Origin of the sequence: Yersinia sp. 2553 StPb PI (genome assembly GCF_052217105.1) — a bacterium.
Lineage (GTDB): Bacteria > Pseudomonadota > Gammaproteobacteria > Enterobacterales > Enterobacteriaceae > Yersinia > Yersinia enterocolitica_E.
In genome coordinates, this window is record NZ_JAZGPX010000001.1 from 1 (window position 1) to 56,912 (window position 56,912).

Consider the following 56,912-nt stretch of genomic DNA (forward strand, 5'->3'; position numbering starts at 1 on the left):
ATAGCAACGTACTAATAGCGAAAATAAATAGGGGCGGGAATTTCATCGGGGTCGTTGAGGTGCTTATTATCCATACAAAGGCCCCGAAGAACAACATACCAAAGAGGAAATTTCTAATGTAGTACTGCTTAGATAATCCGCCAATACTCTTTTTAATAAAATTGTTCATATACACAGTCCATTGAGTTAAATCCATTTACAAAAAATGAATATAAATTATAGCGGGCACCAATCCCAGGTATTTTCTAACCCGCATCGGTGTTAAAGCATACGTTGCCGCTACTGCTTACCCCCACAATACGGTTGGAGTACGCTACTGCATAATAGAAGCCAGGGTCACAAGTGCCGCAGCCCCTAAATGTGCAATTTCGTCAATTCCGGTTGCCCCTCCCTCTTCTATACTTATCCTCCCCTTTGGGATTTACCTGTAGAGTGCCAAACTCGGACTCTTCGCCTGTTTATCGCTGCGACCCCTGTTATAATAGGCTATGCCTCAGCGGGTTACCGTTCGTCTGAAGGCAGGGGCGCGGGGTGTTTCGGGGGCGTCACGTCCCGCAGAGTCCCCGTGTTATTGGCTTTACCCCTCTCCCACCGGAAACTCCCAAAAAATACCCGTTTTTAAAAATGTCCGATCACCGATTTAATTTCGCTACTTTCAACAGTCACTTTGGCTTTGTTCACTATCCGTATAACTGTTCTTTCAGATACACCCGTGAGCCTTGCTGTATCCCTGATACTTTGGCCATTTTTGATGCGCAGCTCTATTATTTTCTCATGCAGAAGGCGATCTGCCTGTCGTCCCTTAAATTTCCCCGCCGCTTTGGCTTTGGTTATCCCCTCTTGCTGGCGCCGGCGTCGGTCACTGTAATCTTTCCGCGCAATAGCCGCTAACATATCCAGCATCATGCCATTGATGGCTGTCAGCATGGCCAGAGTAAACTCATCAGGTGCATTCAGAGTCAGTGCCTGATGACTTGTGGGTAGATCCAGGCTGACAACAACAAGCCTTTTTTCTTGGATAAGGTATTTTAGTTTTTGCCACCCTGCTTCATCCAGTCTCGATAATCGGTCAACTTGTTCGATAAGAATAATGTCACCCGGGGCGGCATCATCGAGTAACCGTAAAAGTTCTGGCCGCTGGAGTGACGCCCCTGACACATTTTCGGTGTACCAGCTGGCCATCCGAAAACCTTTCTCTTCAATAAAGGCTTTCATCCGGTTTTTGGCTCGGAGTGCGTCTTGTTCTTTCGTCGAGGCGCGGAGATAGCCGTGAATGTACATTTTTTGCCCATAAGTGACTTTTAGGTGATGATCATAATGTACATGACAGATAGGTGATGATCCAATGGGGAAATGACCATAATTTTAACTATGACATTAGGGTATACTTAAGTGCCATATACAATAATAAAATATCTTGCAATTTTGTCCGTTATAACGGACAATTTCATTAGTTAAGGGAAATGAGGGATGTTCGATGCCATATACGGCAAAGCGATACCAGGAAGAAAACGGCAAAGTGCCTTATACGGACTGGATAAAGAAGCTTAGAAAAAAAGACCCTCGCGCTGCGGTAAAAATTGATAACCGAATAGACCGCGCAGAATCTGGAAACTTCGGGGATCACAAATTTGAGCGAGATGGAGTTTGGGAATTAAGAATTGATTATGGGCCTGGTTATCGAGTGTATTATGCTTTTGATAATAAAGAGATTATACTCCTACTCATCGGCGGTGATAAGACTACACAGGATAAAGATTTAGATAAGGCCGTGACCTTTTGGCGAGATTATCAAGCGAGGTAAAATATGATCACAACCAATAATAAGAAATCTTCCGCGAAGGTAGTTGACCATAACGACGCGATGATCGCCGAGTTAAAAGAAAACCCATCTTACGCCGAGATTTATCTACAGACGGCATTTGAGGAAATTTACGAACCTGGCGGTATTCCTGCCTTTTTGACAGCGCTACGCCGCGTTATTGAAGCCCGAGGCGGATTGGGTGAGTTTTCCAAACAATCTGGTATATCACGGCAGCATCTTTATACATCTTTATCTGAGAATGGAAATCCGACTTTATCCCGTCTTGTTGAGATAACCCGAGCTGTCGGTGTTCGGTTATTCCACACTTCACAAACTAAGTAAATTAGCCCGCTAATGCGGGCTTACATTACATGCAGATTGACGCCTAAATGAAGCGTTGAGGAAGATGCAGTAGAGACTAGATGAAGTGATTCTCTGGTATCAAAAATGATAAATCAACGTATATGAGAGTATTTTTTACGGAGAGTCATCCGCTATCACTAGGGTATACTCTAAAAATATTAGTCTGATTGTCTGATGCTAAGATCCGACTTTATGGATAGTTAAAATAATTTAAAGTACCGTCCAAATAAGGGAGGTACTTTATTGTTTAGACATCTGAAAAAGTCTTCTTACACATGCAAAAAAAGCTGATATTTATTAAGAGTTACTCTAGTGGCACTTAATAAGGTTATGTCGCATTAAGAGCTTGTCAGGTAACATGCTGTTTTTTTTATGATGTTACCTGTCCATGCCTCTAATCCGAAAAGCCTTCAAACGCCTGCATTATCCCGTCGATATCATCGCCCAGTGTGTTCGCTGGTATCTGGCTTATGCCCTGAGCCTGCGTAATCTGGAGGAAATGATGGCAGAGCGCGGTATTGTCGTTGACCATTCCACGCTCCATCGCTGGGTCATCCGTCTGGTACCGTTGTTGGATAAGGCATTTCGCCGGCATAAGCGTGCCGTTGGACATCGGTGGCGCATGGACGAAACCTACATCAAAGTCAAAGGTCAGTGGAAATATCTGTACCGCGCGGTGGATAATGCCGGTCAAACCATCGACTTTTTGCTGACCGCCAAACGGGACGCAGCTGCCGCATTACGCTTCTTTCGCAAGGCCATTCGTCATCACGGCGAACCCAAGGTAGTGACCATCGATAAAAGTGGTGCCAACACAGCCGTGCTATCCACACTCAACGCAGACAAAACAGAAAATGAGACCATCACAGTCATACAGAGTAAATACCTGAACAACCTGATTGAACAGGACCACCGCAATATCAAACGACGAACAAGGGCTTTGTCGCATTAGTGACATGAAGTTGGCCAAAGTTGCGTTGTCGGTTATTTAGGCAGCCAGCAAATAGAATTGTTCCGCGAGTGACAATCCCTCACTTTGCGGATGTTGATATTGCCCTTTTCGTATCATGTTGCTCAGTTCGATGCCGGCCAGGATCGTTTTTGCCCGCCGAAACGATTTGAATCCCAGCATCGGTCGACTCCGACGTTTGATATTTCGGTGATCTTGCTCAATCAGGTTGTTCAGGTACTTACTTTGCCTGACGGTAATCGCTTCCTCATCGGGTTTGTCCGCGTTGAGCGTGGCCAAAGCTGCGGTGTTAGCCCCACTTTTATCGATAGTGACAACCTCGGGTTCGCCGTGATGGCGAATAGCCTTGCGAAAGAAGCGTAATGCGGCTGCAGAGTCCCGTTTGGCGGTCAGCAAAAAGTCGATGGTGTGACCTGCTGTATCGACCGCCCGATACAGATACTTCCACTGGCCTTTGATTTTGATGTAGGTTTCATCCATGCGCCACCGCCGACCTACTGTGCGCTTGTGTCGGCGAAAAACCTTATCTAACAACGGTACCAAGCGGATAACCCAACGATGCAGAGTGGAGTGGTCAACAAGAATACCGCGCTCTGCCATCATCTCTTCGAGGTTACGCAGGCTCAGGGCATAAGCGAGATACCAGCGAACACACTGAGCGATAACATCAGTGGGGTAATGCAGACGACGGAAGGCTTTTCGAATGAGAGACATGGGCAGGCAACATCGTAAAAAAACAGCATTTTACCTGACGACGCCTTAATGCGACAGAACCGCATTTTTAGTGACGGCGGGGAACAAATGCCCCCGCAACTTCAGAGGGCATGGGCATTAAAGAGAGTTACTGAGCATCTTTACCGTAATTCGGTGAACGCGGGCCATACAGAATGCCGTTAGGCGTTCCAGCCGTCAGCATTCGTGTACTGGTAACACCGGCAATATCATGGCTACGATCGGTGAGGGTATTGCTTATCTGTGTTACCGCCGCTTGCACCAGCATGCCGATGACACCAGCAGACGAGTTATCACCTTCATTGCTGGATGCAGTAGCACTGCCGCTCCACAATAATTTTCCGTTTCTCAAATCCACCAATTTGGCATTCGCGGTGACACGAGTATCGCTGGTGATGACCTGATAAGAGGTGCCATATTGCACCACGGTAATGTAAAGCACCGCATCTGCACCAAAGATTTTATGCAGTTTGGCTGGGCTGGCGGCACTGATGTCGCCCGCATTCGTCATGCCATTTTGCTTAAATGTCTCTTCCACGACGGCGACCGGCAACACGTAATAGCCTGCCTCAGAGAGTGGATAAGTGACCTGAGACAACATGCCATGGCTGGCAGAAACTTCTGGCGATTGGTTCTGTGGCAGCAGTACTAAAATACTCTTTGGTTTACTTTGCTTAAATGCAGAATAGTCCTGCTGTACCGGCTTGGCACAGCCGGTCAGTAACAGCGTTATCATGACAGCGCATATTGCGAAAATAGATTTCATTTAAATGCCCCTTTATCCTTGCTCATCAAGAAGTCCATAAACGGAGCAGACTCAGGGAATGCCGTTTTCTCGGTATTGAATTCAGCCATTGCTAAATCGGTATGCCCGGTATTGCCATACAGCATGCCCAAATGAGCATGTAAGCCCGGAGGGACGGGCATATTTTTCGCGCGTGACTTTTCAATATTTTCTTTTAAAGCTGCAATTTGCTGCTCAGGGCTGGCATCCGATTTATAGTAATCATAAATCGTTGTTTGGTAGTTATCCCAGTTATAAATAGGTTTCGGTGCTGTGGCACAACCCGCCAATACAGCTGCAGCTAGCAGCAAAGAGAGATTTTTCACTAATTTCATGTTGCAGTATCCATACCCGTGATTAAAAATTATTTTGCTATTAATGTTTATTTCGCTGGTTGCCATGCACCCGATTCGATGCCAGTAACCAGATTGTTGACCGCTTCACGGATAGCCAAGTCCAGTACTTTGCCATTCAAGGTTGAGTCGTAACTTGCTGTTCCGCCAAAACCGATCACTTCGCGGTTGGAGAGTTCATACTCGCCAGCACCTTGTGAAGAGAACACCACTTCAGAGGTTTTCACATTGACGATATTCAGATTCACTTTGGCATAGGCAATCTGAGATTTACCCCGACCCAAAATGCCAAATAGCTGACGATCGCCAGTCTCTTTGCGACCGAATTCGGTCACATCGCCGGTCACGACATAAGTCGCACCTTTCAATTGCTGACTTTGCCCTGAAATAGCTGCTTCTGTTTTCAGCTCTTCCATATTGGTGCGCTCTAATACGTTAAAGCGGTCCGTTTGCTGTAAGTGCGTCAGCAGAATAGTTTTTGACTGGCTCCCCAAGCGATCAACGCCATCGGAGAATATTCCGCTCATATAGCTTGAACGGTTGTCGAATTTACCCACAGAAATAGGGCTGCGAGGGCCGTTATATTGCGTGCCGTAAGAGGCGACTTTCGCCACTTCTAACGAGCGTGAGGACTCAGAGGCACATCCACTTAATAAGAATGCGGTTATTAACGTGGACGTTAATAATATTTTTTTCATCATAAAAGTACTATTCTCGATAAAAGATTGAGCAATTATATCGGGTACTCTTAGCAGACCGGTTATGGAGCGCTTAGGCTGCCAAAAGACTCAGAAGGTTAAACAGGTTAACTATCGGGTTTCTTTTTTATTAAAAATATCTATTAAATCAATATTATAATGGTTTTATCATTGTTATGCAAAGCCCATCTCCTACGTCAATGTGAGTTTATTGCACCATTACGATCAATCTATACTTTGTATCTGTCTATAAAAAAACTCACCAAAATCATTTGCTAGGGGCTTATCCTGACCCATGCTCAGGTTGGCAGATCCACCGCAATGCTGACACCACCGCTGGTACTGGTCTGCTTCGCATCATAGTTATCTCTGTCCTGCTGGCTTTGCCGCTGCACCGGGTGTGATTCGGTTGCAGCAGTGGGAAGTAGAAATTTCCAGAACTTGCTTCGCGATAAGACTTCGACATGGTGAAACTATTGCACAACCTTCAGGAGGTTATTCTCCACGATAGTTATAATGTTCAGGAACTTGGTAGCCTTTAGGGAAAGAAAACTCTTTTGTCTCTCTGATAAAAAAGTCAATATCTTCAACTGATTGATAAAAAATGCCATAAATAGACATCATAAAAACGGTTCTGTCGCATTAAGGCGTCGTCAGGTAAAATGCTGTTTTTTTACGATGTTGCCTGCCCATGTCTCTCATTCGAAAAGCCTTCCGTCGTCTGCATTACCCCACTGATGTTATCGCTCAGTGTGTTCGCTGGTATCTCGCTTATGCCCTGAGCCTGCGTAACCTCGAAGAGATGATGGCAGAGCGCGGTATTCTTGTTGACCACTCCACTCTGCATCGTTGGGTTATCCGCTTGGTACCGTTGTTAGATAAGGTTTTTCGCCGACACAAGCGCACAGTAGGTCGGCGGTGGCGCATGGATGAAACCTACATCAAAATCAAAGGCCAGTGGAAGTATCTGTATCGGGCGGTCGATACAGCAGGTCACACCATCGACTTTTTGCTGACCGCCAAACGGGACTCTGCAGCCGCATTACGCTTCTTTCGCAAGGCTATTCGCCATCACGGCGAACCCGAGGTTGTCACTATCGATAAAAGTGGGGCTAACACCGCAGCTTTGGCCACGCTCAACGCGGACAAACCCGATGAGGAAGCGATTACCGTCAGGCAAAGTAAGTACCTGAACAACCTGATTGAGCAAGATCACCGAAATATCAAACGTCGGAGTCGACCGATGCTGGGATTCAAATCGTTTCGGCGGGCAAAAACGATCCTGGCCGGCATCGAACTGAGCAACATGATACGAAAAGGGCAATATCAACATCCGCAAAGTGAGGGATTGTCACTCGCGGAACAATTCTATTTGCTGGCTGCCTAAATAACCGACAACGCAACTTTGGCCAACTTCATGTCACTAATGCGACAAAGCCTTACTCTTAGAAGTTATATTTAACGCCTAACATGACCGCCGTATCACTGTAGCCTTTGTTGCCCACTTGCTGACCAACATTGCCCCACAGATTCACTTGCTTATTGAGCTGCCCTTCAACACCCACTTTCAGTTCCGCAATATTGGCTGCGCCGTCTTGTTTCACGGTCACGCTATCCATTGTAGTACCAAAATCGTTGGTATTATGGACCCAGTTCGCTTCAACAAACGGCTGGAATACCCGGTCTTTGCCTTTGTCCTGGTCACTGTAGCCCTTCATAAACGCTTTCACGCCCAAACGGGTCTGGATATTGCCATCACCTTCACCTGACACATTCGTGCCGTTGGCTTCTTTATGGTCATCGGCTTTCACACCCATCCACGTCACTTGTGCTTTTGGCTGGATAAAGTACGTGGCGTTTTTAGCAGCATTCTCGCCCACTTTAAAGGTATAGCCACTCTCAACAGAAGCCGTTACCCCTTTGGACTTGTATTCTTCAGACGCTAAATCCTGACCCTCCACGGTGTTGTTAAACCAGCTGTACTGTGCCCAGCTGTCCACGTATAAGCCAGACTTGTCGGCATCATTGGCATACCAGGTACCGTAAATGCCGGTGCTGTAACCGTCAGTTGACCCTTTGGCGTTGTAACCCGACAAACTGGACACTGTGGTACTCTTGCTGTTGCCGTAACCGGCCATCAGGCCCAGATGGAAACGGTCCCTGTCGTTATTGCTCCATTGCGCAATATCGCCACCCAGTTGCACCACGTAACGGTTAGCCTGTGTGCGCAACTGACCCGAGGTATCACGGGAACGATTGTGCCCGCCTTCATTACGCAGCCACAGGCTGGTGACTTTCTGCTCGCCGGTCAGGGCATCAATGTACTGCGTTTCACCCAGGCGGTCATGCAGTGTAGTGACAAACATATTATTGACTGCCGCCAGGTTGGCGGTATAGCTGCCAGCTTCCGGACGTTGAAGCAGTGTTGGTGGTGTTGGTGTTGGTGTTGGTGTTGGTGTTGGTGTTATTACACTGGTCAGATACCAGTTGCTGGCATTTGTATCTGCACCGCGCACCAATAAGTAATCATAGGCACCCGCCACAATACGGCCATTTTTGACAAACTCCCCATCAGAAACACCGCTGACCTGTATTAACTCAATACCGTTGAGCGTTGCGGCACCACTGCCACCGAGGTTGTTCACTCCCACATACGTGGTTCCGGCAGTACTGCCGTTCACCACCAACTTATCGGTGACCGATGCATCATCAGCCAGCACGGTATTCAACAGCAGGCTGCCGCCATTCCCCACATAATCGCCGTTAATGATGGTGACATCGCCCGCGCGGCCGTTGTCCATGTTCAGGATACCGGTGCTGGCGTTGGTGAAGGTACCAACATTGTTGAATGTGGTGGTCTGCACCGGGTCAGTTACAGACCCGTTCGCGGCGATAAGGGTGCCGTTATTGACCAGGCTATTGCTGGCTGTCAGCGCGCCGAACTCATTGGTCCCACCTGCGGTGACCCAAGAGCCGCCGGCGTTGTTAATGACACGGTTGCCTTCATCGCTCAGTTGAACAGTCCCCTGCAACAGGCCACTGTTGGTGAGGGTTCCCTGTGCTCCGCTGGTCTGGATAGCGATATCTGAAGCGCTGCCTGATAAATTACGGACAGTCCCGGCGTTGGTGATATCGATTGGCGTGGTCGAATTGACGTCAATACCGGTAAGAGCGCCTTGCACCGTACTGCCGGTGTTCACCTCGACAGACACCGGTCCAAGGCCGGTGTTTATCGCCTGAATGCCTTGCATGCCTCTCCCTGTTACCGTGCCGGTCGTAGTAATCGATGTTACCCCCGCGCCGCTATTTTCAGCAAGAATACCAACGTTTCCGGAGACATCAGCGGCCTGAATGGTCAGGTCTGTACCGAGGTTTATGGCATAAATACCATAACCTGCAAAACCCTTAGAATCATAATCTTCTGTGCTTTTCACCATGCCGGTACTGGTGATGGACAGCGCGCCCGTGCCGTAGTTTGAGGCATTAATTCCGTAACTCCCGCCTAAAACATCGGTAGTCTGGATGGATAGGTCAGTGCCGACGTTTATGGCGTAAATACCACTACGATTCGGCCCACCAGTGCCGGTTACCGTACCGGTACTGGTGATGGACAGCGCGCCCGTGCCGTAGTTTGAGGCATTAATTGCGTAATTCCCTAAAACATCGGTAGTCTGGATGGATAGGTTAGTGCCGGCGTTTTCAGCGAAAATACCATACCCGTTTGTGCCGGTTACCGTGCCGGTGGTGGTAATGGACATCTCCCCCGTACCGTTATTGGTGGCATTAATGCCTGCACCTTCACCAAAGACATCGGCAGCCTCAATGGTCAGGTCCGTGCCAGCGTTCGTGGCATCAATGCCGTACGCATTTGTGCCGGTCGCCGTGCCGGTGCTGGTGATGGACAGCGCACCTGAACCACGGTTGTCAGCATTAATACCGAAATACAGTCCGAAGGTATCAGCGGCCTGTATGGTCAGGTCTGTGCCGGTATTGATAGTAAAAATACCAGATCCCTCCGTACCCGTTGCCGTGCCGGTGCTGGTGATTGACAACGCACCTGAACCACGGTTGTCAGCATAAATACCGAGAGTTCCGAAAACATCGGCAGCCCGTATGGTCAGATCCGTGCCGGTGCTGTTGTTAACAGCTTTAATACCGTAATCGGTTGTGCCAGTCACCGTGCCGTCGGTGGTAATGGATAGCATGCCAGACCCATTGTTTACACCAGTAATACCTGTACCTCCACCAAAGACCTCCGAGGCCTGGAGGATCAGGTCCGTGCCGAGGTTATCGTTGTTGTAGACATTAATACCGTCCCCGGTTCTGCCGGTTACCGCGCCGGTGGTAGTGAGGTACACAGATCCAGAGCCTTTGTTACTGGCGAGAATGCCGTACCGCTCTCCGGTGATGGTGGACCCATTGTCGTCGGTAAAGCTCAGACCGTCGGTCCCATTCAAATTAATCGCATATATATCGCTGGTAACGATGCCGAAGCCCGGTGCGGTGGTCACCAACAGCGGCGAACCATACAAGACCTGATTTATGTCAGTTCCACTATTCTGCACGCCCGAACAGGTATAAATACCGGCCGAGCCGGTACACGACCCGGCATGGGCCGTTCCTGCTATACTACAAAGGATGACTGTACTCAGGGTGCTCAGAAGAAATGTACGCCTGCGAGTATCGCGGGACGTCGGACTGCCGGTTGATTTCAACATTTAATTTATTTGTTCCTGTGGAAGGTATTGTTGCCTTTTATAAGGCCAACGGTATGGTTGTGGCAGGTGCTGCCAATAAAGACATCAACATCAATAATTAAAATAAATAATACATACAAAACCCTCAAAGAAGGCCCTCAATAACATCATCGAAAAAGAGTCCGAAATAGCTAATGCCGAACAAGCCGATGTTAGGGGGAAACTCATTAGAAATAATACCTTGGGAGGTCGTCCTTAGCTCAGTAATTCTATTGATTGGCTACGGGATAAGTATGGCTCAAGATGTTTCTATAAACAGTTAACAATAATATTGTGTTTGTGCGATACATTATTTTTATATCATATAGCGATAATTATTAACTTAATATAGGAATGCATCATCCATTTAGTAAGAAATTTCCGGTTCTGTCGAAAATCTGAAAGCTCAGTGATACTACGGACCAAGACATCCGAGTAAAGGTTGAATGATGCTCAGTTTTAAAGGTCGCCACTTTCCTAAAGATATCATTTTGATGGCTGTGCGGTGGAAGCTTGCCTACCCGCTCAGTTATCGTCATATAGAAGAGCTTCTGGAAGAGCGGGGCGCCACTGTAGACCATTCAACAGTGCAAAAATGGGTCGCCCATTATGCGCCGCAACTTGAGCATTCTTTCAGAAAAAGCAAGAGGCCTGTAGGGGTTTGAGGGCCAATGGGGCGAAAACCTACGCTAAGAAGGGCAATCTGCGATGTAAATTGGCTGGTTAATTTTTGGCTATATAAAATGACTGCTTAACGGCGTTTCTGGTTCCGTTACTCCCCAAACCCCAATACCGCGCTCTGCCATAATATCGACGGGATAATCTAGGCGACGGAAGACATTTCGGATCAATGGCATCTGCGTGTAACATCACAAAAAAACGCGTTTTAGCGTCAAAGGATATAGCTTTTAAGTTATCGCGCTTTCGGTGTCGCATTTAGGTTATCTCATTACCCCAAAATACCAGCCAAACACCGTATGAGGGCTGGCGGCGGGTAATCACTTCCAGCGACTCGACACCGCCGAAATTTCCGGCCCCATAAAATAGTGGATTGGCTGAAAGCAGTCTCATAGGGTAAAAAGCAAGACTCTGGGGCTAAACGCGTAGACGCTATATTATTGTCAATAAATCCCGGGCATCAATCATTGTAAGCATCGATGCCCTCTGAGCGGGATATAATCCGAGATAAAGTGTTCAACCAGTCTGAAACCCACTGAATATCCCAATATCCAAGAGATATTCCAGTGCCGAAAAACCATACATCATGACTGTAGCCTGGGTTCCAAGCCGGAACGGAACCCGCCAAAATGCCTAGAAGCTGTACTTGGCACCCAGCATGGCTGCCGTGTCACTGTAACCTTTGTTACCCACCTGCTGGCCAACATTGCCCCACAGACTCACTTGTTTGTTGAGTTGACCTTCAACACCCACTTTCAATTCTGCAATATTCGCCGCACCGGCTTGCTTCACGCTAACACCATCCATAATGGTTCCAATGTCCTGAGTATTATGGACCCAGTTCGCTTCAACAAACGGCTGGAATACCCGATCCTTGCCTTTGTCCTGGTCACTGTAACCGTTCATAAAGGCTTTCATCCCCAGACGGGTCTGGATATTGTCATTCCCTTCACCAGACACACGGGTGCCGTTGGCTTCCGTATGGTCATCGGCTTTCACCCCCATCCAGGTCACCTGTGCTTTCGGCTGAATAAAGTACGTGGCATTCTTCGCCGCATTTTCACCGACTTTGAAGGTATAACCACTCTCAACCGACGCTGTCCCTCCCTTGGATTTGTACTCTTCACTCGCCAACTCCTGACCCGTGACCGTGTTGTTGAACCAACTGTACTGAACCCAGCTGTCCACATACAGACCTGACTTATCGGCCTCGTTGGCATACCAGGTACCGTAGACACCGGTACTGTAACCGTCTACCGTCCCTTTGGCATTGTAACCAGACACGCTGGACACCGTGGTACTCTTGCTGTTGCCATAACCGGCCATCAACCCCAGATGGAAACGGTTCACCCCGTTATGACTCCACTGGGCAATGTCGCCCCCCAGTTGCACGACATAACGGTTTGCCTGTGTGCTCAACTGACCGTGGTCATCACGGAAACGGTTATGACCGCCTTCGTTACGCAGCCACAGGCTGGTGACTTTTTGCTCGCCCGTCAGGGCATCAATGTACTGGGTCTCCCCCAGACGATCATGCAGACGGGTAACAAACATATTGTTAGTTGCCGCCAGGTTGGCAGAATAAGCGCCCATTTCTGGTCGTTCAACAGGTTGGTTTGGACCAGGATTAGGACCAGGATCTATGTGATAATTGAACAAATACCAGTTCTTATAATTTGTTCCCTGACCCCGCTCTAACTGGTATTCATAAGCACCAGCAACGATACGCCCAGACTGAATAAATTCGCCGTTTGATACACCTTGGACTTGTATCACTTCAATACCGTTGACTGTCTGTGCGCCCATCCCCCCTGCATTGTTAATTTTTACGCGGCTACTGCCTGAAGTATCCCCCTCTACCACTAACTTATCGGTATCCGACGGGTCCCCCCCAAGTACCGTAGACATGTAGAGTGTGCCATTATTACCGATATAGTCTCCCGTAATGGTTAACTGACTGTTGTCACCGAAATAGACCCCACCCGAGTTCACCAGACTGGCTATCGTCTGGTGAAAACTGTTTAGGCCCAGAACACCGGGTGCATCAACAATATAATTTGAATTGGGACTAAAGGTGTTTTCCGCCCCTGCAGATAAATTACCCGCAATAATATGGGTTATGCCTGAATAGGTGTTGAGTCCGGTAAAAGTGGTACTCCCCTGGTAAATATCAACTTTTCCTGCCCCACTGATAACCGGAGAGAACAGGTAATTTGTGCTGGTGTGGTTAAAACTCAACGTACCGCTCCCAGAGCCAAAGGTAACCGTTGGCGTCTCAATAAAACCTGCCGTAGAGTCTCCCCCAGTACCGATACTCAACAAGCCTACAGCGTTTATGCCACTGGCGATAACCATACCCGTGGCTGACGATACCGTGCCATTATTTGCAACATACAGCGAGCCATCGACTGCGTTGGCGCTGGTCCCTAGCCCAATATTTAATAAACTGACCATCGACCAGAGGGAGCCTTGCCCAGACACCAGAGCAACACTTTTTCCTTCTGGATTGAGTTGAGCAATATTATTTGTAAAGGTAGGGTGAGTAGAGATAAGTTTCGCACCGTCTAGCACCATTAAAGATCCGTTACCGAATGTACCCACTGAGACAGTGGCCGCCTCAATAGTAGACCCGGCACCGGAGAGATAAACACTGCCGTTACTATTCCTCGATAATGAAGTATTGCCTTGACCTCCCCCAATACGCAAAACTGACGCAATCTTGACGGTGCCTCCGTCTGTTACATACAGTTCACCGTAGCCTAAGTGACCTACATTTATCCCCGGTGCAATACCAGTAGTTGATACGGAATTATTAATCAGTGAGGAGCCGGGGCCACGCACAATAACCACTCCTGAGCTCGTGGCACTGTCTCCTATCGTGAGTGGTTTTGTCGCACTGCTGTTAGCTATGGTAACGTTACCGCCGTTTTCGATAATCAATGTCCCGAGACCCGCGGCATTACTCGTAATCAACGAGTTGGTATTCAGGCTTGTCCCATCGCCAGTGACGGTTAATGAGCCCGACTGGCTCCCGCCAATGAGCACTGCTGATGTGCCAACCAGGTTGGTATCTACCACAGCGCCATTTCCAATCGTCAATGAGGCAGGGTTATTCACCCCAACCGTAATTTGCCCCTGACTCGTTGATGTATTAATGACATTACCCAGATCATCGAAAACAAGAGGTGCTGACAATCCAGCATTAGACAATAAAGACAGCGAACTCAACCCTAATATTAGTAATGTAGATATCGTTTTCTGTTGAGGTTTTTTCTCTTTCATCATATCAATGCCTTCTAAATTTTAACCTGAGCGTACCATCGGACTGCATGAGGGATTTCATGAGCAAATATACGTGCCACAGATGCAACAAAATTATTGCGCAATGCGGGATTTTCTGGATCTACTATAGTATGCAATTCTAGGTTCAGGAGTGTATCCAGGGGTTCGGGGTTGAGTAGACCTACCCAGTCGCCCAGGTAAGTCCCTCCTCAGAACCGGACGTGCCGAACTACCGCATCCGGCTCCCGACAGATCAGTGTCCCCACACATATTCAGCCAGATTTGAACATTGATCGGGTTTTCCATAACGACGGATAGCCCCGCATTTTTAGAATCAGACCTAGTTTTTCCCATGTCATACGACGGTGCCCACCCTTGCGGTTGAACCATCTGTAGATGATCCGTTTGCTCTGGTAGATGAATTGGGGTTCCGTGCACATTTCCTCCAAAAGCCCCACCTTCACGTCATATCACTTTGAATTTTCATGAGAAAGCTTTTCATTTTTAACATCGTTTTTTATTTTTCTTTTCAGCCGAAAGTAGGTCGCTCGAGAAACTCCTGTTTTTTCTGTCACACTGTTCACCGTTTCACCTTGCAAAATCAAGGTCAGAGCTGCCGGTGTCCGGGGATGAATTTTTCTTCCAAATTTTACGCCTGCTGCCAATGCTACTATTCTACCGTCATTAGTCCGTTCCAGGATGCGTTCACACTCAGCTTCTGCCACTGCAGCTAGGATCTGGATAACCATTTTCCCCATAGTACCTTCGGTACTGAGGCCATTCTCCAGGAAGCGGATTGCTATCCCTTTTTTGTAGCAGCCATCAACAACACGGATCATGTCAGCGGTGTTACGTCCAAGGCGATCCATTTTTGTGCAGATGATGACGTCATCTTTCTCTGCACGGGCCAACAAGCGCTGTAACCCCTCTCGCTCATCCGTTGCCCCCGTCATCATATCTGTAAAAATGCGATCCTCGCGGATACCAGCACTTTTCAGCTCCATAATCTGATGCGTCAATTTTTGATGGCTGGTTGATACCCGTGCATACCCCAGTAATGCCATTTTTGGTCTCACTTATCGTTTTTGATACTGCGTGGTATCATAATGCACGAAATGCGACTTTTGAAACCTACTTTCGAACTGTTTAGACAGGTATCAAATATCATAATATTTGAGATAATTAAAAGTAGACCAAAGTCATACTTATGCAAGGAACGCTGAATGCCTATCGATTTTTTGACCGAAGAGCAGAAACAAAATTATGGGCGTTATGCGGCAGAACCGAACGAGGTACAACTGTCTCGTTATTTTATTCTGGATGAAAATGACCTGACATTCATAGCACAACGGCGCGGGGACCAGAACCGTCTCGGTATAGCCCTTCAACTGACATCAGTCCGATTTTTAGGAGCGTTCCTGGCTGATTTGACTTTGGTTCCGCGCAATGTACAAACCTTTGTTGCCAGGCAGCTTTCAATCAGTCGGACTGAGATTCTGGCAGAATACGCCAAACGAGAACCAACCCGTTGGGAGCATTACGCTCAAATCAAAAAGTATTATCACTATCATGAATTCGGGGAGTTTCCGTGGACATTTAGGCTGAACCGGTTGTTGTATACCCGTGCATGGATTAGCAATGAACGCCCCAGCCTGATGTTCGATTTCGCTACTGCATGGCTGGTACAACATAAAATTTTATTACCAGGAGCCACAACACTCACCAGAGTGATCACCGAAATCCGCGAACGAGCGGCTAACCGGCTTTGGCAACGATTGCTGGTATTGCCCAATGATGAACAGAAACAGCAACTGGGTGAATTACTGAGCTTTAGTGAAGGTCAGAGAGTATCCATGTTTGAGCGACTGAAAAAAGGTCCTGTGACAATCAGTAGCCCTGCGTTTAATGATGCACTGGATCGTTATAACACATTGCACCAACTGGGTTTTCAGCAACTTGATTTTACAGGTCTTCCACCGGCTCAGCTAAAAAGTCTCGCCCGCTATGCCAATGTTACCTCGGTAAAAAAGATAGCTCGTATGCCCATGAAGAAACGTACAGCGATACTTATTGCCTTTGTTAAATCATTGGAGGTCACTGCGCTGGATGAAGCCATCGATGTTTTGGATATGCTGATCACTAATATTGCGGGAGAGGCTAAAAAAGCGGGGCAAAAGAAGCGGCTGAGGACGCTGAAGGATCTGGACCGCTCTTCGTTGATGCTAGCTAAAGCCTGTGCACTCCTGCTGGATGAGGTAACTGATGATGTGCACCTCCGAAAATCGATTTTTTCCTGCATTCCCAAAGAAAGACTGGCTGAGTCAGTCAAAATGGTCAACGAGCTGGCTCGGCCGGCAGACAATAATTTCCACGATGAAATGATTGAACAATATGGACGCGTTCGCCGTTTTCTGCCCAGAGTACTACGGGAGTTAACTTTTCGGGCTGCTCCGGCGGGAGAACATACCCTGGCAGCCTTTAACTATTTATCGTCACTAGGCACTTCAAGAAAGCACATACTTGACGACGCGCCAAAAAATATTATCACCGGTGCCTGGAAACGACTGGTCTTTGACGAAGAAGGCCGAGTGAGAAGACCTGGCTATTCACTATGCCTACTGGAACGGTTTCAGGATGCATTAAGGCGGCGGGATATTTACCTTGAGAATAGCGATCGTTGGGGTGATCCACGGTCAAAACTGTTACAAGGGGCAGAATGGCAAGCCCAACGCGTCCCTGTCTGTCGAGCATTAGGTCACCCTGTAAATGCTCGGCAGGCAACAGAAAAGCTGGCTCAGCAGTTAGATTTTGCCTGGAAAACGGTAGCTGATGGTTTTAATGATAATGCGTCAGTTCATATTGACCACGCAGGGAAACATCCTACGCTGACTATCAGCAGCCTTGAGAAACTGGATGAACCACCCAGCCTGATAGCTCTCAACAGGCAAGTCAGACGTCTTTTACCCTTGGTGGATCTGACGGAGCTATTGCTGGAAATCAATGCTCATACAGGATTTGCCGAAGAGTTTACTCATGTCAGCGAGTCCAATGCGCGAGCGAAAGACCTGCATATCAGCATTTGTGCCGTATTACTGTCAGAAGCCTGCAATATTGGCTTTGAACCATTGATTAAGCACAATATTCCATCATTAACCCGGCATCGCCTGAGCTGGGTTAAACAAAATTATTTTCGGGCCGAAACGCTTATCAAAGCTAATGCCCGCCTGGTTGATTATCAGGCTACCTTGAGCCTGGCACAGCGATGGGGTGGTGGAGAAGTTGCTTCTGCTGACGGTATGCGTTTTGTTACGCCAGTAAAAACGATTAACGCCGGACCCAATCGAAAATACTTTGGCTCCAATCGGGGAATTACCTGGTACAACTTTATTTCCGATCAGTTTTCTGGTTTTCACGGCATTGTTGTACCGGGCACCTTGAGGGACTCAATCTTTGTTCTGGAGGGTTTACTTGAACAACAAACGGGGTTGAATCCACAGGAAATTATGACTGATACAGCAGGTTCCAGCGATTTGATATTCGGTCTGTTCTGGCTGTTGGGATACCAGTTTTCTCCCCGTCTGGCGGACGCCGGAGATGCCGTTTTCTGGCGAGTTGATAAAAATGCTAATTACGGCCCTCTCAATGAACTGGCCCGTGGTTGCATTAATCTGGCACTGATTGAGGCTAACTGGGACGATATGATGCGGATTGCAGGCTCTCTTAAGCTGGGTACTGTACAAGCATCAGAGTTAATCCGTAGTTTATTGAAGAGCACGCGTCCGTCCAGTCTGGCACAGGCCATCATTGAAGCGGGGCGAATAAATAAAACGCTGTATCTATTGAATTATATTGATGATGAAGATTACCGTCGCCGAATACTAACGCAACTAAACCGGGGTGAAGGAAGACATAGTGTGGCTCGCGCCATTTGTCATGGCCAACGTGGCGAAATCAGAAAGCGCTATCGCGAAGGGCAAGAGGATCAACTGGGATCGTTGGGACTGGTAACAAATGCTACTGTTTTATGGAATACGCTGTATATGCAGGAAGCCCTTGGACATATTAATACTGATAGCCAGCCTACTGAAATTAATGAAGAAGATATATCCAGATTATCACCATTGATGCATGGCCATATCAATATGTTAGGTCATTACTCATTCACCTTGTCTGAAAATGTGATGAAAGGTGAGCTAAGACCGTTAAATCAACAGGTTAACGAATATATAGACGCTTAGCGTAGGTTTTCGCCCCATTGGACCTCAAACCCCGATAAGAATAATATTTGCGATTAAGCAGCATATGAAATATAAAACTGCCAATATGTCATAGCCTAGACCTCCATATCCTCTCGTGTGCTTCGTATAATGGTGGCTTACTTCACCCAACTTAAAGAAAGTAACTTGTCAGAACGGTGATGAACAATATCGGCAAGATTAAAATGAGTATGAGCGAGAGTCTTTTTCTTGGTTTTAAAAATTCTTGTACTTTAGGTTTTTGATGAAATTTATTTAACTCTTCATTCGTATACGGATTTTTTAATGAATAAAGTTTATAGCGGCAAATCTCAACCAAAAATAGTATAGCGATAACGGCAAGAATAATAATCCCGCCTAATGATGTGTTTATCCAATTCATTTTGAAACCTCGTTATCAAGAGCGTTAAGTTCTTCAATAAATCGCTCAGTCTTAAGTTTAAGCAGCCCTACAGTATTACCATCACTTTTGAAAAAATAGTCATGGAACAAATTGGCATATGACACCGCCGGTAGCATAGAGTACATCACGTTTTCTACCCGATACCTCTGTTCTACAGTGAGTCCCTCTATCTTGATATAGTTACTAAGGTATTTCTTTATCTGACATGCCGTATTGTTTAACTTCAATATATCAGTCTGTGTGTTGTTTGTTTCAAATTCAGAAATAATACCCTGCAAGTGAAAGGCAACCCCATAAAGTAATGCTATCATGGTTTCTTCCATTTCTTGGGCTGTCTGTACTTGTGACTGAATAATGAAAGGGAGGGTACTGTGCTGGTCAATGTACTGATACAGTCCCGTCACGGCGGTTGTGACAGGAATTTCAAGCAAGGCCAGTTTTTTATCCACCCTCATTTTTAATTCTTCATCTATTTTATAGTTTACGGATACTTTAGCCATTAATTACCTACTAAATAACTGTATAATGAAGTGATTAAAATAATCAATAAAATGACAGTCATCACTAAAATGGAAAAATGAGAAGTAAAATTGGAATTATCATCATATTCAAAATGAATCATAATAAAGGCATTGGTGAATATCACAATAGCCATTAATAATACAGTAAATAATTTTATATTATTAAAATAACCCGCCAGTCTATCCGATTTTACTTTCTCGCATTTATCAATGCAGCCCAAAGCCCAAAAAAAGGTGATGATTAAGCTGATACTTATTATCGCTGAAATGACCGCAACCTGTTTTGGGTTGTAATCAGCTAGCACGGCAGACGCCCTATATAAACCATACAAAAAAGACCCCAAGACAAAAATAACTACCCCCCCTTTTACAAATCGCTTGGATTCTTCAATGCCTATTTCAACCGCCTTATTAAGATCTTTCATTTTTCCCTCTCTTCGTAGCGTCCGTTAATTCATTGCATTGAATGTAGCGTTACCTTTGTCGTTACGCAAGCGCTTTCTCTCTTTTCTGCTGACTTGGCTTTATCCTCAAAGTGCCAAATAACATTAAATTCCAGTATACTAGACATCATTGACAGGTAACATTATCAGAGTATACTAGACAAATATGACCAGTAGAAGAAAGTTAGTGACAGCGCTACAAGCCATTGCAAACAGCAAGGGATGGACGTTTGAGGCGTTGGCTGTTCGATGGGAAGTATCACCAAGACAAATGTCACGTATCGCGGCAGCAGGCAAGCAACGGGATATTGATGCTGCTAACGGCTTACCGGACTTGATACAACAAATGCGATTAAAAAATGATAAAGGAGCATCTAATTATGATTAATCAAATAGAAATGAATTGCATGAAAAATTCTATTTTTAATTCATTAAAAATAATGAGTATAATAATTGGGGTGATAGCTAGTATTGTTGTTATAGTCTACTCATTTACATTTTTATTTAGTGGTATTCGTATTGCTGGTACTTGGTTGTATTTAAAACACAATGAAATTTTTTCTTGGTTAACCCTATGTGCAACAACTACCAGTATATTATCATTTTGGTTTTTTTGTAATTGCAATGATAGGTATTATAAATTGAAAGGTGAAAATAGTCGATTTTTCTCTTTCGGTTTCTTTTTTTCTTTACTGATAAAGATTTTTATTCTAATGGTTGTCATAATAGTAATGAAATATGCCGAACCGTTAGGAGATGAGATGGCTTTAGTATTGCCAATGTTTTTTATTGGGATTTCATTGTTAATTCTTATTGTGACTGCAATTTGCAAGGAAAAATAAATTGAACATAATAATTCTAGCAACAATAAGTGGTGTGTGTTTCTCTGTTTATCTAATTGCAAAGAAGAAAGTATCAATTACCATTGGTGTATGGCTAATTATGTTTATTACCTTTCCTGGTTTATTAGGTACAGTGTCTTATAAAGAGGCTAAAAAATATTCAGAATCATCATTCTATAATGCTGACATATCAAATACTATTGGCGTCTACTGCATAGACAGTAAGGTTTTCTACAAGGTAAAGGATTCTGTTCATAAAACAGATTACCCATTACAGCAATTTAATGACAATGCTTTTAATGGCGTTTTCCCGACCAGTTTAACTTGTAAAGATAGTGTGGAGTTCAAACCTGTTTTTTACGATTACACAGGTAAAACCTTACCTTACAGCAGAGTGATTCAGTTGATAAACGATAATGTAAATACTGGTTTTATACCATCGACATTCAAAAATTAACCAAAAAAATAAAGGAACTGCTGCACATAAATTCATTTGATAGATATAGAAATTTAACGCGGTGAGAAAATGAAAATTATCCTTTATATTATAATGTTTATTTTAGTGGTTTCTGTTATATGTCCGGTTTTTGGCAGGCGTACACCACTGCAATGGATTATCCAAAAAAGACGTGAAAAGAAGAAAAATGAATACCGTCGGCGTTATTGATACTTTTGGCTGGATTTCCCCAGCCTGTCTCTGCCCTTTCCTGTTGTCTTTGGCTTTACCCTCAGACTGCCAAATCATATTGAATTCCAGTATACTAGACGTTTTTGACAGGTAACATTATCGGAGTGAACTAGGCAAATATGTCCAGCAGAGGGGAGTTAGTGACAGCACTACAAGCCATAGCAAACAGCAAAGGATGGACGTTTGAGGCATTGGCTGTTAGGTGGGAAGTATCACCGAGGCAAATGTCACGTATCGCCGCCGCAGGAAAGCAGCGGGATATTGATGCTGCTAACGGTTTACCGGATAAAAAGGAATAAGAAAAGTAAAAAATAGCTATATAATAACTAAGGAAACAATCAGGTATTATCTATTCAGAGGGTCATACAATGTCATTTTCAAGTAAGTTAGGGGATGCTCTTTACCCTCCAAAATCTGAAGATACATTTTTCGATATGGAAGCACGCAGTATTGTTTCTGAAATATTGTATAAGAATAATGGAAATATTGATTCTGCTGAAATCTTTTTGGAAAAGTTAGAGTCTTATATTCCTGATATATTACAAAATTCTATTGATAATCCCAGTTGGTCAACTGAGCGAGAATTGGACCGGTGGCATAGTATGACTAAGGCGTTGATTCGTCGTAGATTAATACAGTTTTTTGCATTAGAATTGTAGATACAATGAGTCGCCCATGCTTTTGGTAGTGTGGGTGCATTTGTATGAGGGTAGTTTTCGTTTTCGGGGTCTTAAAAGATAGAAATTATATTCTATATCATTATAGCCAGCATTTTGAATGTAGACTAAATGGATAATAGAATATGACGGAAAATTGTCATTTCGTCTTGTGCCGTAAAACGGTACGAGCTATATTAATAATATCTAAATTGGAAAATAATAGGGATGTATATGAAAGTATCAATTGAAGCTACAATGGTTGTTTCATTATCGAAATTAGTTGAAATGACTCAGGAAGATTACGAACAATACCAGAAAATTTGTGCTGAAGGTGAATCACTGGATGAACGTATCGGTGAAATTGCATTTAAATATGGCTTAGGGATTAATGACGTATGCGATGAAAAGAATCCTGAAGATATTGTGTTCGAAATTGTAAAGAGTAATGACGCCAATTCTGAAATGAACTGATGGTTTTTATCTGATGCAGACGGGTGTTCGTCAGTTCCTTGAGATAACAAAATGATATCCTTTAGGGATGGCTATCAGAATTATTAGTATTTATGGGAACAAGGCGTGAATAAGCATCAATTTGACTCGGCCTGTGTCGCGGCCTTTGGCACTAATTACACTACCGATATTGCGGCGGCGTTGGGAGTGTCGGACAGAACTGTTAGAGCATGGCGCGATGGTTCGCGCTCCCTACCAGCGGGACTTGTCGCGAAAATGATCGCGCTATTGCAACAGCGCTCAATGGTCACTGCTCAGGCGGCTACTACCCTTGAAGATTTACATGAGGAAATTAACCGCTATACGGCACAATGATAATAAATATGTTGTGCCGAAAAACGGTACAGTGTATAATGTATTTTATCAGAGGCGTGATAGCTCATAAAGCCATCTGTAATTAGCTGCCGCGCAGGCAGTTAGCGCATACACTAATAACCGCATAGGATATTGTCATGAAAAAATTATCTTCTCAGCTTACCTTTTCTCACGCCAGATCGGTTGCTCGCGTCCTGGGCTTAGATCTTATTGAGGCCAACATTGGTTTTGAACTTTGGGCGGGAGAGTCTTATCAGGGGGGCTTTGTCTCGCTGGATGCAGCCATAAATGAAATTAAGCTGCGTCAAGAAATTACCGAGATCAAACATGCTGAAGCTGCTGCTGATAGCAATAAAATTAGCTCGATACTTGTTGGGGCAACGGAAGCGGCCCTTATCTATAATGGGGATGTCATTGGTTATTGCAAAACCATTATAAAAAATGGTGGGTACATCACTATCGCCAGAGAAATGACCAACGATACTGCGCCAGTCAACACAATGCAGGTGAAAATTTCACGGTCAGAAAAAAACATAAAAAAAATACAAGAAGCTGAATTGTATATTCCAAGACTTTACAATGGTGATGTTTTTTATGTCAAATAGCACCATCCCGACGAATGATGTATTTAAGGAGTTATGCCTCCTGCTGAGAATACACCGCGATAAAGAATATCTCATTACGCTCTTTGCCGAAAAAGGCTGGAATGTGAGCCGAGCTAAAATACAGGCATGGAGTAAAAAAAGTGGCGAGTATAATAAAGATTATCGCCCGATGCCGGAACAAGCGCTCAGGGACTTTATCGAGGCACTCAAAGAAGAAAAACTGGTTGAAGAATCGCCCGATACGTGAGGCGAACGCTTGCATTTAACCGCCAGCGCAGTATATAGTTTTCGTACTGCCGAACAGGCAGCTCAGAAATATGTTTTACACAGTACACTGCCGTACAGGCAGCTTAGAAATAAGTTCTTAAGCAGTATACTGCCGTACTGGCAGCAAAGAAGCCTCGTTAATCGGGGCTTTTTTACGTCTGCGTACTGGCCTTGGCTTTACCCGAAGAGGGCCAAACTGCAATCAGTCGCACAGCGCTTTCTTTAAATGTGAGACATCTTCAGTAGATGAACGCTTAGCGTAGGTTTTCGCCCCATTGGCCCTCAAACTCTAACGATTAAAACTCCATCGCATCATCACCCTTATTTTCCGATGTTATTAAATGCTCAGAAAATTTTATAGGGTAAGTTTTCTTCTTATAAACAACGCCTTCGACTATATGTATTTCCAAACTCTTCTCGTCGAGTCGTATTACACCATGATGTTCACGGTTATAATTAACTAAGCTTTTTGAATTGAATTCATTAACTGATAGTGTAATTCTTGGGGAGAATATATTGAATGGTCCATGGTCATCATCATACTCACAATCATATAATTCAACTTCGTATTGCCTTTGTTTAAAATAATTATTAGCAAAAGCCACTTTTGCAGATTTACTGAATAAAACGATATTCAGTTGGTTTTTATCGTTTTGCTTACTGCTCACTTGAGTTGACTCAAATGATATACCGTCTAACTTACAGTTTTGCAATAAGCCTAGGTATTCAGAGACGGCTTGTGTAATAAGATATTCGTGCCCCTTAGCTTGTCCTAATACAGGGATGGTTAATTTATTGGATAAGGTTCTTAGAAAAAGAATTTTATCCCGTTCAACTAAGCCCTCGGGATCAAAGCGGCTTGCCCCTGAATGGCTCAGCGATTTGAATGCTGAAAGGTCGAGTATTCGCAGTTCGCGCAGGGGGTAAAATGTCGCCACGATAACAGAACTGCCGACGGCGGGTCTTACCTCTGCGATGGCGATATCCGGTGATGTCGATCCGTAGAACACAGGCACGCCATGTGCATTCATCCTGCCTGGTGTTGCCAGAATTGATGGCGGTGGCCCTAACTCAGCCTCTGGATGCGTGAGTGCCTTTTCGAGGGCTTGAGTATCATTAAAAACGCGCGCCCTGAATAAAGGGTCATTGGTATTTAATTTTTTAATGACGGTATCGCTGTGAACATTTATATCGGCAAACAATTCATCCAAAAATGCTTTCGCCCCGCTGTTGAAAAATCGCGCTTCTGTTAACAGGGAGTTGGATATTTCATCCCATTTTTGGTTTAAGGAGCTGATATGCCAATTTATTGGACTGTAGGTATATTCCTCACTGTATTGACTCTCCTCGTTACAATCATTAAATTGGTCATGAAGTGACTCAATGATATCCTTTGCGACGTCTTCATCAACCTCAAGTTCTTCCTGAATAATATTATTGAGGTCATCCCCTGTAGGTTCTCCCTCATAATTATAGTCTGCTATCTCATAGTGATTGACTAACATAATATCCACTTTGGCCGCAAGTTCTTCTATGCTGATAGTTTCTGTTTTCTCTTTACAATAGCTGCATTCGTTATCTGTATTACCGCTTTTTTTTATGTCGTTTTGAATATAGACTTCATTGACGCAGTGGTGACAAATATATTTTTCTTCCCACATTCATTCATTCCTTATGAATACACGGTAAGCTGAGTTAGCGATTGACTCTATATTAGCGCAATCGTAATCCAGGCAGTATCTAAAGATAACGAGATATCGCCAGGGGCATGCCAAAGGGGCCATATCGCTTTCTGGTGGGTCACTTGGTTTTACCCCAGGAGTGCCAACTTTACGCTTCCCGCCGTGAATGTCTGCTATAATCCGTTACGTCTCAGAGGCTTGCATACCGTTTGAGACAGGCTTTCGGGGCGTCTCGGGCGCGTTACGTCCCGAAAGCCACCCCGCAGTAATTGGCTTTACCCCTCCAGTGCCGGAAACTCCCAAGAAATCACCCTTTTCGTTAATGACCGATCACCGATTTATTTTGGTCGCGTCGCCGCCCTGGTTGCGTCAAAATATTCCGATCCAGTCCTGATTGTGGATTTTAAAATGTTGAGCGTTATCCCTCACGAAAACGAACAGAATTCACGTAGCGCGATCGGCACTCCGGCCCCGTTCTTTCACTACCGCCACGCCGTGGCATTGCGCAATATGGTACTGGCAACCGGTGACGCAGAATTACCGCTCTATTTGCTGGCCCCTGAAATTGCGGTGTTACTGGCCTATTTCCCTGATCTGCGCCAACGGCTGTATATCGATACGCTGTGGAACACCGGCGCCCGATTAAACGAAGCGCTGGCCCTGACGCCTGGCTGTTTTTATCTCGATGCCGTACAACCGTTTGTGGTACTCAAGACCTTAAAGCAGCGCACCATTGGTAAGGGCCGTCCGAAAAACGGGCAAGCACTTAAGCGTATTGTGCCGCTGCTCGATGCGGAGTACGTGGCGCGGCTGCGGGAGTATGTTGCGACGTTCAAACCGAAAAAACATGAACCGTTATGGGTGAACAAAAAAGGCGAGCCAGTCAGTGACGAAACCCCGCGCGGGTGGTTACGGGCGGCCGTGGATCGGGCTGCGCGTGACGGTGTCACCTTTAGTTTACCCGTCATTACCCCAAAAACGTTTAGACACTCGTTTGCGATGCACCTGGTACAACATGGTGTGGCGTTCAAAATCGTACAGACCTATATGGGCCATAAAGACGCCGCCAGTACGGAGGTGTATACGAAAGTTTTTGCGCTCGACGTCGGGGCGCAGTATGGCGTTAGGTTCAGCATGGCAACCAGTGATGCGAGAGCATTGATTGCAGGGACGGGAAAGTTACCCGCATAATTCATCGCCGGCGACGGCTTAACGTGAGTAATGACAGGATGAAAGTAAATATCTCTATGGAAGAGATTTTCGGCGATAAAATCAAAGAAAGAAAGGAGCGAGAGGCAGAACACAGTCCCAATATTGCCTGGTTCTCTAACTTAGATCCCGATAAGTTGCTTACCTGTATGCCGAAATATGATTTTGGATCTTTTGAATCCATCCCCCCGGACCATTCTGAGTTAACGTTTCCGGCGTTTGAGGATATCAACTTTACCGTCCCTCTGGTCGGATTTCAGCGCAGCCCTGCCAAGGTCGTGTATGTCGATGGATTGAAATTTGTGAGCAATCTCGGCTCCGATGCATTCTGCATTGACCCGCGCCGGTGGCACAAAATTAAAACCTATATAGCCAAAGGCCAGGTGGAGTACCCACAAGCCTGTTCGGAAGGATTTGGAGTATCGGATGGGCGGCATCGCACGCTGCTGTTGATGCAACTGTACAACCGACGCACTGTTCCGGTGGTTATCAGTGAAGCTCACTATGACACGTTTATGACGGCCGCGAAGCATTGTGGTGCGGTCTAAGCTGTGGCGCGAACAAGAATGTTGAATTTTAGGCGAAAAAAAACCCCGTTGGTAACAGGGTTCTTTTTCTTTACCGTTTGCCTCGGTTGGTCACCGTGGGAAACAGTCGCGTGATGCTCTCGTCCTAACGCAGTTATTATAGGCGTCACCCGTGACGAATGCAACGCCATGAAACAGGATGAACCGTAGCCATCAGCGCGGTAAGTCCGTATAATCCGCCCCTGTTAGGTGACATTACGTTGCCAGTGCCGCAGTACCAGCGCAGATCACAAGTCCTAGCTGATACGGGTGGTGCCGGTCAGTGCCTTGGCACTGGAGCGTGGTGTTCTCGTCCTAACAAACGAGAACTGTGGGCTGATAGGCAATTGACAGGCAAGGCAGACAGTTATCATGCTCCGCAGAAATGAGGAGCAAACGGATGAATCTTCTATCAGCAATTATTGTTGTTTTAGAGTTCATTGTCGCACTGTTGCGACTGATCGGCCTGTTAGTCTAATTGGCTGAAACGTAACTAAGGCGGAGGGGGCAACCTTCCCTCCCCTTTAAAAAATCCTTCCCAGTGTTATCACTTAGTCTGTATTAGCCCTTTCACATTATTTGATAAAATCCCTTTAATCGTATATTGGACTTTATCGCACTGAAAAGTCGTTGTTTTGTTAGCTAAATCAACACGGGTAATGTCGCATTTTGCTATTACTTTCTCAGTTAAATCTCTGCTTAAAGCATCTTCATCTTCTCTAAAAATAATTAAACATAATACTATTATGAAAGGAAGTATAAGCCCAATGGTACCAACTCCTATCGACTTCAATTTCATGTAATTTCCTTATAAATTTCCATTTATTTTTATACTTCAGCAGTGATCCGTGACTATCCAATTAAAGCTTTAGATTTAGCTCTGACTTCTGATAGTTCTAATGCTGTAACACGCCCTTTCCGCGTTGCATTACGTTTGCGCCAATCCAGGCTTTTTATCTGATCAGATAAAACAGCACTTGGTCTTGTCCCTGCGATGAGCACTTCAAACGGATATCCCTTTATTTGCGTGGTCATAGGGCAACACAACATCAATCCTACCTTTTCATTATATACAGCAGGACTCAGTACCAGGGCCGGGCGATGCCCAGCTTGCTCATGGCCAGCCTGCGGATCAAAATCAAGCCAAACAATATCGCCAGCATCAGGAACGTAGGTTTTCATTTAAAGCGCCTCTTTTCCTACGGGTAATCCAAAATCTATTTCATGATGAATATTTTCAGGGGTTACACTGGCTAAGAGGGATTGAAGAGATACCTCTTTAGCACGCACCGGTACAAGGACTATGCGGCCATCTTGAACCTGAATATCTACCGTATCATCCATCTTCAAACTAGCCGCTTCCGTAACGGCGACAGGTAATCTCACAGAAAGACTATTGCCCCATTTTTTTATTATTGCTTGTGCCATAACTCCTCCATTACATGCGTATAAACATTGTTGATACATTACGTGCTAAATTTATTTGTGTCAACAATGTTGATACATGTTGTGTATGTGAGTCTGTGAACGTAATAGGGGTCCGCTTGGAAAACGGAAAATATCCTACGTTAAGGCTGTTTCTTAAGCAGACATGACAGGCAGATCTGAGCGAGGACCAGACATTGATTTAGCTGGATTGAAGGTAACTCAAATTACTGGCATGATTTTCTGCGAAACTCATGGGCTTACAAAATAAGTCAAAATAAGTCCTCACAGCGTTGCAAGCATAAATAAAAAGCATTACCCGAAAAAGATCGGGCAATGCTTCAATACAGCAAAGAGATGCTTAACGTTTACATTATAACTTACAAGGAGTTATTAAAATCCTAGAAGGCCTTTAGTCGGCGTAACCTTCAATCTTGGTGCGCCTTGATCATCTAAAAATGGTTCAAATTTAATACTTACGCCATTTGCGAAGGTAATGGTGTAAGAATTAAAACCTTCTTTGTTAGATTGACTTGATCCACCACAATATTTTAGTGCACTATTGCCCAAATAATCGCCAATGAAGCGATGCCACTCATCTATCGACATCTCTTCCCTAGTTGAATTCAGAGCACTTGATGCTGCCGATGTATGACACTGAATGGTGTATTCAGCGTTGGGGCCATCAACATATAGCGTGACAATCGCGTTTAGCTCATCATCGCTAAATTCTGGATACAATTCTTTTGCAATCTCGATAAGTTTTGGTTTGAAACTAAATTCTGAGTGCCCTTGTTCTTTAGCTCTCAGACGTAGCTCATCTGAGCATTGAATAAAAAATTCTTTCATTTTTAGCCTGCCTAGTAGGTCAATGGGTAGCTCTTCATTCTACCGCTAATTGACACATTTTAACGATTATTACGTCCGCTTTTGGCACACAGCTGCCGTTCAAATGATGCCCTTCACTTGAGATATCTTGGTCATTTGGGTGTGTTGCTTAGGTATGTGGCAACCGATCGCCGTAACGGACTGGGGATTGCAAAAGCATGTTCTGAAAAGGTGGTTTTTTTAAACGCCAATGACTGTGGAGAATTACAGTAATCCACCATATGGCGATAAAGGATAAAAATGAAAAGATCATTCAGAATGAACGTAAGGTGGGAAGAAGAACTGAATTACACGGTGAGTGTAGGGCCGGGCATATTACCGCTATAAAAAACCCGCCGGAGCGGGTTTTTTATAGCGGTGATTTAAGCTTTGGCCCTTGCTTTACTCGGCGCGCCTGCCATAAAACTGAATTCTTCTTCAAGCTTTGCATCAGGAACCCATTTCACTTGATTAATGTTTTTATGAGCTGATGCTAATATTTTACGCTTAAGTTCTTGAGGCCTTACTCTACGAGCTTGGCCCGCAATGATATAATCTTTAGTGGCTTTATTGACCGTGTCTAAAACTGATTCTGTCAAAATTTTTCCAGTAGCACGGTAACGACGAGTGTTGAACCAGACGGCGAACTCTAACGCTTTAACATACTCTGACTGGAGATCCTCTTGTTTGAGTATGTTTTGAGCACGTCTATGGGGAGAAAGCGCATCACCAGAGCGTTTTGCTGGAGTAGTTTTCTTGGCTTTCATATGAACCTCCTAATCTTGCTATCACAATATTCTATCATACTTGTTTAAAAAACACCCATTACATGCATCAAGAGAGCATTTTGCTCATCAATTTTGCTCGAGGTTTATTGTGGCGTTTTACCCGCGATGTGTCGGTTGCGTTGAACTGATAGCCTCGAGACGCGTATTGTGCAATCAGTCCCTTTTCTGGCCGACTTATACAAACCGTGGCGATGCCATATTGAGAAGCAAAACTTTCTGCAATTAATGTAGCAATAGGTAACACATATCCCTTTAGAGGGTGATTGGGATCCGGATTTCCTTCTAGATATCGCAGTGTTACACAAATCTGCCTTCTTGAACGCCTAGCTAGCATAAGCCCGCAAAGAAAATCACGACACCGGATGCTGACATCAATACGTTTAGTCTGGATATGCCGCGCTTTCCACCAATTAAATTTTATCCAGTCTCGTTTAGGGGAAGTTCGCCAGCTGTTACTCACCTCTACGGCATCTCCTTGTGTAATAGGACCAATGACTATTTCGTCTACAGGAAGCGTATCACCAAACTCGAAAACTATTTTTAGGCGGGCATCAGCAAACGCCTGAATTGCAATAAGCTCATGGCTTAACGCTTCATCATCAGGCTGCACCCCAGAACTACCTTGCTCCATGTTTATCATCCTATAACGTTATTTATTTTTATAATTACATATCAACAGGTCTTCGTTCACCAAGCGTATTTAATCACTCACAATATTAATTATCGGCTGCCAGTTGTCATCTTTTATCCTAGAGATAACTTATGGAGAATACCGGTAAACTACAATTTTGCGAAAAACCACTGAAGAGAGGGGTCGAATCTGTACAATCTCCCTGTATGGCCTGTTGACCCTTCACGACGTCCTCTCTGACAAAGAGGGAGACCCGGCACTTTAGGGTGCAAACGGTCAGCTTTGAGCGAACAGCGGACGTTTTGATGACCAGCTGGATGGTTTTACCCCACCTAACTATTCATTAGGCATATCGAATCACTTTTGTTGATCTTTCATACTTATACTCAGAATTGATTTTAGTAAATAAATGAGCTGTTAAAAATTGATACACAAGTACAGAAAATTACTATAATTCATTGAGGAAAATAATTATAAATAAGAGATAAATATGAGTGGATATAAAATAATAGATAAAGAAAGCTGGAGTCGTACTGACCATTATAATTTCTATAGGAAATTTGATAACTCATGTTTTAATGTATGCGTATCTGTAAAAGCACAAAAATTATATGATTTTTCTAAAGAGAGAGGTGAATCTTTTTTTCAGCTTTGCCTTTTTTCAATTCTTCGTGCCGCAAATTCGATTCCCCAATTAAAGCAAAGAACGCTAGGTGATCAGGTCATTGAATATAATGACATTAATGTCATGACGCCAATAATGACTAATGATGAAGGATTTCGACAGGTAATGTGCGAATCAACTCCTCTTTTCACCGATTTCAGATCACAAATCGACGGAAAAATAGAAGAGGTTAAAAATGCCAAGGCTGGTCCAATGATTATTCAAAATGAAGATTTCTTCTGTGCCAGCTGCCTTCCCTGGTTGCACTTTGATTCTATAACTCATGCAGAGTTCCATTTTGGAGCCGCTGTTCCGACGCTGACGTGGGGTCAACTGAAAGATGGAGTCGTTCCAGTGGCGTGTAAATTCAACCATGCTTTCGTTGACGGTCTTCATGCGAGCCGTTTTTTTGCATGTATTGAAGATAACTTCGACAACCCTGATTTACTTTATATTGAATGAAAGTAACTGTTACTTGAAAAAATATATGAGTAATCATTTTGCAATGTCCGCTGTTGGCACATAGCAGACCGTCCAGCTAAGAACTCAGGAGCATTGCTGCCCTGCCTTTACCCGGAGTATGGTTTGCCGGGTGGTATTAAATTCCCGCGCAATGGCGCTGATACTGATCCCGGCGTTAACCTGAGCGGGGATTACGTCTGGCGAACAAACCTCAAACTGGAACAGGGTAAATACCGCTCATTACGCTTAGTGGATAGTAGCCTGTACAAAAAACAGGCTTAGCGTAGGATATTTTCCGTTTTCCAAGCGGACCCCTAATAGCCCATCAAAATATTAAATGGTGTACTCACTCTAGTTAAGTTGCTTTACGTATCTCTCGTCTTCGACCATTGAGTAGTCGTATCGCTTTAAGTTTTATTGCTTCGCAAACATTGCTTTGCAGGAATGGGTGGGTTTGTGCGCTATAGAATATCGTACAGCCTACGGCTGGCTTTCGCGGCCATAACCATCCAATTTCACATGGTATTAATTTGCCGCTTACATGCCCTGGCGGGCATAAAATTTCGCATGCGAAATATTGTAGATACATACTTATAATGTATCAATATTGATATATTATTGATATAATACTCATATTGAAAAACGGAAGGCCGCTTTTCAATTAGGCGAAACGCCAATCTCAAAGGAGAAAATATGAGTAATTTGGGTTTTGATTTAATTATGTGTGACCAGGTTTCTCTTGATGATGAAGTCATTAATCGTGCGTTATCCATTCTGGAATCTCGTATCATCAATAAAGGGGGAACGATTGTTGGTTCCGACTCAGCAGTTAACTTTCTTCGCCTCCAATTAGAGTTGGAAGAGCAAGAGATTTTTTGTGTGTTGTTTATGGATACCCAAAATCGAGTTATTGAGTTCAAAAAAATGTTTTTTGGTACCTTAAGTGAAACAAGTGTTTATCCGCGCGAGGTAGTTAAACTTGCGCTTAAACTAAATGCATCATCTGTCATTTTTTCTCATAATCACCCTTCAGGTATACCTGAGCCAAGTATCGAAGATCGCCATATCACCAAGAGACTTTCTGATGCCTTAAACCTGGTTGATGTCAGAATTCTAGATCATATTGTTATTGGCCACGGCATCAGTGTTTCTTTTGCTGAGCGAGGGTGGCTACCATTTTAATAGTACCGCGCAAACACGGCATAAAATGACAGCTTAATAAATATTTCGCATGCGAAATCTAGGCATCTAAGGAGGTGCCTTTTTTAGAAGTTTATTATATATCAGTATTGATAAATAAAATAACTTATGTATAATAATCAACATAGAAGAGCGGAAGGCCGCTTTTCTCCTATCGGCGAAACGCCATGCTCACAGGAGTTTATATGTATAAGACAGAAGCAGTTCGTAAAGCAGAAGTTCTGGAAACCACCCCTGCCCTTGCTGAATTCATTGATGATATTCCTACCCAAAAGGCGGTTCAGGCTTTTAGCAACTTGTCGTTTCGGCCTGAAAGTCATGCGCTCAACTGCCAATTGGATTACGCAACGCTTCTTACACAGCAAAAATCTTTGGTGTTAAGTCGTATTGAGTCGGGTCAGCAGAATGGTGCGATCCTTGTTGAGGACTGGGAGGTTAATTTCAGTATGTGGTTCGATTCATTCCATGCGCGGCTGAGAGCGGCATATATGGGCTACCTATCCAGCATCAGTGGTTGTGCAAGCGCGATGATAACCGGCCCGGCAAACTTCCCTGTTGAGCGCATGCGGAAACGTAATGGTATTGCCAATGATAAGTATCGCCAGATAAAGGAATACTCCCAAAAGGCACCAGAGCGTTTCCTGCGCCGGATAATGCCATTTGGTGATGGGACAATTATCCAATCAAACGCACCGAATGCCACTGAGTTGCTCAATAGTAAAATTGCCCGGATGGAGAAGACACACGCGGAAATGATCGGGGCAAACAAGATTGTACGAAAAACGTATAAAGGCGGTTCTGCTGAAGGTGTTAGCCAGGAAGCACAACAAAAATGTGCACTGGCATTAGCCGAGTTTTTGAGTATTCCTTTGGATAAAGCGTTGAATATTTTAGAACCGAGTCCATATTACAGCCATCGTAAGGTCGTGCCGTTCTATTCATATCAGTTGGCGAATCATAATGCTGAGATAGCACGCTTAAAACAGAGACTGGCTGAAGTTAATAAATTGCAAAATGACAGTTTATTTATCGAGCAAACTCTGACAAACGGAATTGAAATTAAACTGAGTGAAGACGGAAAAATTGAAATACATTTTGGCTATAAACCGGATGAACAGACACGTCGTATGCTTTGTGATAACAGCTTTAAATTTTCTCGTTATCGTAATAATGCGTGGGTTAGAAAGTTCACGCCGAATGCTCAGGCAGTCTATAGCCGGATAGTGAAACCAGCCCTAGAAAAACTGCCACAAAAGTAACATATCAGTATTGATTTATAATAAATGCCATAGTATATTAAACCGTATCCAGTGGATGGCCACTGGATACATCAGGCGTAACGCCAGGCTCAAAGGAGACACCATCATGCAAAGCAATACAATCACAGGCCGCTTACTTAAACCCGTTAGTTTGATTAAGAAAGATGACGTTGCCTATTGTCGTCTTACTGTTGCCGAGAGCAAAAAACGCAATAATGTTTCTACAGTTATCGAGTTCACAGCCTACGATGAGTTGGCACTGCGTGCTGAACGCAAATTAGATGTAGGTGACCTGATCGTCGTCCACTTCATTGTTAAAAACTCTCAGTATGAAAAAGATGGCGTCACATATCACGGTTATAACTTCACCGCTGAGAGTTTCGAGTACCTCGCAGCAGGTAAAGCAAAGCAGGCTCGTTCTCAATCTATGGCCCATCAATAATGATAAATAATTTCGCATGCGAAATTTTAAGAGGGATTAAATAATGGACTTCAGTCAATCGCCTGTTGCGTCAGATATAGAGCTTGCGCTCGGAAAAGTTATTGTTGTTGGTAATCAGAAAGGTGGTGTCGTTAAGTCGCAGTCATCTAACGAGATTTCGTATGATTTGCAGCAGTCTGGTTTTAAGACGCTGGTCATCGATATGGATTGGACGGCTGGGTTAACAGAGCGGAGTTTCCCTGATGGTATGCCTATCGAAATTGAACGCGAACCTTTTAAGCATGAGTTTTCCCCAGGGGAAGCACACACGTTCCAATTATTTTTTCCAGACACGATTGTAAAGCCGATCCAGTTAGAGGATGGACGTCATATCATCGGTACGACTTACGAACTGAATGAGATTAACTATCGTCCACAGGACTGCATTTTTGATTTTAAAGACAGCATAGATGAGCTACGTAAAATCTACGATTACATTATTATCGATTCTAATCCTACATATTCGAACGTAATGATCGCCAGTCACTTAGTTGCTGATTATTTGATTATTCCTACTCTATTAGAAAAATCTTCACGTAATGGTGTATCTAAGCAGTTAGGCCATATGAAAAAAATCAAAAAGAACCTCAATCCTAAGTTGGAGTTTTTAGGTTTGTACGTAACTCAAGCGGTTGTGTCCAATTACAAAAAAGACATTCTAGATGGGCGGTTTACACCAGTCGATACAGTAAACCTAAAATTGCTGTTTGAGATATTGGAACTTAACGGGTATTCGGAAGATAAAGTGTTGGCTTATATTTCACATGTTTTAACGACCGCAAAAGAAGCAATCGAGCTGGGACTAACATTTAAAGAATATGCCCCAAAATCATACCCTGCATTGCAGTATGAAGAGTTAACACAAAAATTGATCCGTCTTACGCAGGGGGCCTGAGATGGCTAAGAACTTTAAAAAGCAGCTGGAAGCACGCAATCAAGTAAAACCACAGGCGGCTGTCGTACCAGGTATTCAAGATAATCTGCTTGAGCGTGAACCGGCAGCACCACAATCACCCAATACTGGCCAGAGTTTACTTTCTCAACTATCAAGACCTGAATTAGCACCATCTGGGCAGATCATTCGTGTTCGATTAGATGAAGTCTATTCAATCGAGCAGGTGCGTCCGGAAGAAGATTTTGAAGAGGAAACGCTCAAGGGGATGGAGGAAACATATGACGAAGTTGGCATATTGACGCCGCCGCGTGTGTTCCCTCGTGATAAAAATGGCTACAAAATTTGGTTCGGTGAAACCCGTATACGGAGTGCTCGCAGGCATGGTGATGAGTATATTGATGTATACGTTGGTTTACCCCCAAAAAATGACAAAGTGCGGCTACTGGGTCAGCTGATTGAGAACCTGCATCAGTCGGGATTGAAGCCGCTGGCAACAGCCAATGCAATGCTTGAATTGAAGAATGATTGGAACATGAACGGTGAGCAGATAGCGAAATCAATCGGCAAACCGGTTTCCTATGTCAGTAAACATATGCGTTTATGTGATGCGCCGGCAGTAATAAGGGACTTACTAAAAGATAAGGTTACGGGGGATGTCGATCTTGTCTATACGTTGTGCCAAATTCATGACCGATCACCTGAGATGGCGCAGGAGTTAGCTCAGACAGCAAGAACCAAAACGTTAACCAGGCAAGTCGCGAAAGCGGAGTTGAGTAAACTCAAAAACCGTAAAACGACCACTGACATCGAGCAGCAAAACACAGCAGCGGTAAATCCTCCGTCAGTAGAAGTGAAAGAAAAAACTTTACTGAACAAAGAACCAACGGTGGAGCCAACAAAAACACAGGAAAATGACGCGGCAAATACTGCGACGAATGAAGTCAGAACGCCTGAAGCCAAACCATCATTAAGTGCAGCAGCTGCGAGCCAGAAAGAGAATCGCCTGATTGTTCGAGTGGATGGTGAGATTGGCTATTTACTCATAAATAAAATGGCTGATGAATATGGCCATGTGTGGGTAAAGCTGGCAATGGGCGAATTATGTGTTGAGGCTAAGTCTGTAGCCTTGGTTGGGATCAAAGAGGCTTAGTATGACTAATACCCCCTTTTCAGAACTGTCACGGGCGTTTCGCGCCCGTGTTGTTAAAACATGGATTATGTCCACTGAGTTTTCAGCAGCGGTCGGTGCGGAAGTGTTGAAGGATGCCGGTGTTAAACACGATTTCGTGAGGCGTGAAAATCCAGTGCTGGGTTCATCATTGGCGGGATGGGCTAAAGACGGTCACACACCTTTGTGGGCTTCCCAATCCGCGTTAGTTTTGTTGTTAGAAAACAACTGGACCCCTGTAAGCCATGAGGATTGGGCCGGTTTTTCCTCTATTTTTATAAAAATTCATAGAGATGCTGAATTTGGGATCTTACTTGATTCAGTGCCAACATCGATTGATAAGGACGTTGCTGCGGGTTGGTTAAGTGCGGCAATTGAAGAGGATGCACGTTACCGCGTGTCTAAGAAAAAGGTAAAAATATGACATTCCGGGAACTTGATAAAATCATTATCGCTACAGGACGTAAAGGGGATGCTCAACTTCTCCTTTCATTATTATTAGACTCTTTTGATAATGGAGTCGAATGCGTCGATATTGATACTGTTATGGCTGAAACAGGTCTAAAGAACCCGAATGTATCTGCGGTCACCAACAAATTGAAAGACTTGGGGGCGCTCACCATTTTGTATAAAGATATGCGAAGTGAGGATGGCTTATTTTCTGAAGTAAGAAATGGCCGTTGGTCAAAAGCTTACTACAAACTCCCCCAGGCAATTTTGCAACTGTATCGCAGAGGATAATTTCGCATGCGAAATTTCTATGTTTAAGCCCCGCTATCTTCCAGCCGTTGTCTGTGTTTAAAAATGGCGGTTTCAATAGTTTCATAGTCGTACTTTTGGTAAATCTCCCCATCGGGTTGTGTATGCTGGGGAGAGCATTTCCCGTTTCATCTTCCAACCTTTATCAATACCTTGTCCCGCAAACCACACCTTTCCAATCCCTTCTCTGTTTATGCGATCGATAGCTTTCATCAACTGTTCACTGTTAGCTTTTGGCGGGGACTCGTCAAACATATCTATCTGACCAGGACGGCTGCAAAAGTCATTCAGAATGATCCCCGCTTTTTGGTATCGATAACCATCCCTCCAGATTTGCTCCAATGCTCTCATCGATGCAGCAATAATATCGCGAGTGTCCTGAGTGGCCAGCATTAATCGTTGGTTGCCATTGTTGCTGTAAAACGGCTCATTGGAAAACGGGCTGGTCCGAATAAAGACGCTGATATAACGGCAATATTGCCGTTCGTGCCGCAGTTTTTCCGCCGCTCGCTCCGCGTACTGACAAACGGCCTGGCGCATATCATGTAGTGTCGTGACTCGCTCCCCAAAACTTCGGCTGCATATGATCTGCTGCTTGGCGGGGAGTGCATCGATAGAGATACACGGCGTGCCATTAAGCTCCCTTACTGTTCTCTCAACGACGACGCCAAACGTTTTCTTTATCAACTGAATGTTGGCATCGGCCAGTTGTAGCACCGTTTCTATTCCCATCACTTTTAACTTAACACTTAATTGACGACCTATTCCCCACACTTCTGTTACCGGCAGAATGGCCATTAATTTGCGTTGCCGGTGACGGTCAGACAAGTCAACAACACCTCCGGTTGCAGGCCAGGTTTTGGCGGCGTGATTGGCTAGCTTTGCTAGGGTCAGAGTCTGGGCTATGCCGATACCAGAAGTTAAGCCGGTTTGTTGCAGAACGGTATCACGCACGCGCTTACCGTAAATTTCCAGAGGCTCGCAATTTTCAATACCATCAATCGTCAAAAATGCCTCGTCAATACTATAAACAGTCATCGATGGCGCCAGTGATTCCAGAATAGTCATGGTTCTGGCACTCAGATCACCGTACAACGCGTAATTAGAACTGAAGCAAGTAACCTGGTTACGCTCTATAAGGGCTTTAATTTGGAAATAAGGCGCTCCTCGTTTGATCCCCAGTTTCTTGGCTTCCTTATTAGCTGATACGCAGGCTCCATCGTTATTGCTCAAGCAGATTACGGGTTTTCCTTTGAGGTCGGGCCGGAAAAGTTGCTCCACACTGGGGTACATAGAGTTGATATCACAGAGCAAATACATAGGCACCTCACTTGAAGGTATGAATGGCGTGTATGACGACACCAAAAATATCCAGGTCATCAGGATCAACATAGATAGGACTGAACGCGGGATTCATGGGTTGGAGGCTAAGTCGGGGATGTAGACACAGCTTTTTGACCGTAAATTCTCCCTCGATCGCAGCGATAACAATATCGCCGTGTGATGGTTTCACTGCTTTATCAACAACTAGCAAATCCCCTGAAAGAATACCGGCCTCCGTCATTGATTCACCTTCCGCACGAACAAAGTAGGTTGCACTAGGGTGTGCTATGCATAATTCATTTAAATCTAAGGTTTTTTCTATGTAGTCGGACGCAGGGGATGGAAAACCAGCCAGGCACACTTCACCAAAAAGTGGGATTTTTAAATGAGATTCTGATTGCGCAGCAACAATTTCAACTTTCATGGTGAGCCTAATAGTACTGTTATTATATACAGTATTATTGATGGTTATATCGGGGATTTGCAAGGTGGGTGTGGCTGTTTTTTTGTAGCATACTGTTTTATAGCTAGAAATAGTATATTCCGGTTTTATCCACAGAAACGGTAGATAGAAAAAGGCCACCTGGTGGCCCCAAGGCTCCCCGCCCGTAAACGGTCGGCTCGTCGCCTGCACTCCAGCGGTCCCACGCCGGTGGCGTAGTCCTCTTCCGCAGAGCCACGCGAGCGCGTCTCTGTCCTTCGGATAGCAAGCGATGCCTAATGATCAATATTCAAGTTGGTAGATGCTATTGCCGCGTTCACTGTTGCAGAGAGGGCAACCGGCGCTAATGATGACGGTCCGTAGCTGACAGTAAATTTTGTCTTCGACCGTTAACCAGGCGTGTTGCTGCAAGTTCGGCGGCTTCGCATAAAACCGGCTTAGCAGGGCGGAGGGCTGGCCTGTGGGATATTCACGTCTGCACAGCCTACCGCTGGCTTACGCGACACTAACCACTCGATTATCTATGGAAATACCTTTGTCGCTTACATGCCCTTACGGGCATAAAATTTCGCATGCGAAATATTGAGTAAAAAAGTGATTTATTATATATCTATATTGATATCTAATCGGGTTTTATAGTATAATAACATCATGGAGAAACGGAAGGCCGCTTCTCACTATCGGCGAAAAGCCAGACTCAAAGGAGTAATCAAATGACTGTTTCACAAACTGAAATTAAAACCTCAAAAGCAAAGAAGTCCACCCGCAAAGCACCTCCGGCTGCAAAAGACGCACAGGCATTGGCTCAGGTGCTGGAACAGACACCAATAGAGTATGTTCCGTTGTCCCGTCTGGTCAAATCGCCACTGAATGTGCGCCTTATTCCCTATTCGGTTGAAAGTGTAACCAGCCTTGCCAACACCATTGCGTCTATCGGGCTGTTGCAAAATTTAGTGGCACACGACATTGAGGACGGCCAGATTGGTGTTGCAGCAGGGGGCCGTCGTTTGGCTGCGCTAAACATGTTGGTTGAGCGTGGGGTGTATCAGGCTGATGTGCCGGTTGCTGTTAAACGTGTACCGCAAGAACTGGCCGTTGCCGCCTCAATGACGGAAAACGGCGAACGTAAGGATATGCACCCCGCAGAACAAATTGTGGGCTTCCGCTCAATGGCTGCCGAAGGAAAAACACCGGCACAAATTGGTGACTTGCTGGGCTATAGCTCCCGCCATGTCCAACGTGGTCTAAAACTCGCAAATTTGGCTCCTACCCTGTTGGATGCGCTGTCTAGAGACGAGATAAATCTCGAACAGTGTCAGATTCTAGCTCTCGAAGATAGTCAGGAGCGACAAGCGCAGGTATGGGAACAGGCACAGCAGACCTACAACAAATGCCCGTCAAACTGGCAATTACGCAATCTGATCACTGAACAAGAAGTGAGCATTGCGAATAACGCGAAGTTTATTTTTGTCGGGTATGACGCACTGGAGGCGGCTGGTGCTGTCATTCGTACAGACCTGTTTAGTGATGAAGGTGAGGGCTGGATTGACCGTGCCTTACTTGACCGTTTGACCGTTGAAAAATTGGAGGCTATCGCGCTAGCCATTCAGGAAAGTGAGGGATGGTCATGGTGTGAACACCAGATAGGGCCAGTCAGTTATTGGGACGAAGTATCACGTAAATATAACATGATCTCAGCGCCGACTCCGGTTTATACCGAGTCAGAGCAATCCCAAATCAATAAGTTGACAGTGGCACTGGAAGAAACTGAAACCCACGATGATGAAAATGACATTCAGCAACGGATCGAAGATATTGAGTCTACCGCAGTGATCAGAGCATGGACAGCAGAGCAGAAAGCGCAAAGCGGTGTCGTGGTGTCATTTAATTATGGTGATTTGATTATCTATCGTGGGGTGATCCAGCGTGAAAATACCGCACCGGCTGAAACACCGCAAAACAATCTTGCACAGATATCACCAGCACCAAAAGATAAAGGGTTATCGGCGGCATTGATCACAAGTTTGTCATCAGAGCGGACATTAGCGGTCATGGCGGCACTGGTGCAGAATCCGGCAGTGGCGTTAGCACTACATACTCACTCAATGGCACTCAACGTGTTCCATCATGAGTATGCCACTTCCGTTTTAAAAACCAGTCTGGACATTAAGAGACACATATTACTGAAGAATTCACCGGCATCCGAAGAGGGGGAAGCAAATCGGGTGCTGAAAAATCTGCATAATCTGTGGGAAAGCCGTTTACCCGAAAATTGGCAACTGGATTTTTCGTGGTTGCTGACATGGGATCAAGCCGAAGTGATAGCACTGCTGACTTATTGTGTCGGTCTGTCGTTGGATGCCGTACGGTGTCATGCAGGGATGGACGGCAAAGTTGGCGGTGAGCTGGTATCCGTCGAGAACGCGTTAGAGTTCGAACTGCGTGACTGGTGGCAACCGACCAAGGAAAACTACTTTGGGCGTATCAGTAAAGAACAAATGAGTGAGGCATTGATTATCAACGGGAAAGATCCGCAAGCAGCATCCGTTCTCAAAATGAAAAAGGGCGATGCAGCACAACTGGCGGCAGATGAAATTGCACAAACCCGTTGGGTACCGGAATGTCTGCTCCCGATGGATGAAACCGTTTCTTTCTCTTCCACTGATGATTCTGCTGCTGCCTAACAGGAGGTGCCGCCTGAAAAGGCGGCATAACATGCCATGACTAACGAAAAAGAATTTACGTTATTGAAGCTGCAAGCTTTTACCTCCACAGATTTTGAGCAGTACCGCGAACGGGGTGAGGGATTTCGTCAAACATTGTCCAGTGCGGTAATAGCCTGCCTGTCATTGCCTGAAGTCTGGGGTGTTGATTGCGAGTTTAGACAGGAGTGGGGCGGGGAATTTCCGGTTCATCTACGTCTGAATTGCAAGATGGCCCCGACAATACCCATTGAAATAGTCAGTCCGTGCCATGAATCCTCTTACTGGTATGGGCGGCTGTGGTTTGAGGGCGGCGAGTCAGTAGCATGGTTCTACAGTGATGAACGCTTTGAACCTGATGCTATCAGAGGAATGCTGGATATTCTGGCTGAATATATTAATGCCGGTTATACGCAAGCGAATGAACTGGCGGTGGCGTTGCGTATGGGAGGGCATGCCGTATGATCCCGAACAGCATGTCACTTGTTCCCGTAAACCAATACCAACGTGCAGCAATAATGGCCATCATTGCGGTAGAAGAAAAGATACAGCAAGGCAGGAAATTGGGACAATACCCCTACGCACGCGAACTCTTCCGCCATCTTTGTGGCAATAAAGGCAAAATATCGGCATCTGATGTGCGCAGGGCGGCCAGTAATTATGATCCAAAAAATCGGGGAGGTACGCCAAAGGAGGGGTTTGTCAGGGCACTGGATACCCTCGTTGGTAGTCGCGGAGAGATATGTCCACTGCCACTTTTAACCAGCGATGGATATTTATTTTTTCCTGAAGTGCGTTATCGCCTGCGTGAACGTCAACATCGCCAGTGGGACGTAAAAGTGGCGCGCAAGGCAAATAATATAACTCGCGAACGTCAGAAAAAACGTCGGCGTTATCAAGCAAAAGTTGCGCAAGCTGAAATAGAGTTGGCTTTTACTACGCCCAGTGAACTGACGGCATGGTACAAACGGCTGGAACGGCAAGGGATTTATGAAGACGACGTTATCGGGATGGTTCAGGCATGGAGTCGGCGATTTAGCCATCTGTCTCAAGATCAATTTTTGTTTGGTTGTCCTTTGTGGGCGATTGTGGATGAAATACAGAGTGAGCAGGGAAGCCGCACAGTGATAGAACTGTGGTTGGATGAACTGATGATACCCAACAAATTGGGGCGACATTATGGCCGGTAAATTTGGAAATTGGTGCTATTCCTTGCGTTGGTGCTTGCCACATATTCCAAGCCCAAGGGGAAATATATTGCTGTCTGAAGTGGTACCCGCTGGAGAACCGACCCCTGACAGTATCATGAAATTGTTTGTACCAGGCAGCGGATATGCGGTAAGCATTGATTTTCTTGATAACAGACCAATGAAACGGTGGCCCCCTGAGCGAAAAGCGAAAGTCCGACTGCACAATATGCAACGGAGAATAACGAAATCGGCACCGTTGTTTGCTGATGAGTTGATAGCTCGCGAATTAGCTGCACGGCCAGATTACTTTAAGGGAGAATGACCACTATACTGAAATCGGGAATAGTGATAGCCGCGAAGAGAGGTGGGTATGTTTAATTATTTCAAGCGTATGGTAGCGAACAACCCAAGAGTAAAGAAAATGTCTCAGGCGCAAAGAAAAAACGTGGGTGGCAAGATAATAATATATTCGACCTTGTTACTGCTCATCCCGTTAGGATGCATGATGCTGTCATACAACAATGTATGGTTGCAGATCTTCTTTCAGCTCGTATGGGGCGCATCAATGATTATAGGCTCAAGTATTGCTTTTGATAACGATGAAAAAGCCACAGGAACACGATGAGGCAACACAGAGCAACTACATGATTCAATAGCCTAAACGGTGCTCTACGCGCCGTTTTTCCTATTTAGTATATTGCTTTCTAGTGTGCTTACAATCTCGATATATATCTCCCTGATAGTTAACGATTCTCCATTTCACTTCATATTCAATATCTAAGCTCACTGACAAAACGTAACGAGGATAAAATTTCGCATGCGAAATATTGATAACTCTTAAAATATTACATATCAATATTGATATGTAATTGGTTTTTATAGTATAATCTATCTATTGAGAAACGGAAGGCCGCTTCTCACTACCGGCGGAACGCCAGACTCAGAGGAGCATAAGATGAAAACCCCATCGCGTCTAAATAGAGCATTTTATAGTGTCAGCCAAACGGTGAACCTTTTGGTGTTATGTGTGTGGTCAAAAATTGGTTGTCAGGTTTTCTGAGTGGTTTCTTTAAATAATAAAACAATCTTACGTTGGCTCTCTTGTGTCGGTTTCCCCAGAGAAAGTTAGACCGCCACAAATAATAGATAAGGAAATAAATAATGATACATTCAGCAGACAATTCAGAAATACAAACACAGCCAGTGGATGCCAATTTTTTTGAGCACCATGATTCAAATGGTGGCGAACTCATTCCCTCTGTAGCAATTGATCGCATTATTGCATTACGCACTGAAGGACTTAAAAAATATTTTGAGGCGCTGGAAATACTCAAAGAAGCCCGCAAGTTATTTAATTTTGCGAGTGGAGATCAGAATATTTATGGTTTTGATGAATGTGTGCATGATGCGGTTCGTTGGGAGTCTCACCCAAATCGAAATGAAAAAGCCATAAAAAAAGTGATCGACTCTAAAATATGGCGGCGACTGATAAATGATACAGGCATGTATACGCTCATGAGTCGTAAACAACAGGATGAATGGGATCGCCAGTTGGATGGGGAGACGATGCCGGAAATCACGCTGGATACGGTACTGGCAACCTTTACACAATTGAATGCAAGCAAAGCCAATACTTTCGAGCTGGGCGTCATTGACGTGTTTCGGGCATTGTCTTGGGAATATAAAACAAATAATCCTTGTCGTATGGGTAAAAAAATCATTCTGTCTCGACTCCTTGAAACATGGGGAAAAGGCTATATCCGAGTGTCATATTCAAGCGTGGCACAGTTGGACGACCTAGCAAAACCATTCTATATACTTGAAGGTAAGAATGTCCCCGATCACCGTATTGCCGATGGTTCTGCATTCACTGAGTTTTTCAATCGAGAAGGTTTTTCAGGTGCTGTGTATGAGGGCGAGTATTTCACTGTCCGCTACTTCAAGAAAGGAAGTGCACATATTGTGTTTAAGCGTCCTGAACTATTAGACAAAATAAATGCGATCGTAGCTCGACATTATCCATCAATGTTGCCTCCGCGCGTTTAATTTAAATCTGTAAGGTACTGGCTGGGGCAACTCAGCCGTTTACCAACATTAGATGAATGACAGATTTAAAAGCCGCTGTGGCTTCGCAACGGCGGTTCTAAACCCTACGTTTGCAGATGGGCATCGCCGTTTTCACTGCCGGTGATGACGGAATCGTAGCTGACAGTAAATTTTGTCTTCGACCATTAACCAGGCGTGTTGCTGCAAGTTCGGCGGCTTCGCATAAAACCGGCTTAGCAGGGCGGAGGGCTGGCCTGTGGGATATTCACGTCTGTACAGCCTACGGCTGGCTTACGCGACACTAACCACTCGATTATCCATGGAAATACATTTGTCGCTTACATGCCCTTACGGGCATAAAATTTCGCATGCGGAATGTTGATAAATTCGCTGATAATTACATATCAATGTTGATATGTAATGGGTTTTTATAGTATAATATCATCATTGAGAAACGGAAGGCCGCTTCTCATTACCGGCGAAACGCCAGACTCAAAGGAGTATCAAATGAAAAAAAACATCCCAAATGTTACGCCAAAATCTTCCGAAAAATATGGGGAAGAAACAAATCTGTACAGCATTAACATGGCCGAAGGGGAGAAAGGAACCGATTACGCAGACTTTGAATGCTACGGATTTGATTCACTGAAAGCATTACAAAAATTCCGCAGTTCATTTCCTGAGAAAATGAAAAATGAATATGTCTACGATTTGAGCAAATTAGGGGTATCCAACGGCAGACACAGAAATATCACTATTGTTTCTGCAAGCCACTACAAGCAATTCATCAAACAGGTTAAAGCGTTAGGGATCGACATTTAACGATATGCAGTAACCCCGTAGCCAGCCGTTGGCTGGCTTTAACATCAATGAAGGATAATAAGATGTATCAGGCAACAAACGACACTACAGACCGTTTTAGCTGGGATGCCAGCGCGGAGGCGGCCTATTGGCAGTCACGGGAAGTTTCAGCAAAAACCGAACCCGAAGTGATCACTCTGGTTGAATTCATGGACGCCATCGGCACGATGTACCCGCACGACTGGCAAGGTGACGCGCAAAGCGAATCGTTCAAACTGGCAGAAATGTATTGCGGTAACGTCACGTACATTTACGCGAAAGTGGGCGAGTGCTATTTCAAGTTTCGTGATGTTGTCACATTGAGCCATACAGCGATTGTTAAACGACTGGAAAAGGAGGTGCAAAGCCAAAAACACAAGACGCAGAAATAGAAAAAGCAGACTTACGTCTGCTCTCGCATGCCGGTTTAGCCCTGAGAAAGTTTAACCGGCTATCAATAATCGATTGGAGTGAAACCATGAAAATTGACATCAGTATAATTACATCAACCGCCGGTTTTGTAAAGCTGGCACCGAAAAAACAACAGCGGGTAAATCGTCCGGCGATAGCGATAAACGATATCACTGAAACCTGCAAAGCGCGGGGCCGACACATTGCCAAATGTCAGCTTAAAAAACAGTCGGTCAGAATTCCGGCTATGCATGTCAGTGAGTTAGGGCAGGTGCTCCGAACTCTGGAACTTAAACGGGCCTATGCCTGATTAATCACGCCGCTCCTTTATGGGGCGGCATTAAAACAGAAACGGAGTTGATCATGAGCCAAGAACAAATGAAAGCCCTGCTAGAAAGCTGTCTTTATGCTTTTAATGAGATGCCAAACAATCAATTGAACGGGTGCGATTATCCTTCAACGTATGCGTTGGCGGCAGCATTACAGCGGGCCTTAAATGTGTTGAAGCAGCGCGGAGAGTAAGAGTGTCCCAACTGTCATTTGATGCCTTATTGAGTGCGCCAGAAATACCGAGCTTAGAAACAGTTAAAAGCGTGGTTATTATGCCAGTGGATGAGCCTAAACATATTCCTATCCGTATGTAACCACTAGATTATCGATGGGAATACCTTTGCCACTTACATGCCATATAGACATAAAATTTCGCATGCGAAATGTTGATAAACTCGCTGATTATTACGTATCATTATTGATATATAATTGGTTTTTATAGTATAATAACATCATTGAGAAACGGAAGGCCGCTTCTCATTACCGGCGAAACGCCAGACTCAAAGGAGCATCATATGAAAGAAGCCAGCAAAAAAATATTAGTTATTGGTCAAGTTGTTAGTACCAATCTTTATGGTCGTGGGCGTGGCGTTATTTATGGCATTCAAGGAGATCAATCGCCTGATACTGTAAACGTTAGTTTTGGCGGTGTTATATGTAGCGGAGGTAATGCAACTTTTAATATAGCTTTTGAATCAGGCTCATTAAGCAAAGAACTACCTGAATGTATTTTACATGGTGTTCAATGGACTATCTACGATGAAGTAATGAATACAACTGATGTGGTTAAAATTTATCGCAGTGCATTAGCCGCAGAACTGGAAAGACTCAATGATGAAGAAGCTCAAAGAGTCGCATTTAATCTAGCGGTTGAAAATATGAAAACAGCTCCAGAATATGCAAAACTAAAACAAGGTAGTAGTGACATAACTCTAGCAACAAGTAATATCCGCAAAGAATTAAAAGATTCATTTCCAAATGTAAAATTTTCAGTACGTAAACGTAATTACGATTGTGTTTACGTTAATTGGATTGATGGTCCAATAGAAGATGAAGTGAAGGCTATCATAAGTAAGTATAAAGGCGGACGTTTTAACGGTATGGAAGATATCTATGAATCTATTTCAACACCATTTAACGAAGTTTATGGGAGTGTGTCTTATCTTTTTACTAACCGTGAATACAGTGAAATTTTAACAGAGAAAGCAATAGAGTTGTTTAAAGAAAAATATAAGAACAGGTTCGACACAGAGATTAGCTTAGAGAAATACAAGGCGGGGGATTTATGGCGTATTGGAAGTGGAGAGTTTTGGCATGGTCATGGAGTTGGGGCCGAAATAGATAACATCCGTGCTAAGTTAAACAATATTTAGAAAAATTATTTTACTCTCTGATTTAAATTTTTGATCAGAGAGTTTTTAAAAAGTAAACATTCCAGTTGTACATTGTAAAAATTCAGAAGAGATGCCGGTTGAAAATAATAAATTCAATTGTGACTAATGATCGTGGCTTGATTCATAAGATGCACCGCGTTCTAATTTTACTTTTCTGAATGGGTTGTCGAGATAGAGAGAATGGCCGCGCCTGTAAGATATTATCCCCATTGAGGGGCTAATATCTTATTCCCCGCCCACCCAATGCAAATGAAAAGCTATTTGCATTTCCCGTCCGCCCCTGAGGGGCTCCCAAAGGTTAGACAAACTTACCCACATATACACAATCAACGAATTTTTACTTGCCCCGTAAAAATTCCGCTGGCGTTCATTTTACCCCTGGGTGGGGGTAAAATTTCTCTGGCTTTGTTTCATGTGCATATATGGATAAGTTTGATGAAGCTATCAGTTTTGCGATGGTTTGTTATTTTTGTATCGCATATAGATTTGATTCACTTCCTGCGCATATTGACGTCGCTTCATATCTTGCTTGTCGTCCTTTTTGAATCCAGCATTATAGGCACCCACAGCATCCCAGTTTACGCCCCAGCGTTTAAATGCAATCGCAAGATAATACGCGCCTGTATAGATATTAAGACAACCATCGGTGTAAAGGTGTTGTGGGGTAATACCAAAATCTGCAAGATGAGAAAAATTCTGAGAATGTATTTGCATTCTCCCCACCGCATATTCCTGCTGTGATTTTACATTCAATGCTGTGTCCCTGTGTGATGACTCTCTGAATGCGATGGCGCGTAATAAATCCGGATCAATATGATAATCCCGTCCCGCTTTATCGAAACAGTCCGAACCTAAACTAGATACCGAGAAAAGCAAAAGAAAAAGTAGACAAGAGACCTTCATGATATGAATCCGTTCAAAGTAGGCATAATGGAATACTGCCATTTTTGACAAAAAAACGATACCCGAATATACAAAAATCGAATCCAGAGAACAGGGGGTTAAATAGTCTCTTCTAAAGATAAGTTCTCACACCCCACGCAAAATTTCATTTTGCCTGATTTGCCTTTTAAATTAGGTGGTTATACTTTTTGTAATGTGATTTTTGTCATGTCACTACGATATGAGCAGCCACATATAGCGCTTCATTGTGGTGTTATAGGATGGTGATAAGGCGTATTGAATGTGTAATGCATGATATTCAATATCTTATGTATACAGTGGCTGCTTTGTGGCTGTTTATGGTGTGTGGATTAGTGCTGATTTTAAAGGTTAAAGGCGAGCTTTAGCGGGATAAGTTCAGAATTTGCAGGGGGAGGGTGTGCCTGATTGTGGGCTGATTTTGGCTTTATGCTGTGTAGCATGATGATTGGTTAGGTTATAAGTAAGCTAATTAACATCCCTTAGTGGTTTGATTGGTGCTTAATTATATTTGATTACACACCTTGGTGGCTCAGTGGTGCGCTAATGAGTGCTTATTTAACGTAATAAGGTGCTTATCTGTGTGGGCTTGATTTGTTGTTTTATTGACCAATTGATTGAGGTGGCTGCTAGGTGTGGGCCTAAATTGCTGCATTGTGTGGGGATTAAATCCCTGAAATGTGTTACGGTGCTGGATTGTGCGCTACATGCTATTCGACCGGAGATATATTTCGTGCCAAGACAAAATATTTATATGAAACAAAAAACTCTCGATGGAATAAGGAAATTGGTAGATGAACGAAGAGCCGAAGGGGCTTCTTCCTCTGAGGTTAATATGTCAAGTATGGGGGCCGAACTGCTGGAGATAGGATTGCGTGTTACGCAGAATATGAAAAAGAGATCCACAGGTGAAAGTCCGGAGCAAATATTTAACCGTACCCTGATGGAAGAGTGTGTTAAAAGTCGAGTTGCGATTCAAGAAATACTCAGCATGTTCTTTAGCGTACAAGAAATAAAAGAAGATTCCCGTTTCAGCTATTCACTTCAGGTGGAGAAGATGAAAGGAGAAGTTGCTAGTATTGTAGAAAAAGCATTCCCTAAAAGTGAGTGATTTTTAATCTTATCGAATTTGACACCTTGCTTAGGCGAGGTGTTCTCCTAAACAAAGTCACCCTCCATTCATCATACTTATTACCATTAGATGCTTATCCTCTTTGGATGAGTCTATTTCGTCTGGCATTGGAATGTACCTAAAACACGCGGGAGATGAAGCGCATTGTATCAATACCCAATCGTTGAATGGATTTATATTCTGGATTGTGGCGGTGCGCTTAAATCACAGTGCAGACAGTAAAGTTATCATTAATAATAATATTAGTTATTGTTGATAGCAGGTTCCCTATGGCCACAATGAAAGACGTTGCAGAACGCGCAGGGGTATCTATCGCGACCGTCAGTCGTATTATTAATAATACTGCTTATGTGGAACCCGCGACGCGTGAACGCGTTGAAAATGCAATGCGTGATGTAAACTATCAGTTGAATCCAAACGCTAAATCATTGGCTAAACGCAGTGGAAGTATGTTGGGGTTATTGACGGGGAATCTGTCAGATCCCTTTTTTGCCAGATTAGCCAAAGGAGTCGAAGAAGTTGCACGAATAAACGGTTGCCGACTTATGGTATGCAGTGGTGAACATCATGCGGAGATTGAAAAGTCAGGACTTGAGTTTTTAATTAACCAAGGCTGTGAAGCTATTGTGGCTCATATTACCCGGATGAGTGAGTCAGATATATTGCGTTATGCAGCGCATTCCCCTGGGCTGGTTTTAATTAATCGTTATTTGCCTGGGATGGCGAATAGATGTGTATGGCTAGATAATTTTAATGCCTCTAAACTTGCTACCTTATATCTTCTGGATAATGGCCACAAAAATATCGCTTATGTGACGGCCGATTTGATGATTGATGACAAACAACAACGTCTCGATGGGTATTTATCCGCAATGGCTAATGCGGGAATTAAAGTTCCGGATGATTGGATTATTAGTGTTCCCTTTGATGAAGAGGGGGGTGAGGTTGCGGCCCAACAGTTGTTATCTAGCCCGAATGAATTTACCGCAGTCATTACATTCAATGATGTTATGGCGGCAGGAATGATGAGTTTATTCCATAAAGTAAATATGAGATTACCTGAGCAGCTATCGATAGTCGGCTTTGATGATATTGTGTTAGCCCGTTACCTCCATCCCTCCTTAACAACAATTCATTATCCCATCGAGAGAATGGCAAAACGAGCCGCAACGCTAGCGCTGATATTGCAAGCGAAGGGTAATACGTCTCCGTTGGTCAATATGTTTTCAGCTGAACTCGTCGTAAGAAATTCTGTACTTTCTTTAGTTAAAAAATAGGCAATATCACCAAATCAAGCGAGATTATTGTGATCGAAATCACGTTCCAATAACTCATGTAACAGTTTACATGAGACAGTATCCGCGCTCACATTCAACTCTTCATATATTAATTATTCTGTTGTAACGGAACGTTTCAACTGGAGCTTTACATGGACAAGAAAAAGGATTTGGGCCTGGGACTGGCATTGTTACCTATTATTTCAATGTTGGTTCTTTTGGTTATTGGGTATGGTCAGTTCGGTTTGCGTATTGAACCTTTATTACTTGTATCCGCTGGAGTGGCAGCTGCCTTAGCATTTTGGCAAGGGTACAACTGGAATGATGTTATCGATTCGATTGTGGCAAAGCTGGCTAAAGCCATGCCGGTTATCCTGATTTTAGTTTGTGTCGGGGGTCTTATCGGTACATGGATGATAAGTGGCACTATCCCTTATATGGTTTATTGGGGGTTAAAACTTATCAGTCCCCAATATATTCTTATCGCCGCCTTTTTTATAACCAGCGTTATCTCTGTTTGTACGGGAACATCGTGGGGTTCGGCGGGAACGGTCGGTGTGGCTTTGATGGGTGTTGCGGCAGGTTTAGATGTTCCATTAGCCGCCGCAGCGGGAGCCGTTGTTTCCGGTGCCTACTTTGGCGATAAGATTTCGCCACTGTCAGATTCAACAAATTTTGCTGCGATTGTTGCTGATACTGAGCTTTATGCTCATATCAAACATTTGATGTACACCACTATCCCCAGTTTTGTTTTAGCAGCGATTGTGTATCTGATTGCAGGCCATTCCAGCTCAGTGGGCAGTGTGGCCACCCCTGAAAAAGTCACGGAAATAATACAAGCGCTGGAAGGACTGTATCAGTTCAATGTGATACTTATCTTGCCAGCTGTTTTGGTTCTGTGGGGTGCTATTGCTAAATGGCCCGTCATTCCGGTGATGCTTGCCGGTTGCGCCATGGCCATTATGATCGCGGTTGGTTTGCAAGGGTTCAGTTTAAACCAGGGATTAGAAGCATTGATGGATGGGTTCAATTTGTCGATGTTTTCGGACCAGGGTCATAACGTAGCAGGTATCGTCAGCGATGTTCCTCGTTTACTGAATCGGGGAGGAATGTTCTCAATGATGAGTACCATTCTTTTAGTGTTCTGTGCTTTTTCGTTTGCTGGCGCATTAACGTTAACAGGGGCACTGACTGTTATTATTTCTAGTCTGCTTAAAATTGTTCATACCACTGGCCAACTTATCGCGGCAACAGTTGCTACGACAATTTTAGTGACCGGTGCAACCAGTGATGGAAAATTGGCTCTTTTGATCCCTGCTGAGTTATTCAAAGATGCCTATGCCCGATTGGGGTTGGATAATAAAAACCTTTCGCGAACGATTGAAGATGCAGGAACGGTGGTTGAACCGTTAATTCCGTGGACAGCCGCAGGTATTTATATGGCGACCACGTTAGGTGTCAGTACGCTGGATCTGTTGCCTTGGGCCATTCAGTGTTACGCCGCGGTATTCTTTGCGTTGATATACGGATTTACCGGTTTTGGAATAGCGAAAGTGAAGCCTGATAACGTCGTAAGTCATCAGGAGGTACAGCGTGAAACAGCCTAACTTTAATCAGGTTATCGACCGTCATAACACATCATCTGTAAAGTGGGACTTTATAAACCAGAAACTACAGTTAGATGGATCAGATTTGCTGCCAATGTGGGTATCTGATTTTGATTTCAAATGCCCGGATGAAGTCATACAGGCATTGCATGACCGTGTTGAGCATGGTGTGTTCGGTTATAGCGAGAGAGATGACGATTATTATCAGTCTGTGATGGATTGGTTTGTCAGCAGACATCAGCTTGAGATTGACCGAGACTGGTTTACCACGATAGAGGGCGTTGTGCCAGGGCTGGCATTACTTGTCCAGATGTTGAGTGAACCAGGTGAAAGTGTTGTCGTTCAGGGACCATACTACGGTTCGTTTGCCAATGTCATCACGATGAATCATCGCGTGCTATTGGAAAACCCTCTTCTGGAGGGCATCGATGGCTATCAGATTGACTTTTACCATCTGGAGAATCTGTTTAAAACAGCAAGTCCAAAAGTATTGATACTCTGTAATCCCCATAACCCCACCGGAAGATGTTGGCGTCGTGAGGAGCTAATCGAGTTACTGGGCCTGTGTAAACAATATAATGTCATCGTGATTTCAGATGAAATCTGGGCTGATCTCACGCTACCTGGCGAAAAGTATACTTCCGTACTGCATTTAGGCTCCGAGTGGCACGATCATGTTATTGCCGCAACGTCAGCAAGCAAGACGTTTGGTTTATCCTCACTCAGGATCTCAAACTTTTTAATACCCAATTCCATTATACGTAAAACATTTATAAGCCGATTACACGCTCATGGATTGGATGTTTTCAATTCATTATCGATGGCTGCTGCAACGGCGGCATATAAATATAGCGGGCATTGGTTGGATGCATTACAGGTTTATTTGGCAGAGAATCGTCGTTGGCTTAAGCAAAAATTAGAAATTGTCGCGCCCTGGTGCCGAATGGTTAAAGCTGAAGGAACTTATCTGGCATGGTTGGATTGCCGTGCGTTGAAGCTAAATAATCATGAATTAAAAAATATACTCCTCGATAAAGCTAAAATTGCTGTTTCCATGGGGGATAGCTTTGGTGTTATGGGAAGAGGTTATATCCGATTAAACTTAGGGTGTCCGCGAGAGTATTTGGAAATAGCCGTCAATGGATTGTCTCATTTGAATGAATTTAGGGATGAATCGATAGCTAAGGCATAACCAGCCATCATCCAGATTGAATTAAGAGATCACTATATAATAGGTTAGAACGTTCTAACCTATCATTTGGTTTTTAATATTCACTTTTAGCGATTTCAACGTTTAAGGAAAAATTAATGACTCCGTAGTCATCGGGTTTCTGTGCCCTTATAATTTATATACAGTTAACTAATGAGTGGGTTATTTATAATCCCATTCGGTTTTTTGTGAGGTTTTTCTGTGGCACGATAAGTTTATTATAATTTCAATAAAATGAATGTTTATTTTATAGGTAATGATTGTTGCCTATTTAACTCAGGGAAAGAGAAAAGTCTGAACTTCGTTTAGGAGGGGAGGATTTGTTTTCTGTATAATAACTGCATCTAAAGGATTTGATGTCAAGATGGTTTACTCACACAAAACAATTACTGTTACTAATGCAATAAAAGATTGCGGAATAAATATAACATTGCTATATTTTGAATTATGTGCAGATCATTTATTAATGTTATCGCATGACAATTTAAAAGAAGCGTTCATGCAAGGAGTTAGTCGCTCCCTGCATGAACTAACCACACTAACCCTCAATCCAAGAGGCAGGTTATATGGCTATTCGCGATCCTATTGATCTGTATGAAAGATCACAAGCCTTTCATGAAGAATTTTTCCTACACCACTTCGAACATGGTAATCCGTGGTTTATCAAAGATAGTGAACTTCGCTACGTTGCCGCCAATCGCTCATTTTTTGAGCTTTTCGGTCTGTCTGAGCTGTGTTCAATATTTGGTAAAACTGATAGTGAATTATCTTCAACTCTTTCTCATTTATCACCCAAAAGTAGCATTTATGAAAGTATTGTAATAAATGAATCTAAATGTATTAAAACGCTTGAGGTGAATTACTTCAATTCAAATAGCAGTTTGTCAATTAGACTCTTCAATCGGAAGAAATTTGCTTTTTCAAATAAAAGTTCAGGTGTGATAACTTATATTCAAAATGCTGAGTGCTTGTTCTTTGATACTAAAATTTACGATTATAAATTCTCTATAGAAAGGAAAAACGGTACGGTTAATATAGGTAGATTAGTTGAAAGCTATAGGAATAAAAGCCCCGGTGAATTGTTGACTGATAGAGAGTGGAGTGTCGCTTGGTTGATTCTAATGGGTAGATGTCATGATAATATTTCAACCATTCTAAAATTGAAAAAAAGCCATGTAACTAATGTGGCATCGGAAATATATAGAAAACTAGGCGTCCCTGATAGGAGTGTTTTTATTATTGCATTCAAATATTGTGGGTGGTGTGATTTCATTCCTCAGGAAATATTAAGCGAACCTACGTCATTCCTTATTCAACCTGTATAAATAACCAGTGATTTGAAATCACTGGTTATTTATACGGTGATTTCATTTCACGGATTTTAAAATGAAATTTTCTATGGAATAATTACCATGAAGTCTAAAATTTTCCGATATAGATAGTTATAGAACCAACACCAGGAACTTTTTTAATGAATAACAATAATAAAAATTTCAAACCTATAACCTTGTCAGTTGTTCTGAGTAGTGAGTCTAATAAACGACTGAGTGAGTCGGCTGAAAAGGCTGGGCGTTCTAAGCGTATCGAAGCTATGTTACGTATTGCACATCATCTTAAAACAGTCCCCGAAGTAGATGGAGATTACTGGGAGATTATTGCTGATAATACGTCATCGTAATTTCACTTGAGATATTTCTTATTTAATTAACTCTGTTATTTCCGAAACAACAGCCGGATAAGGCTTGCCTAAATTCAGGGTATGCATTTTCCGTGCGGTAGCCATATCTGTCTATCACCACGCTGGATATTTCTTTTTACAGTGATATCCACGGTGGAAATAGTTCTACCGATGAAGTTTTTTATTATTTTATACGGAGATAAAAATGTCAGAAATTTCAATTATGAATGGGGCCGATATCAAACCTGCTAAAAAAGGTTTACTCACCCGTTTGATGGCTGCTGCAAACAACAAAACCGCCAAAGCATTTGTGAAATACATGGCGGCACCTCTGGCTGTCTGGATGTGTGCGCAAGGTTTTGCTCGCGCAGAGGACTTGGCCGCTGCGGGACGTACCGATGTGGAAGATACCTTTGGTTCCGATTCCACCATGATGTACTACTT

The 56,912-nt window shown here is 44.0% G+C and carries 62 protein-coding genes and 5 pseudogenes (1 of these 67 running past the window's edge); 43 read left to right on the top strand and 24 right to left on the bottom strand.

The window, feature by feature from the left end:
* Positions 1–618 precede the first annotated feature (618 nt).
* Complete coding sequence (locus tag V2A84_RS00005; RefSeq protein WP_420073677.1) at positions 619–1,281, bottom strand: recombinase family protein; 663 nt, start codon at positions 1,279–1,281, stop codon at positions 619–621.
* Between the two features lie 196 nt (positions 1,282–1,477).
* On the opposite strand from V2A84_RS00005, the gene V2A84_RS00010 reads away from it, so the two are divergent.
* The 3 genes and pseudogenes from V2A84_RS00010 to V2A84_RS00020 all read left to right on the top strand — a co-directional run.
* The gene (locus V2A84_RS00010; RefSeq protein WP_442848461.1) at positions 1,478–1,804 is read left to right on the top strand and encodes a type II toxin-antitoxin system RelE/ParE family toxin; all 327 of its coding nucleotides are present in this window, start codon (positions 1,478–1,480) and stop codon (positions 1,802–1,804) included.
* A 3-nt stretch (positions 1,805–1,807) separates the two neighbouring features.
* Positions 1,808–2,146 (top strand): helix-turn-helix domain-containing transcriptional regulator, encoded by a 339-nt coding sequence (locus tag V2A84_RS00015; RefSeq protein WP_050288233.1) that lies wholly within the window; start codon positions 1,808–1,810, stop codon positions 2,144–2,146.
* A 409-nt stretch (positions 2,147–2,555) separates the two neighbouring features.
* Positions 2,556–3,110: pseudogene (locus V2A84_RS00020) on the top strand (IS6 family transposase); the annotation flags it as partial.
* 45 nt (positions 3,111–3,155) lie between these two features.
* Here the strand turns inward: V2A84_RS00020 and V2A84_RS00025 are convergent.
* The 5 genes and pseudogenes from V2A84_RS00025 to V2A84_RS00045 form a co-directional block, all read right to left on the bottom strand.
* Positions 3,156–3,851, bottom strand: a complete 696-nt coding sequence (locus tag V2A84_RS00025) for an IS6 family transposase (protein WP_442821523.1) — start codon at positions 3,849–3,851, stop codon at positions 3,156–3,158.
* Positions 3,852–3,978: 127 nt separating this feature from the next.
* Positions 3,979–4,635 carry a DUF799 domain-containing protein gene (locus tag V2A84_RS00030; protein ID WP_442821474.1) on the bottom strand — a complete coding sequence of 219 codons (657 nt, stop codon included), beginning with the start codon at positions 4,633–4,635 and terminating at the stop codon, positions 3,979–3,981.
* Entirely contained in the window at positions 4,632–4,988 is a 357-nt protein-coding gene (locus tag V2A84_RS00035) for a DUF4810 domain-containing protein (RefSeq protein WP_050135832.1), read from the bottom strand. Before V2A84_RS00035 ends, V2A84_RS00030 begins: the two co-directional genes overlap by 4 nt.
* 47 nt (positions 4,989–5,035) lie before the next feature.
* Positions 5,036–5,707 carry a CsgG/HfaB family protein gene (locus tag V2A84_RS00040; RefSeq protein WP_442821473.1) on the bottom strand — a complete coding sequence of 224 codons (672 nt, stop codon included), beginning with the start codon at positions 5,705–5,707 and terminating at the stop codon, positions 5,036–5,038.
* Between the two features lie 492 nt (positions 5,708–6,199).
* Positions 6,200–6,343: pseudogene (locus V2A84_RS00045) on the bottom strand (adhesin); the annotation flags it as partial.
* A gap of 52 nt (positions 6,344–6,395) precedes the next feature.
* Between V2A84_RS00045 and V2A84_RS00050 the strand changes: the two are divergent.
* Positions 6,396–7,091 carry an IS6 family transposase gene (locus V2A84_RS00050; protein ID WP_442821523.1) on the top strand — a complete coding sequence of 232 codons (696 nt, stop codon included), beginning with the start codon at positions 6,396–6,398 and terminating at the stop codon, positions 7,089–7,091.
* A 58-nt stretch (positions 7,092–7,149) separates the two neighbouring features.
* Here the strand turns inward: V2A84_RS00050 and V2A84_RS00055 are convergent, their stop codons facing one another.
* On the bottom strand, positions 7,150–10,422 hold the full coding sequence (locus V2A84_RS00055; protein ID WP_442848462.1) for an autotransporter outer membrane beta-barrel domain-containing protein: 3,273 nt from the start codon (positions 10,420–10,422) through the stop codon (positions 7,150–7,152).
* Between the two features lie 464 nt (positions 10,423–10,886).
* Between V2A84_RS00055 and V2A84_RS00060 the strand changes: the two are divergent.
* Positions 10,887–11,096 (top strand): annotated as a pseudogene (locus V2A84_RS00060) (IS6 family transposase); the annotation flags it as partial.
* A gap of 280 nt (positions 11,097–11,376) precedes the next feature.
* On the opposite strand, the gene V2A84_RS00065 reads toward V2A84_RS00060, so the two are convergent.
* The 4 genes and pseudogenes from V2A84_RS00065 to V2A84_RS00080 all read right to left on the bottom strand — a co-directional run bounded on the left by V2A84_RS00065 (position 11,377) and on the right by V2A84_RS00080 (position 15,464).
* Positions 11,377–11,511, bottom strand: coding sequence for a hypothetical protein (locus tag V2A84_RS00065; protein WP_442821496.1), 135 nt, complete (start codon positions 11,509–11,511; stop codon positions 11,377–11,379).
* A 240-nt stretch (positions 11,512–11,751) separates the two neighbouring features.
* Positions 11,752–14,403, bottom strand: a complete 2,652-nt coding sequence (locus V2A84_RS00070; protein ID WP_442821495.1) for an autotransporter outer membrane beta-barrel domain-containing protein — start codon at positions 14,401–14,403, stop codon at positions 11,752–11,754.
* Between the two features lie 269 nt (positions 14,404–14,672).
* Positions 14,673–14,825, bottom strand: a pseudogene (locus V2A84_RS00075) (group II intron reverse transcriptase/maturase); the annotation flags it as partial.
* Positions 14,826–14,870: 45 nt separating this feature from the next.
* A complete protein-coding gene (locus V2A84_RS00080; protein ID WP_442821494.1) occupies positions 14,871–15,464 on the bottom strand; it encodes a recombinase family protein in 594 nt (197 codons plus the stop codon).
* A 159-nt stretch (positions 15,465–15,623) separates the two neighbouring features.
* Between V2A84_RS00080 and V2A84_RS00085 the strand changes: the two genes are divergently transcribed.
* Entirely contained in the window at positions 15,624–18,638 is a 3,015-nt protein-coding gene (locus tag V2A84_RS00085) for a Tn3 family transposase (RefSeq protein WP_442848463.1), read from the top strand.
* A gap of 396 nt (positions 18,639–19,034) precedes the next feature.
* On the opposite strand, the gene V2A84_RS00090 is transcribed toward V2A84_RS00085, so the two are convergent.
* Together V2A84_RS00090 and V2A84_RS00095 are read right to left on the bottom strand one after the other, a co-directional pair.
* Complete coding sequence (locus V2A84_RS00090) at positions 19,035–19,559, bottom strand: hypothetical protein (protein ID WP_145495145.1); 525 nt, start codon at positions 19,557–19,559, stop codon at positions 19,035–19,037.
* Positions 19,559–20,005, bottom strand: coding sequence for a hypothetical protein (locus V2A84_RS00095; RefSeq protein WP_145507596.1), 447 nt, complete (start codon positions 20,003–20,005; stop codon positions 19,559–19,561). The genes V2A84_RS00090 and V2A84_RS00095 overlap by 1 nt, the downstream gene beginning before the upstream one ends.
* 205 nt (positions 20,006–20,210) lie before the next feature.
* Between V2A84_RS00095 and V2A84_RS00100 the strand changes: the two genes are divergently transcribed.
* The 9 genes from V2A84_RS00100 to V2A84_RS00140 all read left to right on the top strand — a co-directional run bounded on the left by V2A84_RS00100 (position 20,211) and on the right by V2A84_RS00140 (position 23,889).
* Positions 20,211–20,411: a hypothetical protein gene (locus V2A84_RS00100; RefSeq protein ID WP_442848464.1), complete on the top strand. Its 201-nt coding sequence runs from the start codon at positions 20,211–20,213 to the stop codon at positions 20,409–20,411.
* A complete protein-coding gene (locus tag V2A84_RS00105) occupies positions 20,404–20,865 on the top strand; it encodes a hypothetical protein (protein ID WP_442848465.1) in 462 nt (153 codons plus the stop codon). The genes V2A84_RS00100 and V2A84_RS00105 overlap by 8 nt, the downstream gene beginning before the upstream one ends.
* A gap of 1 nt (position 20,866) precedes the next feature.
* A complete protein-coding gene (locus tag V2A84_RS00110) occupies positions 20,867–21,322 on the top strand; it encodes a hypothetical protein (RefSeq protein ID WP_442848466.1) in 456 nt (151 codons plus the stop codon).
* Between the two features lie 371 nt (positions 21,323–21,693).
* The gene (locus V2A84_RS00115) at positions 21,694–21,852 is read left to right on the top strand and encodes a hypothetical protein (protein ID WP_442848467.1); all 159 of its coding nucleotides are present in this window, start codon (positions 21,694–21,696) and stop codon (positions 21,850–21,852) included.
* 69 nt (positions 21,853–21,921) lie between these two features.
* Positions 21,922–22,212 carry a hypothetical protein gene (locus V2A84_RS00120; RefSeq protein WP_442848468.1) on the top strand — a complete coding sequence of 97 codons (291 nt, stop codon included), beginning with the start codon at positions 21,922–21,924 and terminating at the stop codon, positions 22,210–22,212.
* A 231-nt stretch (positions 22,213–22,443) separates the two neighbouring features.
* Positions 22,444–22,683 (top strand): hypothetical protein, encoded by a 240-nt coding sequence (locus tag V2A84_RS00125; protein WP_442848469.1) that lies wholly within the window; start codon positions 22,444–22,446, stop codon positions 22,681–22,683.
* Between the two features lie 105 nt (positions 22,684–22,788).
* Positions 22,789–23,037 carry a hypothetical protein gene (locus V2A84_RS00130; RefSeq protein ID WP_442848470.1) on the top strand — a complete coding sequence of 83 codons (249 nt, stop codon included), beginning with the start codon at positions 22,789–22,791 and terminating at the stop codon, positions 23,035–23,037.
* A 137-nt stretch (positions 23,038–23,174) separates the two neighbouring features.
* On the top strand, positions 23,175–23,642 hold the full coding sequence (locus V2A84_RS00135; protein WP_442848471.1) for a hypothetical protein: 468 nt from the start codon (positions 23,175–23,177) through the stop codon (positions 23,640–23,642).
* On the top strand, positions 23,632–23,889 hold the full coding sequence (locus V2A84_RS00140; protein ID WP_442848472.1) for a DUF1456 family protein: 258 nt from the start codon (positions 23,632–23,634) through the stop codon (positions 23,887–23,889). The genes V2A84_RS00135 and V2A84_RS00140 overlap by 11 nt, the downstream gene beginning before the upstream one ends.
* A 316-nt stretch (positions 23,890–24,205) precedes the next feature.
* Here V2A84_RS00140 and V2A84_RS00145 read toward each other — a convergent pair whose 3' ends face one another.
* Entirely contained in the window at positions 24,206–25,570 is a 1,365-nt protein-coding gene (locus V2A84_RS00145; protein WP_442848473.1) for an RES domain-containing protein, read from the bottom strand.
* Positions 25,571–25,999: 429 nt separating this feature from the next.
* Between V2A84_RS00145 and V2A84_RS00150 the strand changes: the two genes are divergently transcribed.
* Positions 26,000–26,782 carry a tyrosine-type recombinase/integrase gene (locus V2A84_RS00150; protein ID WP_442848474.1) on the top strand — a complete coding sequence of 261 codons (783 nt, stop codon included), beginning with the start codon at positions 26,000–26,002 and terminating at the stop codon, positions 26,780–26,782.
* Positions 26,783–26,820: 38 nt separating this feature from the next.
* Positions 26,821–27,348, top strand: coding sequence for a hypothetical protein (locus tag V2A84_RS00155; protein ID WP_420074010.1), 528 nt, complete (start codon positions 26,821–26,823; stop codon positions 27,346–27,348).
* Between the two features lie 565 nt (positions 27,349–27,913).
* Here V2A84_RS00155 and V2A84_RS00160 read toward each other — a convergent pair.
* From V2A84_RS00160 to V2A84_RS00185, 6 genes are all read right to left on the bottom strand, one after another.
* Complete coding sequence (locus V2A84_RS00160; RefSeq protein ID WP_442848475.1) at positions 27,914–28,165, bottom strand: hypothetical protein; 252 nt, start codon at positions 28,163–28,165, stop codon at positions 27,914–27,916.
* A gap of 53 nt (positions 28,166–28,218) precedes the next feature.
* Complete coding sequence (gene mazF, locus V2A84_RS00165; protein ID WP_050110250.1) at positions 28,219–28,548, bottom strand: endoribonuclease MazF; 330 nt, start codon at positions 28,546–28,548, stop codon at positions 28,219–28,221.
* The gene (locus V2A84_RS00170; RefSeq protein WP_420073885.1) at positions 28,549–28,794 is read right to left on the bottom strand and encodes an AbrB/MazE/SpoVT family DNA-binding domain-containing protein; all 246 of its coding nucleotides are present in this window, start codon (positions 28,792–28,794) and stop codon (positions 28,549–28,551) included.
* Between the two features lie 390 nt (positions 28,795–29,184).
* The gene (locus tag V2A84_RS00175) at positions 29,185–29,640 is read right to left on the bottom strand and encodes a hypothetical protein (RefSeq protein ID WP_145524999.1); all 456 of its coding nucleotides are present in this window, start codon (positions 29,638–29,640) and stop codon (positions 29,185–29,187) included.
* A gap of 401 nt (positions 29,641–30,041) precedes the next feature.
* Complete coding sequence (locus V2A84_RS00180) at positions 30,042–30,425, bottom strand: hypothetical protein (protein ID WP_119261516.1); 384 nt, start codon at positions 30,423–30,425, stop codon at positions 30,042–30,044.
* Positions 30,426–30,492: 67 nt separating this feature from the next.
* Complete coding sequence (locus V2A84_RS00185) at positions 30,493–31,077, bottom strand: hypothetical protein (protein WP_119261517.1); 585 nt, start codon at positions 31,075–31,077, stop codon at positions 30,493–30,495.
* A 490-nt stretch (positions 31,078–31,567) separates the two neighbouring features.
* Between V2A84_RS00185 and V2A84_RS00190 the strand changes: the two genes are divergently transcribed.
* A complete protein-coding gene (locus V2A84_RS00190; RefSeq protein WP_442848476.1) occupies positions 31,568–32,203 on the top strand; it encodes a CatA-like O-acetyltransferase, family 1 in 636 nt (211 codons plus the stop codon).
* 84 nt (positions 32,204–32,287) lie between these two features.
* Here the strand turns inward: V2A84_RS00190 and V2A84_RS00195 are convergent.
* Positions 32,288–32,389: pseudogene (locus V2A84_RS00195) on the bottom strand (helix-turn-helix domain-containing protein); the annotation flags it as partial.
* Positions 32,390–32,896: 507 nt separating this feature from the next.
* On the opposite strand from V2A84_RS00195, the gene radC reads away from it, so the two are divergent.
* The 7 genes from radC (at position 32,897) to V2A84_RS00230 (ending at position 37,947) form a co-directional block, all read left to right on the top strand.
* Positions 32,897–33,385: a RadC family protein gene (radC, locus tag V2A84_RS00200; RefSeq protein WP_442848477.1), complete on the top strand. Its 489-nt coding sequence runs from the start codon at positions 32,897–32,899 to the stop codon at positions 33,383–33,385.
* A 203-nt stretch (positions 33,386–33,588) separates the two neighbouring features.
* Positions 33,589–34,662 (top strand): hypothetical protein, encoded by a 1,074-nt coding sequence (locus V2A84_RS00205; RefSeq protein WP_420073819.1) that lies wholly within the window; start codon positions 33,589–33,591, stop codon positions 34,660–34,662.
* 106 nt (positions 34,663–34,768) lie between these two features.
* The gene (locus V2A84_RS00210) at positions 34,769–35,104 is read left to right on the top strand and encodes a hypothetical protein (RefSeq protein WP_420073818.1); all 336 of its coding nucleotides are present in this window, start codon (positions 34,769–34,771) and stop codon (positions 35,102–35,104) included.
* 43 nt (positions 35,105–35,147) lie between these two features.
* Positions 35,148–36,038 (top strand): ParA family protein, encoded by an 891-nt coding sequence (locus V2A84_RS00215; RefSeq protein ID WP_420073817.1) that lies wholly within the window; start codon positions 35,148–35,150, stop codon positions 36,036–36,038.
* A gap of 1 nt (position 36,039) precedes the next feature.
* On the top strand, positions 36,040–37,188 hold the full coding sequence (locus tag V2A84_RS00220; protein ID WP_420073816.1) for a ParB/RepB/Spo0J family partition protein: 1,149 nt from the start codon (positions 36,040–36,042) through the stop codon (positions 37,186–37,188).
* 1 nt (position 37,189) lies between these two features.
* Positions 37,190–37,630 carry a hypothetical protein gene (locus V2A84_RS00225; RefSeq protein WP_072077997.1) on the top strand — a complete coding sequence of 147 codons (441 nt, stop codon included), beginning with the start codon at positions 37,190–37,192 and terminating at the stop codon, positions 37,628–37,630.
* A complete protein-coding gene (locus V2A84_RS00230) occupies positions 37,627–37,947 on the top strand; it encodes a hypothetical protein (RefSeq protein WP_050110237.1) in 321 nt (106 codons plus the stop codon). The genes V2A84_RS00225 and V2A84_RS00230 overlap by 4 nt, the downstream gene beginning before the upstream one ends.
* 81 nt (positions 37,948–38,028) lie before the next feature.
* On the opposite strand, the gene umuC is transcribed toward V2A84_RS00230, so the two are convergent.
* On the bottom strand, positions 38,029–39,285 hold the full coding sequence (gene umuC, locus V2A84_RS00235; protein ID WP_420073815.1) for a translesion error-prone DNA polymerase V subunit UmuC: 1,257 nt from the start codon (positions 39,283–39,285) through the stop codon (positions 38,029–38,031).
* A 7-nt stretch (positions 39,286–39,292) separates the two neighbouring features.
* Positions 39,293–39,712 carry a translesion error-prone DNA polymerase V autoproteolytic subunit gene (gene umuD, locus V2A84_RS00240; RefSeq protein WP_420073814.1) on the bottom strand — a complete coding sequence of 140 codons (420 nt, stop codon included), beginning with the start codon at positions 39,710–39,712 and terminating at the stop codon, positions 39,293–39,295.
* 731 nt (positions 39,713–40,443) lie between these two features.
* Here umuD and V2A84_RS00245 point away from each other — a divergent pair.
* The 11 genes from V2A84_RS00245 to V2A84_RS00295 all read left to right on the top strand — a co-directional run bounded on the left by V2A84_RS00245 (position 40,444) and on the right by V2A84_RS00295 (position 48,622).
* The gene (locus tag V2A84_RS00245; RefSeq protein ID WP_420073901.1) at positions 40,444–42,414 is read left to right on the top strand and encodes a ParB/RepB/Spo0J family partition protein; all 1,971 of its coding nucleotides are present in this window, start codon (positions 40,444–40,446) and stop codon (positions 42,412–42,414) included.
* Positions 42,415–42,450: 36 nt separating this feature from the next.
* Positions 42,451–42,897, top strand: coding sequence for a conjugation system SOS inhibitor PsiB (gene psiB / locus V2A84_RS00250; RefSeq protein ID WP_420073902.1), 447 nt, complete (start codon positions 42,451–42,453; stop codon positions 42,895–42,897).
* Positions 42,894–43,622 (top strand): plasmid SOS inhibition protein A, encoded by a 729-nt coding sequence (locus tag V2A84_RS00255; protein WP_050110225.1) that lies wholly within the window; start codon positions 42,894–42,896, stop codon positions 43,620–43,622. The genes psiB and V2A84_RS00255 overlap by 4 nt, the downstream gene beginning before the upstream one ends.
* Positions 43,612–43,944, top strand: a complete 333-nt coding sequence (locus V2A84_RS00260; protein ID WP_420073903.1) for a theronine dehydrogenase — start codon at positions 43,612–43,614, stop codon at positions 43,942–43,944. Before V2A84_RS00255 ends, V2A84_RS00260 begins: the two co-directional genes overlap by 11 nt.
* Positions 43,945–43,992: 48 nt before the next feature.
* Positions 43,993–44,247 carry a hypothetical protein gene (locus V2A84_RS00265; protein WP_420073904.1) on the top strand — a complete coding sequence of 85 codons (255 nt, stop codon included), beginning with the start codon at positions 43,993–43,995 and terminating at the stop codon, positions 44,245–44,247.
* A gap of 536 nt (positions 44,248–44,783) precedes the next feature.
* Entirely contained in the window at positions 44,784–45,668 is an 885-nt protein-coding gene (locus V2A84_RS00270; RefSeq protein ID WP_420074054.1) for a DUF4942 domain-containing protein, read from the top strand.
* 507 nt (positions 45,669–46,175) lie between these two features.
* Positions 46,176–46,490 carry a hypothetical protein gene (locus V2A84_RS00275; protein WP_420073857.1) on the top strand — a complete coding sequence of 105 codons (315 nt, stop codon included), beginning with the start codon at positions 46,176–46,178 and terminating at the stop codon, positions 46,488–46,490.
* Positions 46,491–46,552: 62 nt separating this feature from the next.
* Positions 46,553–46,900, top strand: coding sequence for a hypothetical protein (locus tag V2A84_RS00280; protein WP_420073856.1), 348 nt, complete (start codon positions 46,553–46,555; stop codon positions 46,898–46,900).
* Between the two features lie 86 nt (positions 46,901–46,986).
* The gene (locus V2A84_RS00285; protein ID WP_420073855.1) at positions 46,987–47,229 is read left to right on the top strand and encodes a hypothetical protein; all 243 of its coding nucleotides are present in this window, start codon (positions 46,987–46,989) and stop codon (positions 47,227–47,229) included.
* A gap of 53 nt (positions 47,230–47,282) precedes the next feature.
* Positions 47,283–47,441, top strand: a complete 159-nt coding sequence (locus V2A84_RS00290) for a cobalamin biosynthesis protein CbiX (protein WP_420073854.1) — start codon at positions 47,283–47,285, stop codon at positions 47,439–47,441.
* Positions 47,442–47,764: 323 nt separating this feature from the next.
* Positions 47,765–48,622, top strand: a complete 858-nt coding sequence (locus V2A84_RS00295) for an LPD29 domain-containing protein (protein WP_420073853.1) — start codon at positions 47,765–47,767, stop codon at positions 48,620–48,622.
* Positions 48,623–49,087: 465 nt separating this feature from the next.
* On the opposite strand, the gene V2A84_RS00300 is transcribed toward V2A84_RS00295, so the two are convergent.
* Complete coding sequence (locus V2A84_RS00300; RefSeq protein ID WP_420073858.1) at positions 49,088–49,546, bottom strand: transglycosylase SLT domain-containing protein; 459 nt, start codon at positions 49,544–49,546, stop codon at positions 49,088–49,090.
* A gap of 751 nt (positions 49,547–50,297) precedes the next feature.
* On the opposite strand from V2A84_RS00300, the gene traM reads away from it, so the two are divergent.
* The 7 genes from traM to V2A84_RS00335 form a co-directional block, all read left to right on the top strand.
* The gene (traM, locus tag V2A84_RS00305; protein WP_420073852.1) at positions 50,298–50,675 is read left to right on the top strand and encodes a conjugal transfer relaxosome DNA-binding protein TraM; all 378 of its coding nucleotides are present in this window, start codon (positions 50,298–50,300) and stop codon (positions 50,673–50,675) included.
* A gap of 290 nt (positions 50,676–50,965) precedes the next feature.
* On the top strand, positions 50,966–51,973 hold the full coding sequence (locus V2A84_RS00310; protein ID WP_099462823.1) for a LacI family DNA-binding transcriptional regulator: 1,008 nt from the start codon (positions 50,966–50,968) through the stop codon (positions 51,971–51,973).
* Positions 51,974–52,125: 152 nt separating this feature from the next.
* On the top strand, positions 52,126–53,580 hold the full coding sequence (gene nhaC / locus V2A84_RS00315) for a Na+/H+ antiporter NhaC (protein WP_420073939.1): 1,455 nt from the start codon (positions 52,126–52,128) through the stop codon (positions 53,578–53,580).
* A complete protein-coding gene (locus tag V2A84_RS00320; protein WP_420073940.1) occupies positions 53,567–54,772 on the top strand; it encodes a MalY/PatB family protein in 1,206 nt (401 codons plus the stop codon). Before nhaC ends, V2A84_RS00320 begins: the two co-directional genes overlap by 14 nt.
* Positions 54,773–55,356: 584 nt before the next feature.
* Positions 55,357–56,115 (top strand): LuxR C-terminal-related transcriptional regulator, encoded by a 759-nt coding sequence (locus tag V2A84_RS00325; protein WP_420074069.1) that lies wholly within the window; start codon positions 55,357–55,359, stop codon positions 56,113–56,115.
* Between the two features lie 146 nt (positions 56,116–56,261).
* Positions 56,262–56,468 (top strand): TraY domain-containing protein, encoded by a 207-nt coding sequence (locus V2A84_RS00330; protein WP_442848391.1) that lies wholly within the window; start codon positions 56,262–56,264, stop codon positions 56,466–56,468.
* A 205-nt stretch (positions 56,469–56,673) separates the two neighbouring features.
* Positions 56,674–56,912, top strand: partial view of a type IV conjugative transfer system pilin TraA gene (locus V2A84_RS00335; protein ID WP_420073348.1) — the 5' portion only. It continues 133 nt past the right edge of the window; only the first 239 of its 372 coding nucleotides appear in the window; it begins with the start codon at positions 56,674–56,676; the stop codon falls past the right edge of the window.

Coding starts and splice junctions, on each gene's coding strand:
- V2A84_RS00005 (WP_420073677.1), bottom strand. CDS start 1,281: ATGTACATTCACGGCTATCTCCGCGCCTCGACGAAAGAACAAGACGCA.
- V2A84_RS00010 (WP_442848461.1), top strand. CDS start 1,478: ATGCCATATACGGCAAAGCGATACCAGGAAGAAAACGGCAAAGTGCCT.
- V2A84_RS00015 (WP_050288233.1), top strand. CDS start 1,808: ATGATCACAACCAATAATAAGAAATCTTCCGCGAAGGTAGTTGACCAT.
- V2A84_RS00025 (WP_442821523.1), bottom strand. CDS start 3,851: ATGTCTCTCATTCGAAAAGCCTTCCGTCGTCTGCATTACCCCACTGAT.
- V2A84_RS00030 (WP_442821474.1), bottom strand. CDS start 4,635: ATGAAATCTATTTTCGCAATATGCGCTGTCATGATAACGCTGTTACTG.
- V2A84_RS00035 (WP_050135832.1), bottom strand. CDS start 4,988: ATGAAATTAGTGAAAAATCTCTCTTTGCTGCTAGCTGCAGCTGTATTG.
- V2A84_RS00040 (WP_442821473.1), bottom strand. CDS start 5,707: ATGATGAAAAAAATATTATTAACGTCCACGTTAATAACCGCATTCTTA.
- V2A84_RS00050 (WP_442821523.1), top strand. CDS start 6,396: ATGTCTCTCATTCGAAAAGCCTTCCGTCGTCTGCATTACCCCACTGAT.
- V2A84_RS00055 (WP_442848462.1), bottom strand. CDS start 10,422: ATGTTGAAATCAACCGGCAGTCCGACGTCCCGCGATACTCGCAGGCGT.
- V2A84_RS00065 (WP_442821496.1), bottom strand. CDS start 11,511: ATGAGACTGCTTTCAGCCAATCCACTATTTTATGGGGCCGGAAATTTC.
- V2A84_RS00070 (WP_442821495.1), bottom strand. CDS start 14,403: ATGATGAAAGAGAAAAAACCTCAACAGAAAACGATATCTACATTACTA.
- V2A84_RS00080 (WP_442821494.1), bottom strand. CDS start 15,464: ATGGCATTACTGGGGTATGCACGGGTATCAACCAGCCATCAAAAATTG.
- V2A84_RS00085 (WP_442848463.1), top strand. CDS start 15,624: ATGCCTATCGATTTTTTGACCGAAGAGCAGAAACAAAATTATGGGCGT.
- V2A84_RS00090 (WP_145495145.1), bottom strand. CDS start 19,559: ATGGCTAAAGTATCCGTAAACTATAAAATAGATGAAGAATTAAAAATG.
- V2A84_RS00095 (WP_145507596.1), bottom strand. CDS start 20,005: ATGAAAGATCTTAATAAGGCGGTTGAAATAGGCATTGAAGAATCCAAG.
- V2A84_RS00105 (WP_442848465.1), top strand. CDS start 20,404: ATGATTAATCAAATAGAAATGAATTGCATGAAAAATTCTATTTTTAAT.
- V2A84_RS00120 (WP_442848468.1), top strand. CDS start 21,922: ATGTCATTTTCAAGTAAGTTAGGGGATGCTCTTTACCCTCCAAAATCT.
- V2A84_RS00125 (WP_442848469.1), top strand. CDS start 22,444: ATGAAAGTATCAATTGAAGCTACAATGGTTGTTTCATTATCGAAATTA.
- V2A84_RS00135 (WP_442848471.1), top strand. CDS start 23,175: ATGAAAAAATTATCTTCTCAGCTTACCTTTTCTCACGCCAGATCGGTT.
- V2A84_RS00140 (WP_442848472.1), top strand. CDS start 23,632: ATGTCAAATAGCACCATCCCGACGAATGATGTATTTAAGGAGTTATGC.
- V2A84_RS00145 (WP_442848473.1), bottom strand. CDS start 25,570: ATGTGGGAAGAAAAATATATTTGTCACCACTGCGTCAATGAAGTCTAT.
- V2A84_RS00150 (WP_442848474.1), top strand. CDS start 26,000: ATGTTGAGCGTTATCCCTCACGAAAACGAACAGAATTCACGTAGCGCG.
- V2A84_RS00155 (WP_420074010.1), top strand. CDS start 26,821: ATGAAAGTAAATATCTCTATGGAAGAGATTTTCGGCGATAAAATCAAA.
- V2A84_RS00160 (WP_442848475.1), bottom strand. CDS start 28,165: ATGAAATTGAAGTCGATAGGAGTTGGTACCATTGGGCTTATACTTCCT.
- mazF (WP_050110250.1), bottom strand. CDS start 28,548: ATGAAAACCTACGTTCCTGATGCTGGCGATATTGTTTGGCTTGATTTT.
- V2A84_RS00170 (WP_420073885.1), bottom strand. CDS start 28,794: ATGGCACAAGCAATAATAAAAAAATGGGGCAATAGTCTTTCTGTGAGA.
- V2A84_RS00175 (WP_145524999.1), bottom strand. CDS start 29,640: ATGAAAGAATTTTTTATTCAATGCTCAGATGAGCTACGTCTGAGAGCT.
- V2A84_RS00180 (WP_119261516.1), bottom strand. CDS start 30,425: ATGAAAGCCAAGAAAACTACTCCAGCAAAACGCTCTGGTGATGCGCTT.
- V2A84_RS00185 (WP_119261517.1), bottom strand. CDS start 31,077: ATGGAGCAAGGTAGTTCTGGGGTGCAGCCTGATGATGAAGCGTTAAGC.
- V2A84_RS00190 (WP_442848476.1), top strand. CDS start 31,568: ATGAGTGGATATAAAATAATAGATAAAGAAAGCTGGAGTCGTACTGAC.
- radC (WP_442848477.1), top strand. CDS start 32,897: ATGAGTAATTTGGGTTTTGATTTAATTATGTGTGACCAGGTTTCTCTT.
- V2A84_RS00205 (WP_420073819.1), top strand. CDS start 33,589: ATGTATAAGACAGAAGCAGTTCGTAAAGCAGAAGTTCTGGAAACCACC.
- V2A84_RS00210 (WP_420073818.1), top strand. CDS start 34,769: ATGCAAAGCAATACAATCACAGGCCGCTTACTTAAACCCGTTAGTTTG.
- V2A84_RS00215 (WP_420073817.1), top strand. CDS start 35,148: ATGGACTTCAGTCAATCGCCTGTTGCGTCAGATATAGAGCTTGCGCTC.
- V2A84_RS00220 (WP_420073816.1), top strand. CDS start 36,040: ATGGCTAAGAACTTTAAAAAGCAGCTGGAAGCACGCAATCAAGTAAAA.
- V2A84_RS00225 (WP_072077997.1), top strand. CDS start 37,190: ATGACTAATACCCCCTTTTCAGAACTGTCACGGGCGTTTCGCGCCCGT.
- V2A84_RS00230 (WP_050110237.1), top strand. CDS start 37,627: ATGACATTCCGGGAACTTGATAAAATCATTATCGCTACAGGACGTAAA.
- umuC (WP_420073815.1), bottom strand. CDS start 39,285: ATGTATTTGCTCTGTGATATCAACTCTATGTACCCCAGTGTGGAGCAA.
- umuD (WP_420073814.1), bottom strand. CDS start 39,712: ATGAAAGTTGAAATTGTTGCTGCGCAATCAGAATCTCATTTAAAAATC.
- V2A84_RS00245 (WP_420073901.1), top strand. CDS start 40,444: ATGACTGTTTCACAAACTGAAATTAAAACCTCAAAAGCAAAGAAGTCC.
- psiB (WP_420073902.1), top strand. CDS start 42,451: ATGACTAACGAAAAAGAATTTACGTTATTGAAGCTGCAAGCTTTTACC.
- V2A84_RS00255 (WP_050110225.1), top strand. CDS start 42,894: ATGATCCCGAACAGCATGTCACTTGTTCCCGTAAACCAATACCAACGT.
- V2A84_RS00260 (WP_420073903.1), top strand. CDS start 43,612: ATGGCCGGTAAATTTGGAAATTGGTGCTATTCCTTGCGTTGGTGCTTG.
- V2A84_RS00265 (WP_420073904.1), top strand. CDS start 43,993: ATGTTTAATTATTTCAAGCGTATGGTAGCGAACAACCCAAGAGTAAAG.
- V2A84_RS00270 (WP_420074054.1), top strand. CDS start 44,784: ATGATACATTCAGCAGACAATTCAGAAATACAAACACAGCCAGTGGAT.
- V2A84_RS00275 (WP_420073857.1), top strand. CDS start 46,176: ATGAAAAAAAACATCCCAAATGTTACGCCAAAATCTTCCGAAAAATAT.
- V2A84_RS00280 (WP_420073856.1), top strand. CDS start 46,553: ATGTATCAGGCAACAAACGACACTACAGACCGTTTTAGCTGGGATGCC.
- V2A84_RS00285 (WP_420073855.1), top strand. CDS start 46,987: ATGAAAATTGACATCAGTATAATTACATCAACCGCCGGTTTTGTAAAG.
- V2A84_RS00290 (WP_420073854.1), top strand. CDS start 47,283: ATGAGCCAAGAACAAATGAAAGCCCTGCTAGAAAGCTGTCTTTATGCT.
- V2A84_RS00295 (WP_420073853.1), top strand. CDS start 47,765: ATGAAAGAAGCCAGCAAAAAAATATTAGTTATTGGTCAAGTTGTTAGT.
- V2A84_RS00300 (WP_420073858.1), bottom strand. CDS start 49,546: ATGAAGGTCTCTTGTCTACTTTTTCTTTTGCTTTTCTCGGTATCTAGT.
- V2A84_RS00310 (WP_099462823.1), top strand. CDS start 50,966: ATGGCCACAATGAAAGACGTTGCAGAACGCGCAGGGGTATCTATCGCG.
- nhaC (WP_420073939.1), top strand. CDS start 52,126: ATGGACAAGAAAAAGGATTTGGGCCTGGGACTGGCATTGTTACCTATT.
- V2A84_RS00325 (WP_420074069.1), top strand. CDS start 55,357: ATGGCTATTCGCGATCCTATTGATCTGTATGAAAGATCACAAGCCTTT.
- V2A84_RS00330 (WP_442848391.1), top strand. CDS start 56,262: ATGAATAACAATAATAAAAATTTCAAACCTATAACCTTGTCAGTTGTT.